Below are 55162 nucleotides of genomic sequence, written 5' to 3'. Positions count from 1 at the left end.
GCCGCGCTGTTTGCTTTCGAACGCGACTGGCGCTGGCTTTTGAAGCTGAAGCTGGTGCGCGGCGTCGCGCTCGTTTTGCTCATCGTGCTGCCCTGGGTCGCTTTTATCGGCTGGAAGAGCGGCGGCGCCTTTTTTCAGGAAGCCGTCGGCAAGGATATGCTGAACAAGGTCGCCTCGGGAGAGGAATCGCACGGCCTGCCGCCCGGCTTCTACATGCTGACCTATTCCCTGTTCATGTGGCCGTTCGGCCTGATCGCGGTCGGCGCCGGCCTGCAGGCCCTCAATCGTGTGCGCGACGATTTCAGGCTGCGCTTTTGCCTGGCATGGTACATTCCGTTCTGGCTGGTGTTCGAACTCATCCCGACCAAACTGCCGCATTACGTCCTGCCGGCCTATCCCGGCATGGCGCTGCTGATCGGCTGGCTGCTGACGTTGTCGCCGCAGGATGCCAATGCGCCGCTCAAGCGCTGGCAGCAGTGGTTGTGGTGGTCGACCGCGTTCGGTCTGGTGGTGGTCAGCCTCGGGCTGGCCGCGGTTTGTATCGGGGCACCGATCTACCTTACGCACAGTTTCTCCTGGTGGAGCATTCCTGCGGCAGCGTCAGCGCTGGGCGCCGGTTATCTCGCATTCTCCAGGCAGTTGCAGGTGCCGCTGCCTCGCATTGGAGCCACCGCCGCCTGCGCGGGCATCACCTATGCCTTGCTGTTCGGGGTCATCGCGCCGTCGCTGAAGCCGATGTGGCTGAGCCCGGCGATCAGGCAAGCCGTGCTTGCCAACCAGGCATGCGACACAGCGGTGCTGGCCTCGGCGCGGTATCAGGAGCCGAGCCTGGTGTTTCTGGTCGGCACGAAAACGGTGCTCACCGATGTCGGAGGCGTGGCGGAGCACCTGCTCGCCGATCCTGCCTGTGCCTTGGGGCTGGCCCCGATCGGGGATGAGCAGAAGTTGAATGGCATGCTGTCGGTGCGAGGCAGATCGGTGAACCGCGTCGCTGAAATCGATGGCTTCAACTATTCGTCGGGAGACAAACTGTCGCTCGGCCTTTATCGTGTGGCCCAATGACGGCTGGGTCGATGACAGAGTCCAGTTTCCAATGCTCGTGAAATCACGCCCACCAGTTACCAGCTTTCCCCTCGGGATAGGACGCCGGTCCCTCGGCAATTTTCGTGACACCCTGCGGATCGCAAGGCGGCGCCTCGCCGTTCGGCCCGCTCGCTATCCAAACATCTCATGGTGGGCGTGGGGACTGGTCTGGGTCTTTCTGACGGCAGCCGCCTTTGTTCGTCTCGATAGGCCGGCGGGGGTAGCCCATGGCCAATGGTCGGCGGGTGCCGCTAGGCTTGCCGAATTCTTCACGCAGTTCGGACTGGGCGGCTGGTATCTCATCCCGTCCGCGCTTCTGCTTGTCGCGGCCAATCTGACGGATTGGCGAAGCCTTTCGCGGCGCGCGCTGATGCTGGTCTACAGTTGGACTTGTCTCGCTTTTCTGGTGCTGAGCGCCGTTGGCTTGTCGGGCCTGACCGTCAATGTCCTGAAATATGCCATTGGCAGGGCGCGCCCGCTCTACTTCCAGGATTTTGGCGTCCTTGCACTGCACCCGTTTGCCTTCGATGCGCGCTTTGCCGGCTTTCCGTCCGGCCACGCCACGACGATGGGCGCCGTCTTCGGTATCCTGCTGCTTTTGTTTCCGCGGCGTTGGTATATCGCCCTTGTGGTGACGGGCTGCATCGCCTCGACCCGGATATTCGTCGGCGCGCACTATCCAAGCGACACCGTCGCCGGCTTCGGCCTCGGCTGTGCCTTCGCGCTGGCGTGCGGACTGGTCTTTGCCAGGCTCGGTTTCATCTTCCGGCCGGCAGCTTCAGGATTGCCGGTCCGCAAATCATCGTTCCGGCTTGTTGCCCCGGAAAAATAAGTCGCTGCCGGACCGCATCGTAGCAAGCGATGTGTCGAGGAGCGGACATTGCCCGCCCGCCCATAGCCCCGCGAACACGCCTGGCCTGATGTCTTAACGCAGCCGCTTTGGCCTCGGATCGGACAATTCTCCCGCCAGCCGTCGATCGAGATAATCGGAGCATTCCTCGATCAAGAGATCGGCGTCGTTGGCGAAAAAGTGGTTGGCGCCGGGCAGGGTCTTCTGCGTGATGGTGATGCCCTTCTGCGTATGCAGCTTGTCGACCAGGCCTTGCACATCCTTCGGCGGCGCCACCTTGTCGGCGTCGCCATGAATGATCAGGCCCGAAGACGGGCAGGGCGCCAGGAAGGAAAAATCATACGTGTTGGGCTGCGGCGCGATCGAGATGAAGCCCTCGATCTCGGGCCGGCGCATCAGCAGCTGCATGCCGATCCACGAACCGAAGGAATAGCCGGCGACCCAGCAGCTCTTGGAATCCGGATGCAGCGACTGCACCCAGTCGAGTGCCGCCGCCGCGTCCGACAACTCGCCGGTGCCATGGTCGAACTCGCCCTGGCTGCGGCCGATGCCGCGAAAATTGAAGCGCAGCGTGGTGAAATCACGCTTCTGGAACATGTAAAAGAGGTCGTAGACGATCTTGTTGTTCATCGTGCCGCCGAACTGCGGGTGCGGATGCAACACGATGGCAATTGGCGCGCTCTTTTCCCGCGAGGGCTGGTAGCGTCCCTCCAGGCGGCCGGCCGGACCGGTGAAAATGACCTCAGGCATGAAATACTCCACGTGACATACAAGTGCGCGGTGCCCGGAAAACTGTTCCTCTGGCCCCGCTTCCACAGACCTTGACGCAGGGCGAGCGTCTTCATAGAAGCTAGTTTAGAATTGTTCAAAACTGGGTGGCCGAAACGCAATCGCCCGGTCGCCCTCGCCGCAAGCCGCGTAAATAGGACGGCTTGCGTTGGAATTTCAAGGAAATAACGCCATACGTCGGCGGAATGGCTTCTGACGGGAAGAACTGGACAAAAATGGCCGCGAGACGCGCCTATCTCGACTATAATGCCAGTGCGCCGCTGCTTTCAGCGGCGCGCGAGGCCATGGTCGCGGCGTTTGATGCGGCCAACCCTTCTTCGGTCCATGCCGAGGGGCGCGCCGCGCGCAGGCTCGTCGACAATGCCAGGCGCGACGTGGCGGCACTGGTCAACGGCAAGGCCGAACATGTCGTCTTCACTTCGGGTGCGACCGAGGCCGCCTCGGCGCTTCTGACGCCGGACTGGCGGATGGGGCGCGGCGCCATTCGCATGAGCCGGCTCTACGTGTGCGAGGCCGACCATCCGTGCCTGCTGAATGGCGGACGTTTCCCGGCAAGCCAGGTAACGCGGATCGGTGTCGACGCCGATGGCATCGTCAACCTCGACGCCTTGACCGCGGCGCTCGCCGGCCACGACAAGGCCGACGGTCTGCCGCTGGTGGCGATCCATGCCGCCAACAACGAAACCGGCGTCATCCAGCCGATCGATCGCATTGCCAAAATTGTCAAGGCGGAGGGCGGCATTCTTGTCGTCGATGCCGTGCAGGCCGCTGGCCGCGTCTCGATCGACATGGCGGCTGGATACGCCGACTATGCAATTCTGTCCTCACACAAGATCGGCGGCCCCAAGGGCGCCGGTGCCATCGTCGCCGCGGCCGACCTGATGATGCCGACGCCGCTGATCAATGGCGGCGGCCAGGAAAAAGGCCACCGTGGCGGCACCGAGAACCTGCCTGGCATTGCCGGGTTTGGCGCCGCTGCACGAGAAGCCCTGGCCGGACTGAAGGCCGTCGGTGCCGTGCGGCAGCGTCGCGATGAGGCCGAAGCCATCCTGAAGACGCTGGTGCCGGACGTGGAAATCTTCGGAACGGGCGCGCCAAGGCTTGCCAACACGACATTCTTCGCTATTCCCGGCGTGAAAGCCGAAACCGCCCAGATCGCCTTCGATCTGGCAGGCGTGGCGCTTTCCGCCGGATCCGCCTGCTCGTCGGGCAAGGTCGGGCCGAGCCATGTGCTGAAAGCCATGGGGCACGGCGACAGCCTTGGCGCCCTGCGCGTCTCGGTCGGTGCCGCGACCGCCGCCGAGGACATCGAACTGTTCCGCACCGCGCTGGCAAGCATTGCCGCGCGTCGGGCGGGTAGAGAGAAGGCCGCCTAGCGGTTGGAGCATCGGACCGGAAAATCCGATGCTTGAGAAAAACGGATTTGGGCCTTTCGGCCTGGTAGAGCCGTGCGTTTCATGCTGGCCGGGTGAATTTCCGGTCGAGGCGCACTATATTGAACTTACGCTGCCGCGGATGCTGCTCGGGTGTCTATTTGGCGGTGCCATAGTTTGAAAACTGTCGGGCCTTGACCCCGGCGTGGATGGAGAACGCTTATGCCTGCTGTGCAGGACACGATCGATCGGGTCCGAAAGATCGACGTCGACCAATACAAATACGGATTCCAGACCGAGATCGCCGTCGACAAGGCTCCCAAGGGCCTGAGCGAAGACATTATCCGTTTCATCTCGGCCAAGAAGGACGAACCGTCCTGGATGCTGGAATGGCGCCTCGAAGCCTATCGGCGCTGGCTGACGCTGGAAGAGCCGACCTGGGCGCGCGTCAACTACCCCAAGATCGACTTCCAGGACATCTACTATTACGCGGCGCCCAAGAGCACGCCCGGACCGACTTCGCTCAGCGACGTCGATCCTGAGATCTTGAAAGTCTACGAGAAACTCGGCATTCCGTTGAAGGAGCAGGAGATCCTCGCAGGCGTCCAGAAGACCGACGCCTCGGAGTTCGAGGAAGCCAGCGACAACGTCTACAAGTCGGGCCGCGTCGCCGTCGACGCCGTGTTCGATTCCGTGTCCGTCGTCACCACCTTCAAAAAGGAACTGGCGCAGGCCGGAGTCATCTTCTGCTCGATCTCGGAAGCTATCCGCGAGCATCCCGAACTGGTGAAGAAATATCTCGGCTCGGTCGTGCCGACCTCCGACAATTACTACGCCACACTAAATTCGGCCGTATTCACGGACGGGTCCTTCGTCTTCGTGCCGAAGGGGGTGCGCTGCCCGATGGAGCTGTCGACCTATTTCCGCATGAACGAGAAGAACACCGGACAGTTCGAGCGCACGCTGATCATCGCCGAGGAGGGGGCCTACGTCTCCTATCTCGAGGGCTGCACGGCGCCGCAACGCGACGAGAACCAGCTTCACGCCGCGGTGGTCGAACTGGTCGCGCTCGACGATGCCGAGATCAAATATTCGACCGTGCAGAACTGGTACCCCGGCGACGCCGAGGGCAAGGGCGGCATCTACAACTTCGTCACCAAGCGCGGCGACTGCCGTGGCGACCGTTCGAAGATTTCGTGGACCCAGGTCGAGACCGGCTCGGCAATCACCTGGAAGTATCCGAGCTGTATCCTGCGCGGCGACGATTCCTCGGGCGAATTCTATTCGATCGCCGTGTCGAACGGCTATCAGCAGGTCGACAGCGGCACCAAGATGATCCATCTCGGCAAGAACACGTCGAGCCGCATCATCTCCAAGGGCATCGCCGCCGGCTTCTCGCAGAACACCTATCGCGGCCAGGTCTCGGCGCACCGCAAGGCGACCAATGCCCGCAACTTCACCAACTGCGACAGCCTGCTGATCGGCGACCAGTGCGGCGCGCACACCGTGCCTTATATGGAAGCCAAGAACTCCACGGCGCAGTTCGAGCATGAGGCGACCACGTCGAAGATTTCCGAGGACCAGAAATTCTATGTCATGCAGCGCGGCATTCCCGAGGAGGAAGCCATCGCGCTGATTGTCAACGGCTTCGTCAAGGACGTCATCCAGCAACTGCCGATGGAGTTCGCCGTCGAGGCGCAGAAGCTGATCGGCATCTCGCTGGAAGGCTCGGTGGGCTGACCAGCCCAGATAAATATTCAGGAAACAAAGAATGCTTGAGATCAAGAACCTGCACGCCCGCATCGTCGATGACGGCACCGAGATCATCCGCGGCCTGAACCTGACGGTGAAAGCCGGTGAGGTCGCCGCGATCATGGGCCCGAATGGCTCTGGCAAGTCGACCCTGTCCTACATCCTTGCCGGCCGCGAGGACTATGAGGTGACCGAAGGCGACATCCTCTACAACGGCCAGTCGATCCTCGAAATGGATCCGGCCGAGCGCGCTACGTCAGGAATTTTCCTCGCTTTCCAGTATCCGATGGAGATACCGGGCGTCGCGACCATGGAATTTCTCAAGGTGGCCATGAACGAGCAGCGCAAGGCGCGTGGCGAGGAGCCGCTGAAAATCCCGGAATTCCTCAAGCGCGTGAAGGAAGCCGCCGCCTCGCTCAGCATGGACATGGCGATGCTGAAGCGGCCGCTCAATGTCGGCTTCTCCGGCGGCGAGAAGAAGCGTGCCGAGATCCTGCAGATGAAGCTTCTGGAGCCGAAACTCTGCGTGCTCGACGAGACCGATTCCGGCCTCGACATCGATGCGCTGAAGATCGTCTCCGACGGCGTCAACGCGCTGCGGGCGCCGGACCGGGCCTTCCTGGTCATCACCCACTATCAGCGCCTGCTCGAGCACATCGTGCCCGACAGCGTGCACGTGCTCTACAAGGGCCAGGTCATCAAGTCGGGCGACAAGTCCCTGGCGCTCGACCTCGAAGCCAATGGCTATGCCGGCGTGATCGGCGAAGCCGCGTGAGATGCCAGGTCATTTTGTGCCAAAAGACGGGGCAAAGCTGATGAATATGCACACACAACCGCAGCGCACACCGGCCGAGACAGCGTTGATCGACGCGTTCGGCGACCGGCTGTCGCTGTTGCCGGGCGACGGGGCGGTGATGCTGAAGCGCGACGATGCCATCGAAGCGATCAAGCACGGCTTGCCGACGCGACGTATCGAATCCTGGCATTATACCGACCTGCGCCGCCTTTTGAACGCGGTGCCGGAGTTCGACCCGGCCGCCGCGGCGAAAGCCATCGCGCCAATCGTCGACGGTTCGACGGTTCTGAGCCTGTTGAACGGCGTATCGAGTGCCAAGGCGCCGGTTGTCGAGGGCGTCAGCGTCCAGCGCCTGTCGGAAAAACTGACCGACGGCAGCATCGCGCCGGGGCTCGATCCCTATGGCAATGACGATGCCATCGGTGCGCTGAACACGGCTTTCGTTGCCGACGGCTACTTTGTCGACATCGCCGATGGCGCCGAACTGGAAAAGCCGATCGAGCTGCAGAATTTGCAGGCCGGCGGCCAGACCCATGTGCGCTTGGCCGTTCGCGTCGGCACCGGCGCCAAGGCCGTCATCGTCGAGCGTCAGGCGGGCGAGGGCGCGGCGCTGACCAGTTCGGTCAGCCAACTCGTGCTCGGCGAAGGTGCTGAGGTAACGTGGCTGATCGTGCAGGAGCAGCCGGAGACGGCGACGCATCTGGCACAGTTAAAAGCCCATATCGGCAAGAACGCGAAACTGACGCTGTTCGTCATGAACGCCGGCGGCAAGCTTGTGCGCCAGGAGATCATGGTCAAGACGACAGGTGAGGGCGCCGACTTCCAATTGCGCGGCATCAACCTGCTCGCCGGCGACACCCACACCGACGTGACCATGGTGCTCGACCACGCCGTGCCGCACACGACCTCGACGGAGATCGTCCGCAACGTGGTGACGGGCAAGGCGCGTGGCGTCTTCCAGGGCCGCATCAACGTCCATCAATATGCGCAGAAGACCAACGCCAAGATGGCCTGCAACACGCTGTTGCTGTCCGACGATGGCGAGTTCTCGACCAAGCCGGAGCTCGAAATCTTCGCCGATGACGTCGTCTGCGGCCACGGCGCGACGGTGACCGAGATCGACCACGACCATCTGTTCTACCTGATGGCGCGCGGCGTCGACGAAAAGAGCGCACGCGGTCTGCTGGTCAAAGCCTTCGTCGCCGAGGTGATCGAGGAACTGGACGACGAGACGATTGTCGAGGCGCTGGAAGCGAAGCTCGACGAGTGGTTTGTGACGCACGGGTGAAGCTGATGAACGCACCGGGCAAGATTGGAGATTTCTACGACGTCGAGGCGATCCGCCGCGACTTCCCGATCCTGTCGCGCGAAGTCTACGGCAAGCCGCTGGTCTATCTCGACAATGGCGCCTCGGCGCAGAAGCCGCGGGTGGTGCTGGACACGATCCAGCACGCCTACAGCCAGGAATACGCCAACGTCCATCGCGGCCTGCATTTCCTTTCCAATGCGGCAACCGACGCTTACGAAAAGGCGCGGGAAACGGTGCGCCGCTTTCTCAATGCGCCAAGCACCGACAACATCGTCTTCACCTCCAACACCACCTCGGCGATCAACACCGTCGCCTATGGCTATGGCATGCCCAATATCGGCGAGGGCGACGAGATCGTGCTGTCGATCATGGAGCACCACTCCAACATCGTGCCCTGGCACTTCATCCGCGAGCGGCAGGGCGCCAAGCTGGTCTGGGTGCCGGTCGACGATCTCGGCGTCTTCCACATCGAGGAATTCGAAAAGCGGCTGACCGATCGCACTAAACTCGTGGCCATCACGCAAATGTCGAACGCGCTGGGCACGGTGACACCGATCAATGAGATCGTGCGCATCGCGCATTCGCGTGGAATTCCCGTGCTCGTCGACGGCAGCCAGAGCGCGGTGCACATGCCGATCGACGTGCAGGATCTCGACTGCGATTTCTTCGTCTTCACCGGCCACAAGGTCTACGGCCCCTCGGGCATCGGCGTGCTCTACGGCAAGAAGGATAGTCTCGCCGGCATGCGGCCCTTCATGGGCGGCGGCGAGATGATCGAGGAGGTGACGGAAGACATCGTCACCTACAACGAGCCGCCGCATCGCTTCGAGGCCGGCACGCCGCCGATCGTCCAGGCGATCGGACTGGGCGCCGCGCTCGACTACATGGACTCTGTCGGTCGTGAGCGCATCGCCGCGCATGAGGAAGACTTGAAGACCTACGCCCACGAGCGCCTGCGCGCCGTCAACTCGCTGCGCATCTTCGGCGATGCGCCCGGCAAGGGCGCCATCATCTCCTTCGAGCTGCAAGGCATTCATGCCCATGACGTGTCGATGGTGATAGACAGGCAAGGCGTGGCGGTCCGTGCCGGCACCCATTGCGCCCAGCCGCTGTTGAAACGTTTCGGCGTAACCTCCACATGCAGGGCATCGTTCGGCATGTATAATACCAGGGCAGAAGTCGACGCTCTGGCCGAGGCGCTTGAAAAAGCGCGCAAATTCTTCGGATGACGATTTTTTCGGGTGACGACCATGGATGATGTGAGCACCACCACCGAAACTACGCCGGAAGCCGCCGGCAACAGCGTCGTTTCCGCGTCGGCCATTCCCGCCGATGAACTGGCGCGGCTGACCGACGATATCGTCTTGGCGCTGAAGACGGTCTACGACCCGGAAATCCCGGCCGATATTTACGAGCTTGGCCTCGTCTACAAGATCGACGTCGAGGACGACCGCTCGGTCAAGATCGACATGACGCTGACCGCGCCTGGCTGCCCGGTGGCCGGCGAAATGCCCGGCTGGGTGGAAAATGCCGTCGGTGCCGTCGAGGGCGTCTCCGGCGTCGAAGTCAACATGACCTTCGACCCACCCTGGACGCCCGACCGCATGTCTGAAGAGGCGCAGGTGGCGGTGGGCTGGTACTAGCGCCGCACCTGGCACACTTGCGCCGGTGGTAAAACTTCACCATTTTAGGTGAGGAATCATTCGGCAGGCCTTGAACCTGCATGGAATGGAGAAGGAAAAACATGGGACGCTTTGCCGTCATCACGATGACCGAAAAGGCCGCTGACCGGGTGCGCGAGATCGTCGCCACGCGCGAAAACGCGCATGGCATCCGCCTTGGCATTAAGAAGGGCGGCTGCGCCGGCATGGAATACACGGTCGATCTGGTGACCGAGCCCAACACCAAGGACGACCATATCGAGCGCGATGGCGCCCATGTCTATGTCGCGCCGGAAGCCGCCCTGTTCCTGTTCGGCACCGAGATGGATTTCGAGCAGACGACGCTGCGCACCGGTTTCACCTTCCACAACCCGAACCAGAGTTCGGCCTGCGGCTGCGGCGAGTCGGTCGAGTTGAAGCCGGCCGATCTCAAGGCGCTGGCCGAGGCGCGCGCCACGGCCTGATCTTCCTTCGCCCCGTAAACGGGGCGAAGGAAGCTACTCCACCCACATACCCGTCCGCTTGTGCCAGTCCGCGATCGATTCCTCGGGATAGACGTCGAACGTCTTGTCGCCTTTGCCGATCTCAGGCTCGACCCAGTTCGCCTTGTATTTCAGCATCAGATGCACTTTTTCGGGTGGTTTCGGCAGGTCGCTGTCGATCGCCGAGGCGAAGGGATGCACCAGCTCCGGCCAGGTTGGGTCGTAGAGCCAGAGCGCCGACCCGCATTTGCGGCAAAAATTGCGCTCCCCGGTCGAGATCTCGCAGTGGGGATGCTCGTCATCCTCGATCTCGGCGCGATAGACGCCGAGATTGCTCTTGCCCCTGATGTTCAGCGTCTCGTAGGCGGCGCCGAGATTGATGGCGAAACCGCCGCCGCCCTGCTGCTTACGGCAGATCGAGCAGTAGCACAGCATGAACGGCACGGGCGTGTGGCTTTCCACCTCGAAACGCACGGCGTTGCAGCGACAGGACCCCTTGAGCAGCACAGGCATGGCTAAAACTCCGACAGGATAGCCACAACCTGTCAGCATGATTTTGGTTGCGGCGATGACAAGGCCAAATGCCAGTGACATGATCGCGGCATGGACAATGAGCGCATCGCGGAACTGTTCGAGGGCCTCGGTCCGGTCAGCATCCGAAAACTATTCGGCGGCAAAGGCATCTATTTCGATGGCGTCATCGTCGCCATCGTGCTGCGCGGCGAATTGCTGCTGAAAGCCGACGCGCAGAGCGCATCGGAGTTCGAAGCCGCGGGCTGCCGGCAATGGACCTACACCGGCTCTCGCCACGGCAAGCTTGTCGCCATGCCCTATTGGAGCATTCCCGACAGCGCTTTCGACGATCCCGACGAAATGACGGTGTGGGCGCGACGCGCCTACGAAGCTGGGCGGCGGGCGGGGAAGTAGGCTCCCGCCAGCGCGAGGCCACCCCTCATCCGGCCGCTTCGCGGCCGCCTTCTCCCCGGCGGGGAGAAGAGGTTTGCGCTGAGGCCGCAAGTTCCTCTCCCCTCGGGGAGAGGTCGGATTGCCCCGAATTGCTCTTTGCAATTCGGTCTTGGTAATCCGGGTGAGGGGGACTCTCTTGGCAGTCCCTACAGCGCCTTGGCGATCTCAGCCGCCAGCCTTGCATTGTTCTCGACCAGCGCGATGTTGGTCTTCAGGCTGCGGCCGCCGGTGAGTTCGAGGATTTTTCCCAGCAGGAACGGCGTCACGGCCTTGCCGGTGACGTTGAGGGCTTCGGCCGCCTTTTGCGCGGCTTCGATGTAGCCCGCCATTTCTTCAGCGGGGATTTCGTGGGATTCCGGCACGGGATTGGCAATCAGCATGCCGCCGCCCAAGCCCAGAGCCAGGCGTGTCCGGTAGAGATGCGCGATGTCTTCCGGTCCGTGCAAGGTCAATGGCGCCCGGAACGGTGACTGCCGCGACCAGAAGGCCGGCATCGTCTCGCAGCCATGGCCGACCACGGGCACGCCGCGCGTCTCCAGCACTTCCAGCGTCTTTTCGATATCGAGGATCGCCTTGGCGCCGGCCGAGACGACGATCACCGGTGTACGCGCCAATTCATCGAGGTCGGCCGAGATGTCGAAGCTCTTTTCCGCCCCCTTGTGCACGCCGCCAATGCCGCCGGTGGCGAACACCTTTATCCCGACCATGTCAGCCGCGATCATGGTGGCGGCGACCGTGGTGCCACCGGTGCGGCCCTGCGCGACGGCGAAGCCGAGATCGGCGCGCGACAGCTTCATGGCGTCACCGGTCATCGCCAGCGATTCGCGTTCGCCGTCCGAAAGCCCGATCTTGATGCGGCCGTTGACCACCGCGATGGTTGCCGGCACGGCGCCGCCGTCAGCGATGATCTTTTCGACGTTGGCCGCCATGGCGCCATTGTCGGGATAGGGCATGCCATGGGTGATGATGGTGCTTTCGAGCGCCACCACCGGGCGCCCGGCGGCCAGGGCCTGCGCCACCGGTGCGTGGACATCGATGAAGGGGCGGGCGGTCTCTGGCGTCATCTCTGATCTCCAATCCGGAGTGCGGCGCATCCATCAGGAAAGCGTAGCTTCACCGCGCGTTATGAACTTGCCGGGTCTCATGCCACTTCCCTGGCATCCGGCACAAGGGCCAGCGCTTCCGCGAAGCTCGCCGCGGTGAATTCGGGCACCGCGTCGGCGCTTTCGATGGCCAGCGTTGCCGCGGCGACGCCCTCGCGCACGGCGTGGCGCAGCGGCTGGCCCCGCAGCAGTGCTGCGACCGTTGCACCTGCCAGCGCGTCGCCGGCGCCGGTGACATCGGCGACTTTTCTGGGGGCAGGCGGCAGGATGGAAAAGGCGCCTGTCTCATCGAAACCCAGCACAGGGCCGCTGCCGGCCGTGACCACGCCGCTGGCAAGGCCGCTGCACCGCAACCCGTCGACCATTTCCCGCTCGGCGGCCGCTGCATTGACACCGGCCAGCACGACGGCCTCTCGCCGGTTCATGAAGAGCTGGGCCAGCCCGCCGAGAACCGGTATCAGCCGCATTACCTTCGCCGGCGAAATCGCGATGGCGAAAACCGGTTTACCGGCGGCGAGCGACAGCAGCCGCTCCAGGGCGGCCGACGGCAGATTGGCGTCGCACAGGATGGCATCGGCGGCGGCCACCTCCTGGCGTATCTTGGAACGCCTGATCTGCTTGGGAAAAGCCAGGTCGTACAGTGCCATGTCGGCAAAGCCGACGATCAATTCGCCCTCGCGATCGATCAATGCCGTGTAGCTCGGCGTGGTACGGTCGAGGAACACCGCCGAAAGATCGGCGATGCCTGCCTCGGCGATGGCCCGTGAAACCGTATCGGCCGACGCATCGCCGCCCCGCATCGACACCAGGGAGGCCGACACGCCGCGCCGCACCATGCTGCGCAACGCATTGAAGACGCCCCCGCCGACATCCTCGCGCATCGTGCCGGGATTGGAGGCTGCCGGCACATAGGGACCGTACACCTGGCCACGCCGGTCGATATGGGCGCCGCCCACGGCCAGGATCTTCGGGGATTCCACCATGGTGGCGATATGACCTTTGTTGTTGCGGCCGCACAAGCGCTAGAGTGCGCGACAGAGCTTCGCATGCTGGTCGGCGATTCGGTCGGGCGATACGATCGAGCCGTCTGGCCCAATGCGGAGCCCGTTCGTGCCAGGGTTTGCGAGACAAAAAAAGAACAAATCGCGATATCGCTTGTTTTTCAGTTGGTTGTCACCCCTTGCCAAATGAGAACAAAAAAGGTACAAAATGGCAGGGATCACGGATTGTCCGGCCTTCATTGACGACCAAGGGGTGATGTATCATGGCTCAGAATTCTTTGCGGCTGGTAGAGGATAAGGCAGTGGACAAATCAAAGGCTCTGGATGCGGCGCTGTCGCAAATCGAGCGGGCTTTCGGCAAGGGCTCGATCATGCGGCTCGGCGCCAACGAGCAGGTCGTCGAGATCGAAACGGTGCCGACCGGCTCGCTCGGCCTCGACATCGCGCTCGGCGTCGGTGGCTTGCCGCGCGGCCGTATCATCGAGATCTATGGGCCGGAAAGCTCCGGTAAGACGACCCTGGCCCTGCACACCGTGGCTGAAGCCCAGAAGAAGGGCGGCATCTGCGCCTTCGTCGATGCCGAACACGCGCTCGATCCGGTCTACGCCCGCAAGCTCGGCGTCGATCTTGAAAACCTGCTGATCTCGCAGCCCGACACCGGCGAGCAGGCGCTCGAGATTTGCGACACGCTGGTGCGTTCCGGCGCCATCGACGTGCTGGTGGTCGATTCGGTGGCGGCGCTGACGCCGCGTGCCGAGATCGAGGGCGAGATGGGCGATTCGCTGCCGGGCCTGCAGGCCCGCCTGATGAGCCAGGCGCTGCGCAAGCTGACCGCGTCGATCTCGCGCTCCAACACCATGGTCATCTTCATCAACCAGATCCGCATGAAGATCGGCGTCATGTTCGGTTCGCCCGAAACCACGACCGGCGGCAACGCGCTGAAATTCTACGCTTCGGTTCGCCTCGACATCCGCCGTATCGGCTCGGTCAAGGATCGTGACGAGGTCGTCGGCAACCAGACCCGCGTCAAGGTGGTCAAGAACAAGTTGGCGCCGCCCTTCAAGGTGGTCGAGTTCGACATCATGTATGGCGAGGGCGTCTCCAAGACCGGCGAACTGGTCGACCTCGGCGTCAAGGCCGGCGTGGTCGAGAAATCGGGCGCCTGGTTCTCCTATAATTCGCAGCGTCTCGGCCAGGGCCGCGAGAATGCGAAACTGTTCCTGCGCGACAATCCCGATACCGCGCGCGAGATCGAGCTAGCGCTCAGGCAGAATGCCGGATTGATCGCCGAAAAGTTTCTCGAAAATGGTGGCTCCGAGGGCAATGGCGACGACGGTTTTGAGGACGAAGCCGGCGCGATGTAGGCAACGGTCAGAATTTGGCCATAAATCCAGACTATTAGTCAATGCTTAAGTAACAGAGTTCTGTAGTACCGCGTTCCAAACCGCCGGCCTTCGCGCCGGCGGTTTTCGTTTGGGCGGCCCCGCAAGTGCCGGTGCAAAGCGCGAATTGGCCCAATTCCGTGTTTCTGGACAGGGTCAAGAGCTACGGCTAAAAGGCCAGCTCCATCTTCTAGAAAATATAGAGCCATCTCCCGCCGGTCCGGCCGGCGGCTCTCTTGAAAAGGCAGTATCCATGAGTGGCGTCAACGAGATCCGGTCGACCTTTCTCGACTATTTCCGCAAGGAAGGCCACGAGGTCGTGGCCTCGAGCCCGCTCGTGCCGCGCAACGATCCGACATTGATGTTCACCAATGCCGGCATGGTGCAGTTCAAGAATGTCTTCACCGGTTTGGAGAAGCGGCCCTATTCGCGCGCCACCACAGCCCAGAAAAGCGTCCGCGCCGGCGGCAAGCACAACGATCTCGACAATGTCGGCTATACCGCGCGCCACCTGACCTTTTTCGAGATGCTCGGCAATTTCTCCTTCGGTGACTATTTCAAGGAGCGCGCCATCGAGCTTGCCTGGAACCTCATCATCAGGGAGTTCGGGCTGAAGAAGGACAAGCTGCTGGTCACTGTCTATCACACAGACGACGAGGCGGCTGGCTTCTGGAAGAAGATCGCCGGTTTCTCCGACGATCGCATCATCCGCATCCCGACCTCGGACAATTTCTGGGCGATGGGCGACACCGGTCCTTGCGGACCATGCTCGGAAATCTTCATCGATCGTGGCGAGCACATCTGGGGTGGACCTCCCGGCAGTCCCGAGGAAGACGGCGATCGCTTCCTCGAATTCTGGAACCTGGTGTTCATGCAGTATGAGCAGGTGACGAAAGAGGAGCGCGTCGACCTGCCGCGCCCGTCGATCGACACCGGCATGGGCCTGGAGCGCATGGCGTCCATCCTGCAAGGGGTGGAGAGCGTCTTCGAGACCGACCTGTTCCGTCATCTGATCGATGCGGCGTCCTCGGCACTTGGGCGCGCGCCCGACGCCGAAACGGTTGCGTCCTATCGCGTCATTGCCGATCATCTGCGCTCGTCCTCCTTCCTGGTCGCCGACGGCGTGCTGCCGTCGAACGAAGGCCGCGGCTATGTGCTGCGCCGCATCATGCGCCGCGCCATGCGCCATGCGCAGTTGCTGGGGGCGAACGAGCCGCTGATGTGGAAGCTGGTGCCGGCGCTGGTGCGCGAGATGGGCCAGGCCTATCCCGAACTGGCACGCGGCGAAACGATGATCGCCGAGACCCTGAAACTCGAGGAGACCCGTTTCCGCAAGACGCTGGTGCGCGGCCTCGGGCTGCTGTCCGAGGCGACGGAGAAGCTCGGCGCCGGCGACATGCTCGATGGCGAAACGGCATTCAAGCTCTACGACACCTATGGCTTCCCGCTCGACCTGACGCAGGACGCGCTGCGGCAGCGCAGCATCTCGGTCGACCTTGCCGGCTTCACCAATGCGATGGAGCAGCAGAAGGCGGAGGCGCGCAAGCACTGGGCCGGGTCCGGCGAGGCCGCCACCGAGACGGTTTGGTTCTCCGTGCGTGAAAAGACCGGCGCCACCGAATTCCTCGGCTACGAAACCGAGCAGGCGGAAGGCCTCATCGAGGCGCTGGTCAAGGACGGCAAGACCGTCGACAGCGCCGGCAAGGGCGATGCGGTCGCCGTGGTCGTCAACCAGACGCCGTTCTACGGCGAGTCCGGCGGCCAGATGGGTGACACCGGCATAATCTCGGGCGAGGGCTTCTCGATCGAGATTTCCGACACGCAGAAGAAGGCCGATGGCCTCTTCGTGCATCTCGGCAAGGTGGTCGCCGGCACGGTCAGGCCGGGTGCCGCGGTCGAACTTAAGGTCGATCATGCCAGGCGCTCCCGGCTGCGCGCCAACCACTCGGCGACGCACCTGATCCACGAGGCGTTGCGCGAGGTGCTGGGCACCCATGTCGCGCAGAAGGGTTCGCTGGTCGCACCCGAGCGTCTGCGCTTCGACATCTCGCACAACAAGCCGATCTCCGCGCAGGAGCTCGAAGAGGTCGAGCGCATGGCCAACGAGATCGTCGTGCAGAACGGCCCGGTGACCACGCGCCTGATGTCGGTCGACGACGCCATTGCCGAGGGCGCGATGGCGCTGTTCGGCGAGAAATATGGCGATGAGGTGCGCGTCGTGTCGATGGGCACCGGCTTGCATGGCGCCAAGGCCAACCGGCCCTATTCGGTCGAGCTCTGCGGCGGCACGCATGTCAGGGCGACCGGCGATATCGGCCTGGTGCGCATCGTCTCGGATGGTGCTGTCGCCGCCGGCGTGCGCCGCATCGAGGCATTGACCGGCGAGGCCGCGCGCAGGCATCTCGATGAGCAGGACCGACGCCTGAAGACCACGGCGGCGACGCTTAAGATTTCGCCCGCAGATGTGCCAGCGCGCGTCGAAGCGCTGCTCGAAGAGCGCAAGAAGCTCGAAAAGGACCTGGCCGAAGCGCGCAAGAAACTGGCGCTGGGCGGTGGGTCGCCTGCTGATGCTCCTGCCGCCAACGAGATCGTCGCTGGCGTCGGCTTTCTCGGCAAGGCGGTGTCAGGTGTCTCGCCAAAGGACCTGAAGCCGCTGGCCGATGCCGGCAAGACTTCGTTGGGTTCTGGCGTCGTCGTGTTCGTTGGCGCCGGAGAAGACAACAAGGCGAGCGTCGTGGTCGCTGTCACCGATGATCTCGTCGGCCGTTTCAGCGCTGTCGACCTTGTTCGCGTGGCCTCCGCCGCATTGGGCGGGCAGGGCGGCGGCGGCCGCCCCGACATGGCGCAGGCCGGCGGCCCGGATGCGTCGAGGGCCGATGATGCGATCGCGGCAGTGAGGGCGGCGCTCGAGGCAGCGTAGCTACCATGCGTGGGGCCAGGCGGGATCCCTTCTCTTGGGGCAGCGCTGCCCCTCATCTGGCTGCCGCCATTTTCTCCCCGTAGAACGGGGAGAAGGGCGCTTTCGTCGCGCCCTTCGCCAATCGCCCTCGTTGCAGAAGAGCGCCGACAACGCGACCAGCCTCTTTCTCCCCGTTCACGGGGAGAAATGCCCGGCAGGGCAGGGGCGGCGCGACGTCGAGGAAGCTCACCTCGAGTTATACGCTTTTTCGGTACGCACGAAGCTCGGGCGGCCAGCCATTCGCAAATACAAATCCCAGATGCCTGCAAACTGCGCCAGCAATCCCCGCCCTTCTGGAACCTTGACGAAGTAGGCGATGATCGGCGCCGCGTGCAGATCGGCCAGGGTCAGCTGGTCGCCGAGCAGCCAGGGTCCATCTTGCTTCAGCGAGGTCAATACCTTCAGCACCGTCTCTGCCTGCCGCAGGCCATCCGCGATCAAGCTCTCGTCGGGCACTTCCTTCTCCAGACGCTCGACCGCGACATCCCAGACCATGGCCCGATAGCCATAGGCGTCGAACATGCCGATGATCTGGTTCATCCGCGCGCGGCCGCGCGGATCCTTTGGCTGCAAGGGTGGACCGTCGAAAGCGTCGTCGATATAGCGCGCGATCGCACTCGACTCGAACAGGCGGAACCCCTCATGCTCGAAGGCCGGGATGCGGCCGAAGGGATGGTGTTTGCCGTACCATGCCGGCGCGCTACCTTCTGCAAAGATGTCGACCGGCACGAGATCGTAGGCGATGCCTTTCTCCTCGAGCGCAAGCCGGACGATGCGTACATAGACGCTGTAATCCGCGCCGTAGACGACCGGCTTGCCCATTTGTCCGCGAGGCGGTTACGCCATCGCCTTCTGCAAATTCTCGTCGATCTTGTCGAGGAAGCCGGTGGTCGAGAGCCAGGGCTGGTCGGGGCCGATCAAGAGCGACAGGTCCTTGGTCATGAAGCCGCTCTCGACAGTCTGGATGCAGACCTTTTCCAGCGTCTCGGAAAAACGCTTCAGTTCGGCGTTGTCGTCGAGCTTGGCGCGGTGCGCGAGGCCTCGCGTCCAGGCGAAGATCGACGCGATCGAATTGGTCGAGGTTTCCTCGCCCTTCTGATGCTGGCGATAGTGGCGGGTGACGGTGCCGTGCGCGGCTTCCGCTTCGACGGTCTTGCCATCCGGCGTCATCAGCACCGAGGTCATCAGGCCGAGCGAACCGAACCCTTGCGCCACCGTGTCAGACTGGACGTCGCCGTCATAGTTCTTGCAGGCCCAGACATAGCCGCCCGACCATTTCAGGCTCGAGGCCACCATGTCGTCGATCAGGCGGTGCTCGTACCAAAGCTTCTTCGACTTGAACTCGGCCTCGAATTCAGCCTCGTAGACTTCCTGGAAAATATCCTTGAAGCGGCCGTCATAGGCCTTGAGGATGGTGTTCTTGGTCGACAGGTAGACCGGATAGTTGCGCAGCAGGCCGTAGTTCAGCGACGCCCGGGCGAATTCGCGGATGGACTCGTCGAGATTGTACATGGCCATGGCGACACCGGCGCCGGGCGCGTCGAACACGTCGTGCTCGATGACTTGGCCGTCCTCGCCGACGAACTTGATCGTCAGCTTGCCCTTGCCGGGAAAGCGGAAATCGGTGGCGCGATACTGGTCGCCGAAGGCGTGGCGACCGACGATGATTGGCTTGGTCCAGCCGGGCACCAGGCGCGGCACGTTCTTCATGATGATCGGCTCGCGAAAGATGGTGCCGCCCAAAATGTTGCGGATGGTGCCGTTCGGCGATTTCCACATCTTCTTCAGCTTGAATTCCTCGACGCGCTGCTCGTCGGGGGTGATGGTCGCGCATTTCACGCCAACACCGTATTTCTTGATGGCGTTGGCCGAATCGATGGTCACCTGGTCGTTGGTGGCGTCGCGATGCTCGATGCCCAGGTCGTAATATTCGAGCTTGAGGTCGAGATAAGGGTGGATCAGCTTGTCCTTGATGAACTGCCAGATGATGCGGGTCATCTCGTCGCCGTCGAGTTCGACGACCGGGTTCGCCACCTTGATCTTCGCCATGGAAAGAATGCCTCGTTGCTGGGAATGGGACGGCCTTGCCCGCGTGGCGTCGGCCGGGGATGCCGCCCGTATATCAAAGCGCTTTTGGCCACGCAAACGGCGATCGGTCACGAATGTGAGCCCACGGCGCCGTCATTTGCGAATGCTTCATTTTCGCGGCCGAATATGGCAGGGGACGCTGAAATGCCGCAAACAGCAGTTCATTGACAATCATGCCCATTACCAAAGATCCCGATAACACCGCAGCCGGCCCGGCGATCATCCTTGTCGAGCCGCAACTCGGCGAGAATATCGGCATGGTCGCCCGCGCCATGGCCAATTTCGGACTGTCGGAGCTGCGCCTGGTCAATCCGCGCGATGGCTGGCCGAGCGAGAAGGCGCGTGCCGCCGCCAGCCGTGCCGACCACGTCATCGATGCCGTCAAGGTTTTCGACGATCTGGCCTCGGCACTTGCCGACCTGAACTTCGTCTTCGCCACCACCGCAAGGCAGCGCGACGGCTTCAAATCCGTGCGTGGACCGGTGGAGGCGGGCAGGATGCTGCGCGCCCGTCACGCAATGGGGCAACGCACCGGTATCCTGTTCGGTCGCGAGCGCTTCGGCCTCTACAATGACGAGGTCGGCCTCGCCGACGAGATCGTCACTTTCCCGGTCGATCCTGATTTCTCCTCGCTCAACATCGCCCAGGCGGCCTTGCTGATGTCCTACGAGTGGATGAAGTCGGGCCTGGAGGACGAGACCAGGACCAATTTTTCGGGGCCGGAGATGAAGCCTGCAAGCAAGGAAGAATTGCACGGCCTGTTCACCTATCTCGAAGGCGCGCTCGAGGCGCGCGGCTATTTCAGGCCGGCGCCGAAGAAGCCGAAAATGGTCGACAACCTCCGCGCCGTGCTGACGCGGGCAGGCTTTGCCGAGCCGGAGCTCAAGGTGCTGCGCGGCATCATCTCTTCGCTTGACCGGTTCTCGCCGGCGATGCCGCGCGGCGATGGGTCACCTGGCGATGACCCGAGGCGTTTGCCCGCGGCGGCGGCGCGCGCCCGCAAGGCGGAGGCGACTGGTCGGGCGCCGGACGCTAGCGGCGACGACACGGACACGCCACTGCTCGGCGGCAAGGGAACCGACAATGACTGACCAGCCGATCCTGATGTTCGATTCCGGCGTCGGCGGTCTGACCGTGTTGCGCGAGGCACGCGTCCTGATGCCCGACCGGCGCTTTATCTATGTCGCCGACGATGCCGCTTTTCCTTTTGGCGCCTGGGAGGAGCCGGCCCTAAGAGAGCATATACTAGGATTATTCGCCAAACTGCTCGACCGCTTCGCGCCGGCCATCTCGGTTATCGCCTGCAACACCGCCTCGACACTGGTGATCGATGCGCTGCGCGAAAGATTTCCCGGCCATCCCTTCGTCGGCACGGTGCCGGCGGTCAAGCCGGCGGCCGAGCGCACGCGCTCCGGGCTGGTCTCGGTGCTGGCGACGCCGGGCACGGTGAAGCGCCAGTACACGCGCGACCTGATCAGCAAATGGGCGCAGAAATGCCATGTCCGCCTGGTCGGCAGCGACAGGCTGGCTGGCCTGTCCGAAGCCTATATGCGCCAGGGCTTCGTCGACGAAGAGGCCGTGCGCGCCGAGATCGAGCCATGCTTCATCGAGCGCGACGGCATGCGCACCGACATCGTCGTGCTGGCCTGCACGCACTATCCCTTTCTGGTCAATCGCATGCGCAAGACCGCTCCCTGGCCGGTCGACTGGATCGATCCGGCCGAGGCGATCGCACGGCGCGCCCTTTCGCTGCTGCCGCCGGTCAATGGGGCGCTGCCGCAAGCCGAGCCTGATATCGCGGTCTTCACCTCGGGCAAGGCGGACTTCGCCGTCAGCCGCCTGATGCAGGGGTTCGGGCTGACCGTTCACTTGGACAGCGGCAAAGCCGCCCGCCACTCAAACAGGTTCGAAGACGATGCTGCGTTGATCCGGATCGGCCAGGACTAGCCTAAGCGTCAGACCATCACCCTGTCTGAGCCCCGAGGCCTTCACGGTGGCAACGACAGCCATGTCGGCAAGCTGAATGCGCACGCCATAGTCGACGAAGTCGGTGACGACGGCTTTGAACGTCTCGCCCTCGCGCCCCTCCAGCATTACCGCCTCGGCAAGGTCGATGGCCGCGTGGTTGATCTGCGAAGCGCGGCTATCCGCGCGTCCCATCGCCTTCGGCAGCCTGGCAAACGCGTCGGTAACAGCCTGGGGCACGGTCTGGCCGTTGGCGATAGCCAGCGCGCAGCGCACGACATAACGATCGGCAAGGCGCCTCAGTGGGGCGGTTGCATGGGCATAGGTCGCGGCCATCGCCTCATGCCATGGGACAACGCCGTCCTGATACGGTTGATAGGATGCGCCGGGGCTTGCATGGCGGATTTCCAGCATCAGCGCCGCCTGATGCGGATCGGTCGGATCGAGGGTTCGCTGATAGTCCCGCAAGCTGGTCGAGGCCGGCCAGGACAGTCCGAGAGCCTGTGCCGCGTTGCGCAGCCTTTGAACCTTGAAGGCATCCGGCCCCGACATCACCCGAAAAAGGCCGGTATGATGCGCAAGCATGGCATCGGCGATCGCCATGTTGGCGGCCAGCGAAAGCGCGGCGTTGTCCTGCTCGGATTGCAGAAGCGGCCTGAACGAAAGCCGGAATGTGCCGTCGGCAAGCCTTTCCACCTCCTGCTCGGGTGGGTCGACGCGGGAAGCCCCACGGCGCCGCTCATTCGCCGCCATGCGCCGGGCCATTTCGGCGAAGCCGGCCGGGACATCGGAGGCCTTCACGCTGTCATAGGCGAGCTTCGCGCGGCTTTGAATGATTGCCCGCTCCGCGCCGTCCAACTTCGTCGCGCCGTCCTGCGCAACCCGAACCGTGAAGATAGCAGCTGGACGGGGTCCATCCGGCAACAGGCTCGCCGCACCCTCGGCAATTACCGGCGGATAGAGCCCGGCCTTGCCGTCCGGCAAGTAAAGCGTCTCGCCCCGCGTCCAGGCTTCGCGATCGATCGCGTCGCCGTCCTCGACGAACCAGGCCACGTCGGCGATGGCGTAATGAAGCAGAAGATCGCCACCGCTGGCCTCGATCGAGAACGCCTGATCGAGATCGGTGGAAGCAGCCGGATCGAGCGTGACGAACGGCATTTCAGTTCGATCGGCATGCTGGTTGGGCACACGTTTGGCCGCCGCCTCCGCCGCGGCAAGCACATCGGCCGGAAATCCGTCCGGAACGTGGAATTCGGCGCGGATTTTCGCCAGTCCCGCGGAGAGAACCTGTGAGGGATCGGTCAGGGATTTCATTCAGCCGTCCTACACTGGGGTTCCGGACACGAGAAGGCTGCCGACGAAAATCGCCGAGCGCGGCCAAGGGTTGGCACCAGGCGGACGGGGAGCAGCGCCACTGGCGCTGGAACCGCCGCCGAAGCGTGGCGTTTCTCCTGACAGCAAAGGAGACCCGCCATGCCAGCCACTTCGAAAGCCCAGCAGAAAGCCGCCGGCGCCGCACTCTCCGCCAAACGCGGCGAGACCAAGAAAAGCGAACTCAAGGGCGCCTCCAAGGGCATGTATGAATCGATGAATGAAAAGCAGCTCGAGGAATTCGCCGAGACGAAGCGCAAGGGATTGCCGGAGAAAAAATCCTAAGGATTGAGCGCTCGAGCCAGACTACCTTGGAATGAAAAAGGGCCAGCGACGTTCGCTGGCCCGGGAATTGTGGCGTTGAACAGTCTTACCAGCGGCAGCGCCGTACTCTCTCGACGATCACCCTGCGATGGCCATGCCGCCACACCACTCGCTTCTTCACGACGATGCGGCAGACCTGCTTGTGGCCGTGCCAATGACGCGCCATGGCCGGCTCAGGGGCCACCGCCATCGACCCGGCAAGCACCGCGGCCCCTGCCAGGGTAAGGAAAAACTTCTTCATGCAATTAAGCTCCTCTAGCTCCAGTCCCTTCCTGGTGCCGCTGGCGCAAACCTCCCGCCACATCGGCATCGCATCAACGCCTTGGACGCTATACGGTTGCGTTGCGCCGCGCCACTCACAAGCTTGACACCGGTTAAATCTCGGTTTAACCAGCCGCCAACGCCGGGCAGCGATGTCCGGTGTTTGTTTTGTATACGCAAGATCTGTCACGACAATCGTTTCCGATCTTGTTTGAACTGACGTGTCCCGTGGGTTTTCCGCCGCGTTGCGTGGGAAAACCCTGTCAGGTCTCGAAAACGGAGGCCAGAGGAGGGCGCGTTTCCTTCACCCGGACCAAGAGGTGCCGGGTGTGTTGTCTTTGAAAGGGAATGCGATGAGCAAGCGCGAATCCGCGAAATACAAGATCGACCGCCGTCTCGGCGAAAATATCTGGGGCCGCCCTAAGTCCCCGGTCAACAAGCGTGAATACGGCCCCGGCCAGCATGGCCAGCGCCGCAAGGGCAAGCTTTCCGACTTCGGCCTGCAGCTCCGTGCCAAGCAGAAGCTGAAGGGCCACTACGGCGACGTGTCGGAAAAGCAGTTCCGCAAGGTCTATGAAGAGGCCGATCGCCGCAAGGGCGACACCTCGGAGAACCTGATCGGCCTGCTCGAATCGCGTCTCGACGCGGTTGTCTACCGCTCCAAGTTCGTGCCGACCATTTTCGCCGCCCGTCAGTTCGTCAACCACGGCCACGTCAACGTCAACGGCAAGCGCGTCAACATCGGCTCGTATCGCTGCAAGCCGGGCGATGTCGTCGAAGTGCGCGAAAAGTCGAAGCAGCTGGTGATCGTCCTGGAATCGGTTGGCCTCGCCGAGCGCGACGTGCCCGACTACATCGAAGCCGATCACAACAAGATGACCGCGACCTTCTCGCGCATCCCGGGCCTGGCGGACGTTCCGTTCGCCGTGCAGATGGAACCGAACCTGGTCGTCGAATTCTACTCGCGCTAAGCGAACGCTTTTTTGCGATACCGGAAAGGCCGCCCTCGAGGCGGCCTTTTTTGTTTCGGGCACCCGTTTTGCGGCGTGTCGCTAAAATCAATTTCGATTTTCCAGACAATGCGCTAAGCCGGGCGGAAGTCACATCCGGGGCCGTCGCGCCATGAACATGCAGCCAGACATCGAAACACTAGAACCGGCCGCCGAAGGCGGCTCTCACCCGCTGTTCGCCGATGTACCGTCCTCGGTCGAGTTCAACAAGCTGCGCAAGCGACTGCTGCGGCTGACCCGCCAGGCGATCGAGGATTTTTCGATGGTGAAGCCGGGCGAGCGCTGGCTGGTCGCGCTATCGGGCGGCAAGGATTCCTACGGTCTGCTGGCCATGTTGCTTGATCTCAAATGGCGCGGGATGCTGCCAGTCGAGTTGCTGGCCTGCAATCTCGACCAGGGCCAGCCGAATTTCCCCAAGCATGTCCTGCCCGACTATCTCGACACCAACGGCATAGCGCACCGTATCGAATACCGGGACACCTATTCGGTCGTCACCGACAAGCTCCCCGAAGGCAGCACCTATTGCTCGCTCTGCTCGCGGCTGCGGCGCGGCCATCTCTACAGGATCGCGCGCGAGGAACGCTGCTCGGCCCTGGTCCTCGGCCATCATCGCGAGGACATCCTCGAAACCTTCTTCATGAACCTGTTCCACGGCGGCCGGCTTGCCGCCATGCCGCCGAAACTGCTCAACGACGAAGGCGACGTGGTGGTGTTGCGGCCGCTGAGCTACTGCGCCGAAATCGATCTGGAGAAATTCGCTGCCGCGATGCGGTTCCCGATCATCCCTTGCGATCTCTGCGGCAGCCAGGAAGGGCTGCAGCGCAACGCCATGAAAGCGATGCTCGAGGACATCGAAAAGCGCATGCCCGGCCGCAAGGACACCATGATTCGCGCTCTGTCCAACACCAGGCCGTCGCATTTGCTCGACCGAAAGCTGTTCGATTTCGCCGCCCTCAATGAAACCCTCGCGATCAGGCAAGACATTTCCGATGACATTTGACGAGACCGCGATCGACTGGCTGGCCGGCATTCTGGCCGAGGCAGCCCAAGCCGAAATCATGCCGCGCTTTCGCCGACTGGGCGACGGCGACATCAGGCAGAAGACTTCCGCCGCCGACCTGGTGACGGAGGCCGATGTCAACGCCGAGCGGCTGATCACCGCCAGGCTGCGCGATCGCTATCCCTCTGCCATGGTGGTGGGCGAGGAGGCCTGCTCCGAAGATCCGGCGCTGCTCGACGGCTTGGGCGATGCCGAACTGGCGTTCACCGTCGATCCGGTGGACGGCACCTTCAATTTCGCGTCCGGCGTGCCGCTGTTCGGCGTCATGCTGGCGGTCGTGGTCAGGGGGGAGACGGTCGCGGGCATCATTCATGATCCGGTGGGCAAGGACTGGCTCATCGCCGCCAGGGGTGCCGGCAGTCATATCAGGCATGCCCATGGCAGCCTGGAGAAAGTGCATGTGGCGGCGCCCGTGCCGATCTCGCAGATGACCGGCGCGGTGTCCTGGCAATATCTCGACGAACCGGAGCGCTCACGCCTCGCGCGCAACCAGACCAAGGCACTGTCGCAGTTCGCCTATCGCTGCGCTGCTCATGAATATCGCCTGCTGGCGAGCGGGCATGCGCATTTTGTCGTCTACAACAAGCTGATGCCCTGGGATCATCTGCCCGGCGTGCTGATCCATCAGGAGGCCGGCGGCCATGCCGCTCGCATCGACGGCAGCGCCTATCTGCCCTCGCATGTCGATGGCGGCCTGCTTGTCGCGCCGGACCAGGATAGCTGGCAGGAACTGCGCCGCGAGCTGTGGGCGGAATAGGATCAATTCCTGTGGCTTGAACCGTTGTATGATCGAGTCGGGCGTTTTGGCGGAGGCTCTCGGATGAAACCTCGGTTCGCAATTTTCGCGGCGGCTCTTGCCGTGGTGCTGTTTGCGAACTCCAGCGCGGCAATCGCGCAAGAACGCCCCTGTCACAGTCCCGATCCCATCGACACCATCAAGGAGATGTCGGACGCTATCTATGCCTGTTGGAAGCCGCCACCCGGAACCGCGGGCATGTCCTTGACCATCCAGTTCTCGCTTCGTCGCAACGGGACGCTGATCGGGACGCCTCGCGCCACCTATTCCGATCTGGGGGTCGATCCGCGGCTCAGCCGAGCCTTCGTGGCGTCCATCCTCAAGGCGCTCGACGACGCTCTTCCATTGCCCTTTTCAAATGGCATGGGCGGAGCGATCGCGGGGCGGATGCTCTCTCCTCGCTTCACGGCGGCGCTTGAACGCGCATCGTGACGCCACCAGCAGACGACAATCAGTGCAGGTCGGTGACGTGGCCTGAAACGGGGGCGTTCTGCGGCTGGAACATCTTGCCGCGTTCCGCAAACAGGATCATCAGCAGCGCGGCCACCGAGACGCTGCAGAAACCAGCGGCCAGCGGCGTCACCGTGCCGTTGAAAGCCTGGCCGATCAGCGTGCCGAGAATGCCGCCGAGAAAAGTCTGCATGAAACCCAGGATCGATGACGCCGTGCCGGCCAGCTGGCCAAGCGGCTCCATGGCCAACGCATTGAAATTGGCTCCAAGACAGCCAAACGGCAGCATGGCACTGGCAAAGAAGGTGATGAACAGCCAGAGCGGCATCTTCGTTTCCAGTGAAACCACCAGCCAGGCCAGGCTGATCACCAGAAACAGCAACAGCGCGCTTTGCGACAGGCGGCGCATGCCGACGCGGCCGACGAGGCGCGAGTTCAGATAGTTGGAGAAGGCGAGTACGCCCGCGACACCGGCGAAGATGACGGGAAACATCTCGCCGACGTCGAAGACGCCGACGTAGATCTGCTGCGCCGAGGCGATGAAGCCGAACATGGCGCCGAAGATGAAGGTGCTGGCGAAGGCATAGCAGAGCGCGATGCGGTTGGTGAGCACGATGCGGAAGCCGCCGAGGATGGATGAAACCGTCAGTGGCCGGCGATATTCGGGGTGCAGCGTCTCGGGCAGGCGCAGCAGCGACCACGCCGAGACGATCATAGCTCCGACGGCCATGGTGACGAATATCCAATGCCAGGTCGCGAACAGCATGATGAACTGACCGATGCCTGGAGCCACGACCGGTATTGCCATGAACACCATGAAGATCAGCGACATGACTTCGGCCATACGCCGGCCGTCGAATGTATCACGCACGATCGAAACCGCTATGACGCGCGTGGCAGCCGCGCCAAGACCTTGCACGGCGCGGCATATCAAGAGCGTTTCAAAGCTCGGCGCGATGGCGGCCGCCGCAGCCGCCGCCACATAGATGATCAGGCCGCCGACGAGCGGCGAGCGGCGCCCGAACCGGTCCGAGATCGGCCCGAAGAACAGTTGGCCGCCGCCGAAACCCAGTATGTAGGCGGTGACCACATATTGCCGATGATTTTCGTTCTCGACCCCGAGCGAGGCACCGATCTGCTGCAGCGCCGGCAGCATGATGTCGATGGCCAGCGAATTGAGCGCCATCAGTGCCGCGCAGAGCGCGATGAACTCCCAGCGCGGAATCGGCAATTGGCTTGCCCGGGACACGGTGCTTGCCCCTTGCGACGCTGATTTCTGCTGGTCCACGGCAAGTCCGATCTCTCAAACGAAAACGCGCCGGCGGGCCGGCGCATTTGGCTCGTCTTGGTCCCGGGATCCGGGCTTGTAAAATTGCCGAGGTGGGGCCGCCCCGGTGGCTTGGGCATGTCGATACCGACACGCCCAAAACGGAAGTCAGGCGGCGCCTTTGACGCTCACGCCCTTCTCGACCAGGAAGGTCTGCAATTCGCCGGCCTGGAACATTTCGCGGATGATATCGCAGCCGCCGACGAATTCGCCCTTGACGTAGAGCTGCGGGATCGTCGGCCAGTTGGAATAGTCCTTGATGCCCTGGCGCAGTTCGGCGGAGTCCAGAACGTTCACGCCTTTGTAGTCGGCGCCGATATAGTCGAGGATCTGGACGACCTGGCCGGAAAATCCGCATTGCGGGAAGCCGGGCGTGCCCTTCATGAAAAGGACGACGTCGTTGCCCTTCACTTCATTGTCGATGTAGTCGTTGATGCCGCTCATGGAATATCCTTTCACGCCTGTGGGAGTCAGGCTCGAAACATGTCCCTCAAATAAACCCATAGGTTGCCCGAAACAAGACTTTAGCCATGCCATCACCCGAATGGCGCAAAGAATGGGCGGCTTTGGGCCAAGCGTGTCGGGTGGAATGCCTCAGTCGGGAACGCTGGTCTGCAGCGCCAGCGCGTGCAGCACGCCGCCCATATTGCCCTTCAGCGCGTCATAGACCATCTGATGCTGCTGGACCCGGCTTTTTCCGCGAAAGCTCTCGGCCACGACCTCAGCGGCATAGTGGTCGCCGTCACCGGCGAGGTCGCGAATCGTCACACGGGCATCCGGTATGCCGTCCTTGATCAGTTTTTCGATGTCGTGGGCGTCCATTGCCATTGTGGAAATTCCTGTTTCGGAAGGGCGGCGGCGCGGCAGCCTATGTGATGAGAGTCGGGCAAGCCTAAAGCCTTTCCAATCCGGATTGAAGCGGTTCTGTCCGGTGTCCGTTCTGTTGGTGTTCAGGCGATGGTTTCACCCGGCCCCTGCGCCGGCTCATCCTCGCGCATCGAGAAGGCGCGGCCAAGGCTGAAGACCAGCACGTAGAGCGGGAGGTTGATCGCCATGTTGGCGATCGGCAGATAGCTGGTCATGCGCCAGGCGGGCGAGAAGAACGGCTGGCCGTAACCATCGCAGACAAGCGAAGAGCCGTACTCCCACAAGGCCCCCAAGACGGCCGAGACGGCGAAAAGCTTGATGCAGGTGACGACGTGTCTTGTCCGCGCCTGGTCCGGCAGAAGCCGGTTCCAAAGCAGCAGGCAGACGATCGGAACCGCATAGATGAGGTTCTGCAGCACAAGCATGGGAAGCGTGCCGTTGGCCGCGGCGAGGAATTCTCCGCGCGTTTCCAGCCTGGGACAAACCTCGCTCGATGTCGTCGAGAGCAGGAAGAAGACGAACGGCCCGAGACACCAGAAGAAGAACAGCGACGGCCAGAAGACGACTGCAAGCAGCGCCCGGACGGCCAGTTTCTTATGATTGAGCAGGATCTCTGGACAAAACGGTTTTCCCTTTGTCCAAGAAAACCGGTTTCCACCTTTCGGGATCATGCCCTGGTCAACTGGCCTGATCCATGAAGCGCGGGAACCAGCCTTCATGGGCGGCGGTCAAGTCGCTGACCGGGATTGCCCTGGTATCGCCGAGCTTCAACGCGGCGCCGCCGGTCGAGCCGATCCACGGCGCGAAAATGCCGAGTTCGCCCTGCTGCTTGCGGATGGCGTCCCATTCATCGCCATGCGGATCGATCGACAGCGTCAGGAGATAGCGGCCCTGGTCTTCGCCGAACCAGACCGGGATCGGATCGGTACCGACAAGCCCGGGAACGGTCGCGCCGATGCCCGACGCCATCGCCATTTCGGCCAGCGCCACCGCAATGCCGCCATCTGAGACGTCATGCGCGGCCGTGACGATGCCGGCAGCGATCAACGAGCGTACGTGGTCGCCGACACGCTTCTCGTGTTCGAGGTCGACCGGCGGCGGCGGGCCGTCGCTGCGGCCGTGGATATCCCTGAAATAAACGGACTGGCCAAGATGCGTTCCCCAGGAAGCCGGTGCGCCGACCAGCAGGATCATCTGGCCTTCCGCGGCGAAACCGATCCGCGCCATCTTCGACCAGTCTGATATCAGGCCGACGCCGCCGATGGTCGGTGTCGGCAGGATGCCCTGGCCGTTGGTCTCGTTGTAGAGCGAGACATTGCCCGACACGATCGGGAAACCAAGCGCCCGGCAGGCGTCGCCGATGCCTTTCACCGCGCCCACCAACTGGCCCATGATCTCAGGCCGTTCGGGATTGCCGAAATTGAGATTGTCGGTGGCGGCGAGCGGCAGCGCGCCGGTGGCGGTCAGGTTGCGCCAGCATTCGGCCACCGCCTGCTTGCCGCCCTCGTAGGGGTCGGCTTCGCAATAGCGCGGCGTCACATCGGAGGAGAAGGCCAGCGCCTTGGTCGGATGGCCCTCGACCCGCACCACGCCGGCGTCACCGCCCGGAAGCTGCAGCGAATTGCCCTGGATCAGCGTGTCGTATTGTTCCCACACCCAGCGGCGCGAAGACAGGTCCGGTCCGCCAAGCAGCTTCAGCAGCGCATCGGCGAGGTCGGCCTGCGGGATATCGTTGGCGGCAAGCGGCGCCGGCTTCTTCGGCTCGACCCAAGGGCGATCGTATTCGGGAGCCTTGTCACCGAGATCCTTGATCGGCAGGTTGGCGACCTCGTTCCCCTGGTGCCGCACGCGGAAGCGCAGATCGTCGGTGGTCTTGCCGACGATGGCGAAGTCGAGGCCCCATTTGTGAAAGATCGCCTCGGCCTCCTTCTCCTTTTCCGGGCGCAGCACCATCAGCATGCGCTCCTGGCTTTCCGACAGCATCATCTCGTAGGCGCTCATGCGCTCCTCGCGCACCGGCACCTTGTCGAGGTCGAGTTCGATGCCGAGGTCGCCCTTGGCGCCCATTTCGACCGCCGAACAGGTGAGGCCGGCAGCACCCATGTCCTGGATGGCGATCACGGCGCCCGAAGCCATCAGTTCGAGAGAGGCCTCCAGCAGGCATTTTTCGGTGAAGGGATCGCCGACCTGCACGGTCGGGCGCTTCTCGTCGATCTTGTCGTCGAATTCGGCCGAGGCCATGGTAGCCCCGCCGACGCCGTCGCGGCCGGTCTTGGCGCCCAGATAGACGACCGGCAGGCCGACGCCCTTTGCCTCGGACAGGAAGATGGCATCGGTCTTGGCAAGGCCCGCGGCAAAGGCATTGACCAGGATGTTGCCGTTGTAGCGGGCGTCGAAATTGACCTCGCCGCCGACCGTCGGCACGCCGAAGGCATTGCCGTAGCCGCCGACGCCGGAAACCACGCCCGCGACCAGATGCCTGGTCTTGGGATGGTCGGGCGCGCCGAAGCGCAGCGCGTTCATCGCCGCGATCGGCCGCGCGCCCATGGTGAAGACGTCGCGCAAGATGCCGCCGACGCCCGTCGCCGCACCCTGGTAGGGCTCGATGAAGGAGGGATGGTTGTGGCTTTCCATCTTGAAGACGACGCAGTCGCCGTCACCGATGTCGACCACGCCGGCATTCTCGCCCGGGCCTTGGATGACTTGCGGGCCGGTGGTCGGCAAGGTGCGCAGCCATTTCTTCGAGGATTTGTAGGAGCAGTGCTCGTTCCACATCGCCGAGAAGATGCCGAGTTCGGTGAAGCTCGGCTCGCGACCGACCAGGTCCAATATGCGCTGATACTCATCGGGCTTCAGCCCATGCGAGGCGATGAGGTCTGATGTGATCGGGACGGAATTGGAAGTGGTCATGGGCGGCGATTTATGTCCATGGAGCAGGGATTTTGAGTCTCCTCTTATCGCAAGCCTTGCGGTCGATACACCCGTCGGCTGAGGAAAAAGGCAGAAAGCAACAGGGCGATAGATCGCGGCAGGCCTTTTGGTGAGCAGCGAAAGGCGTCCACCCAGCTTTCAAGTCCCCGCAAAACCAAAATGGGGAACGCTCCGATGCCCCGGTCGTTAGGTCCCTATCACCGAGGAGACAGAATCATGGCTACCAAGCAAGGCAAGAACGACAATCGCCTCTCGGACAAGGAAGCTCTCCATATCGCGGAGACCACCGACGTTTCGCCGCGGCAGGCCAAGGAATTGGCTGAGAAGCACGGCAAGGAAAAAGCCGAGAAGGAAGCCAAGAACTTCAAGGCCGAAGGTTGATCCGGGTCTGGTTCTGACAAGTCCAGTGTCGCAAGTCGACGTCTCGAGGCAGCAGGGCGGGTGGCCGCGAACGGTTCAGGAAAAACTGTCGTAGCCCGCGCGGCCCTCGTCCAGCAGCCGCCTGATCACCGCGACGCCGCCGGCAACATCCTCGCGCCCGCTCGGCTGCGAAACACCGAAGCGCACCCCATGGAAAACCCGCTCCGAGCGCCCCGCCTTGAATTCATCCTCATCGTCGATCAGCACGCCATGCTCCAGGCAGGCATTCTTGAACGTGCCGGAAAGCCAGGGATCGGGCAGGGTGAGCCAGACGAACGGCACCTTGTCGTGCGATCTGAATGAGAAGCCCGCCAAACTTTCGCGCACTATGAACATGCGGGCGCTGATCTCCGCGATGCTGCGCTTGCGGATTTCGCTGGCCTGGCCGGAAAGCACCAGCCGGGCATTCACCTCCGCCAGCAGGAATGGCATGCCGCCGGTCATCATCTTGTGGGCGACCCGGATGCGATGGCGATAGGCGGGCGGGCAGGAGAGCCAGCCGCCGCGCAGTCCGGCGGCGACCGACTTCGACAGGCCGCCGGCGATGATGGTGCGCTCGGGCGCGAATTCGGCAAGCAGCGGTGTCGGGTCGTCGGTCAAATGGCCGTAGAGGTCATCCTCGATCAGGATGACGTTGTAATCACGGGCGATACGCGCGATCGCCTCGCGTCGCGCCGACGACAAGGTCACCAAGGTCGGATTCTGCGCCGTCGGTATCAGGAAGATCATCTTGGGGTGCTTTTGCGCGCAGACGCGTTCGAAATCCGCCGGATCGAGGCCTTCATCGTCCGATGCAACCAGCGCGGTGCGCCGGCCGATCAGGCCGGCGCTGCGGGAAATCTGGGAGTAGGTGAGGTGCTCGAAGGCGACATAGTCGCCGGGCGTGGTCAGGGCCGCGATCGCGGCCATCACCGCGGCGTGGGTACCGAGGGTAGGCACGATTGTATCGATCGTTGGCCGGAAGGCATTCCGGGACAGCCAGCGGGCGCCGGCTTCGTACCAGCGATCCGGGAAGTCGCGCGTGTAACTTGAGATCTCATGCGGATGGTCCTGTGCGGTGCGCGACAGGACGTCGGCTACAACGGCGCCCTGGCCGATATCAGGGGCTGCCGTGCTGTCGAACCGCAACTTGCCCTTGGGGGCATCGACATAGCGCGTGCCCTCCACGCTGGTGTCGGGCGCCTCCGGCTTCGTAACCCCGATGTTCTGGCTAAGCACATAGGTCCCGCGTCCGACTTCGCCGCTGACGAGACCGCGCTCGCGCAGCAATTGATAGGCCCGCCCGACGGTGCCGACCGTGGCACCGATGTCGTAGGCAAGGTCGCGCTGTGGCGGCAGTTTTGCCCCCGCGCCGATCACTCCTCGGTCGATATCCGCCTCGATGGAATCCGCGAGACGCTGATACAGCGGGCCTGAGCCGGTGAGATCTGGAACCCAATTTGTCATGGTGACAATTTTCTATATTGCACCGTTTTGGGAGTCAATACATATCGGCAGTGCACCAACCAAGGGTGCAATTGACATTTGGCAGAAAGAAAATGAATACAATCGGAACATTCCGCCACTCGGCAACCCAATTGCTCGGTCAGCCTGCTCGCCCGTCCGGGCAGCGCGGCTTCGCCGGCCGAATTGTGCATGTGGTCAGTTCGCTGGCGAAATGGATCGACCGCCTGCTGGAGCGCCGGCGCGGCCGACTGGCGCTGCTGGAGATGACCGACGATCAACTCAAGGACATCGGCATCTCACGCTGCGACGCTCACCGCGAAGGCATCAAGCCGCTCTGGGAATAGCGGCCCGTCTACCGGGTGCCTTTGCTCCTGAGGCGTCCGATAGCGTGGTCGACGAAAACGGCGACGACGCATATCACCAGGAAAAGTGTGGTTATGGCGAGCGCGGCCACGGCGACGCTCTCAACGCCGTTCCTGGCGACATCGAGGAAGGGATAGGGCACTTCGCCCGCCAGCGGCGCGCGCGCCAGCGCATAGGCCAGATAGGCGATGGGATAGAGCACCCACCAGGAGATGTCGCTCCATCGCGTCCTGCCATCGGCGCCCGATATCAGCCACCACAGCACGAACAGCACCGGCGTCACGTAGTGCAGCAGGATGTCGCAGAGCAGGAACAGGCCTTGCGGCTGCCAGAGCCGCGCCAGAACCGTGGCATAGACGATGAACACCAGGGTGATCGAAGCCGCGACGCCTGCGCGCATCCGTGGTCCGGCAAAGGCCGGCAGCCACGCATAGAAGCCGGATGACAACAGCGAGGCGTGGACCAGCACGGCGCCAATGTTGGTCAGGATGGTGAAGAAGCTGAAATAGAACACGATCGAGCCGAGCAGGCCGCGGCCCGCTACCATCGAAGCCGGAATGGTGATCGAGAACTGCAAAGCGAGCGCTATCAAGCCAACAAATAATCCCGCGATCTGCAGGAACCGGCCCATGGCTGGCTCAGGCCGTGGCCGCGCAGGCCGGATTGCCCGCTTGCCAGCGCGCGACATCGGAGCTGATGCGTGCGCCAAGCGGGTCGTTCATCAACGGTCCGAAGACGTCGACACGGCTTGAATTGCCCTGTGCCTGCACGACCAGCAACGGTTTGCCGCCATAGTGCTTGGCCGGCACCAGAAGGAAGCGCGGCGTGCCGCTGAACGAGTTCAGTTCATTGGCCATCTGATACTGGCTGAAGGCCGGATCCTTGCTGGCGATCCAGCATTTGTGGGCCGATATCGCCACCTGTTCCATGGAGAGCAGCGCGGCGCTCTTGCCCGACGGCACGGGCGTGCTCTTGGGGCTCGATTGGCAAGATGCCAAGGCAAAGCCTGACACGGCGATCAGGGCGATCGTCCTGTTCTTGATCAAGCGGCACCCATTTCGAGTTCGGACAGAAAGATCTTCAGGCCGTCGGTCATCTCGCCCCACACCCTGGACAATGCCGGATGCTGCGAGGCGATCTGCTCATAGGCATCGAATCTGGGATAGGCGTCGAGCAGGTCGTGGCGGCCGGTCATGGCGCGGAAATTGTTGAAGATGAACCGCGTCGGCGTCAGCCAGGCATCGGCGAAACTGATGTCGCTGCCGAGCGCGAAGGGGCCTTGCGCCATGCGTGCCTCGATGGCGGCCAGCCCATGGTGCAGACGGGCGAATTGGGCGTCGATCTCGGCAGTGTCGCGCTTCGGCACGAAATGCAGTTCGAAAAGCTTCATCGTCGGTGTGAGTACGTCGAGATCGACGATGCGGGCAAACATGCGCACCAGCGCGCGGTCCTTCGAATCGGGCGGCAACAGAGCCGGTTCGGGAAACCGTTCCTCGAGATATTCGGCGATCACCACCGATTCGACGATCGTTTCGCCCGAGCCGGTGATCAGAACCGGAATCCGGTTCATCGGCGAGATGGCGCGAAACGCCTCGGGGATCGGAAAACCGGGCGGCGGCGCGATGATCTTGATCGGCACGTCCTTGATATAGGCCAGCGCCCGCACGATCGAAGAGTAGGGCGACAACGGCCGCGAATAGAGTTTCATGACCGTCTCTCCCTCACGCTATGATCTTGAATTGCCGCAATTCTTAAGGTTGCGGTTGCAAACTTCAAGCGGCAATGCCCAAGGCGCCTTCGAACAGCGCTCTGCCGTCATTGCCGCCATGCGCTGCTTCTATCAGATTCTCGGGATGCGGCATCAGGCCGAGCACATTGCCTTGTTCGTTGACGATGCCGGCAATGTCGTTGATCGAGCCGTTCGGGTTGGTGCCTTCGGCATAGCGGAACACCACCTGGCCTTCGCCCTCGAGACGGGCAAGTGTGTCGGCGTCGGCAAAGTAATTCCCGTCGTGATGCGCCACCGGCGAGCGGATGATCTGGCCCGGCTGGTAGCGACGCGTGAACATGGTGTTGGCGTTGGCGATCTCGAGCTTGACCTGCCGGCAGACGAATTTCAGCGAGGTGTTGCGCATCAGCGCACCTGGCAGCAGACCGGCCTCGACGAGAATCTGGAAACCGTTGCAAACGCCGATGACCATGACGCCCTTGGCCGCCTTTTCGGCGACCGCCCGCATGACCGGCATGCGTGCCGCGATCGCGCCGCAGCGCAGATAGTCGCCAAAGGAAAAACCGCCTGGGATGGCGATCAGGTCGACATCGGGAATTTCGGTGTCGGTCTGCCAGACGGTTGCCGGCGCCTGTCCGGAAATCTTGGTCAGCGCCGCGATCATGTCGCGGTCGCGGTTGAGGCCAGGGAGAAGGACGACGGCTGATTTCATTTTGGTTCGTAAGGCCTTTGTGCTTCGGCAAGTTCGCGCGGGTCGAGACGGCGCTCGATATGTTCTAGCCAATCATCCCGGCGAGCGAGCACGCCATAGATGCTCTTCACGTCACTCTCGGTGGCTATCAGATGACCGCGGATGGAGCCAAGCTCGGATTTTACCTCTCCGAGCGTCAAATCCATCCTGTCCAACCGTGATTGAATGGACTTGAGGCCTTCAAATATCAAAGCTTCCATCGCTCTCGGCCATCAGTTCCTCCGGCACAACTTCAGGTAAGCGTCACACTATAATTCTCAATTACAGTGTTCGCCAGCAGCTTGTCGCACATGGCCTTGAGATCGGCCTCGGCCTTGCCCTTGTCGCTTTCCGAAAGCTCGACGTCGAACACCTTGCCCTGCCGCACTTGGCCGACGCCATCGAAGCCCAGCCCCGACAGCGCGTGTTCGATCGCCTTGCCTTGCGGGTCGAGCACACCATTCTTGAGGGTGACGGTAATGCGGGCCTTGATCACGCTGGACATGCTCCTGTTCTGAACGTTGGGCGCAAGCCGGTGTCAGTGCGGCTTGCCTTTGAGGCCATCGGTCGAGGCGACAAGCACCGGACCGGTAGGACGCGGCGGCTCGTTCTCGTTCATGATGCCGAGGCGGCGGGCGACTTCCTGATAGGCCTCGACGAGGCCGCCCATGTCGCGACGGAAACGGTCCTTATCGAGCTTGTCCTGCGTCGCCACGTCCCACAGGCGGCAGGAGTCCGGCGAAATCTCGTCGGCCACGACGATGCGCATCATGTCGCCCTCGAACAGGCGACCGCACTCGATCTTGAAGTCGACGAGCTGGATGCCGACCCCCATGAACAGGCCAGAGAGGAAATCGTTGACGCGGATGGCCAGCGCCATGACGTCGTCGATTTCCTGCGGGCTTGCCCAGCCGAACGCCGTGATGTGCTCTTCCGAAACCATCGGATCGTCGAGTGCGTCGGCCTTGTAATAGAATTCGATGATCGAGCGCGGCAGGACGGTGCCTTCCTCGATGCCGAGCCGCTTGGACAGCGAACCGGCGGCGACATTGCGCACCACCACCTCGAGCGGGATGATCTCGACTTCCTTGATCAGCTGCTCGCGCATGTTGAGCCGGCGGATGAAGTGGGTCGGGATGCCCATGCGGTTCAAATGATTGAAGATGTATTCGGAAATGCGGTTGTTGAGCACACCCTTGCCGTCGATGACCTCGTGCTTCTTCTTGTTGAAGGCGGTTGCGTCGTCCTTGAAGAACTGGATCAGCGTGCCCGGCTCGGGTCCCTCATAGAGGATCTTGGCCTTGCCTTCATAAATGCGGCGGCGATTTTTCATTTGAATTTTTCTCTGGATTTGCGGACAGGCGGCAAGCGACCACTTCCTGTCCGTCCGCCTGAATTAATGCGGCGACGGTGACGTTCAATGCCGGGTCTATCCCAATCACACCGTTTGCTCAATCGGCAAATCCTTTCAATCAACCGCTTTCGGGACTGAAATGCCGCAGCGCAGCATATGACGAAGCATATTGACCGGCCCGCGACCTTTTGGTTTGTGCTTCGGCAACACACATATCCATTGCCAACGAATCGGATTTGACCGGAGGGACGCCATGAGCAGCATGAAAGACCGCGAAGAGGGCTTCGAGCGCAAATTCGCATTCGACGAGGAGCTTCGGTTCAAGGCTTCGGCGCGGCGCAACAAGGCGCTTGGTCTGTGGGCAGCCGAAAAGCTCGGAAAATCCGGTGCCGATGCCGACGCCTACGCCAAGGAAGTCGTTGTTTCCGACATAGAGGAAGCCGGCGACCACGACGTGTTCCGCAAGATCCGCAAGGATTTCGATGCCGCCGGCGTCGAGCAGTCCGATCACCAGATCCGCCGCACCATGGACGAAATGATGGCGCAGGCGATCGAGCAAATCAAAAACACCTGATCCGGCCGCTTTCTGGCCCAATCGACCGCCCGGCCGATCCGGGCGGTTTTTCTTTGCCTTTGCGGCGGTTTCCGGCTGAAACTGCCGACGTAACGAGGAAAGAGATTAGATGTCCCTGAAGTCCCGTCTTGCCGCAGATGAAACGCTGGTAACTGCCTGGTCGGGCGTGCCGGACGCCTTGACCGTGGAGATCCTCGCCAGGCAGGACTTCGATGCCGTCACACTCGACATGCAGCATGGCGGCCATCACGAGGACAGCGTCCTGCGCGGCCTGGCACCCGTGCTGGCCCTGGGCAAGCCGGCGCTGGTGCGCATTCCCGTTGGCCGTTTCGACATGGCCAGCCGCGCTCTCGATTTCGGCGCCGAGGCGGTCATTGCGCCGATGGTCAACTCGGTGGCCGATGCAAAGCTGTTCGCCGCGGCCATGAAATATCCCCCGCTCGGCGAGCGCTCGTGGGGTCCGACCTATGCCTTTCCCCGCCATGGCAAGGGCGACTATGCCGAATGGCTGCGCGACACCAATCAGCGCACCATGGCTTTTGCCATGGTCGAGACGCGCGCCGCGCTCGATGCGCTCGACGGCATCCTCGACACGCCGGGCATCGACGGCATTTTCCTCGGGCCGTCCGACTTCTCGATCGCCTGGACCAACGGCACCACGGTCAATTCGACGCTGGAAAGCATGATGGAGACGGTGGCTTCGGTTGCCGAGCGCACCCGCAAGGCCGGCAAGCATGCGGCGATCTATGTCGTCGAACCGGCTATCGCCGGCCGCGTCGTGTCGATGGGCTATCGCCTGCTCGCCACGGGTTCCGAGCACGCGCTGATTTCATTGGGAGCAAGGACCTTGCTCAAGGACATGCGGGACTCGATCGGATCCTGAACCAGCGGACTGCTGTCGCCAGCGTGTTGCTCAGGCCTTTGCACCGCGAGCGCCGTGGCGGCCGATCCGCCGCGTCTGATCCTGTCGAACAAAGCGCCGAGCGCCTGGACCCACCAGTTGTTGAAAGCCATCAGCGGCAATGCCGCGAGGATCGACCCAGATATCGCGGCGGCAGCGCCGAGTGCGGCGGAGTCGCTTGCCAACAGCGCCCATGATCCCAACGAGCAGATAACGGGTACATGCACGAGGTAGAGCGGGAAAGACAGGTCGCCCAGGAAACGTGCGGCCTTGCCTGAGAGCCATGACGGTGGGTCATCCATGCTCAGCACGGCGTAAACCAGCATGATGCTTGCCGGGATGGCCACGCAAGCTTGCCGCAAACCGATATCGGAAGCTGCAATATCGAGCACGGCGAAGGGCCGGTATATTCCGACAGCATCTCCTGCATAACCCAGCAGCACCAGCGAAATAATCCCCATGGCCCCTCTCACCCATCGATTCGGGCGAAATCCCATGGCGAGAAGCGGATAGAGTAGGAGGCTGGCCGGAAAGGCACAAAAAAAGAAGCTGACTTGCACCGCCAAGAATACGCCTGTTGCTATGCAAAGCCAGGACAATAGCGCCCAGCGGCCTTGGAAGAAAAAGACGATCGGGGCGAGGGCGAAGGTCAGCATGCTGCCCCAGAACTCGATTGTCATGGTCCACAGGCTGCTGTCGTAATATTTGTCGCCGAAAATGAATGTCCGCCACGCTCCTTGCAGGAATGCGTCGGAGAAACTCGCTGTCTCCCGCGACAGTACCTTTGAAGCATTGCCGAATCTGCCGAGCCACTCAGATTGAGCGACCGCCGCTGCATCCTCGAAGAAATACAGATCGAGCTTGAAGATGACACAGGACGATAGAACCACAACAAGCACGGGTCCAGCCAGACGAGGCAAACGTTTGATCGCACCCAGCCGAAGGTCTTGTGCGTCGCGGGACTGGAAATAACGCTTCACAAGCACATAGGAAGAGAGGACGAAAAACAAGTAGACGGCAGAGCCGCCATTGAAAGCGATGAAAGCCAGACTTGTCTTGAGCGATTGCGCAGCCTCCTCTTCGCCCGCCGCGGACGGCGCAAAAGCACACAAGATATGCCAATTGAGAACGATAAGCGCTGCGGCACCTCTCAAGAATTCGAGTGAAGCGTCCTTGCGCAAGCATTGACCTCTGTTTCAAGGGCGAAGAATTGGCAGCCCGGTTCAAGCACGGATGATCATCCAGAAAGCAATTTCCACTGCTTCTGAATAGTTAACGCTGGCCCTCTTAAATTATTATTTATTCGAGTCCTGCAGTTTGATCGAATGCCATCGTGCGTTGATTTTGGCGCGCCTCAGAGGTCCGTCAGGAACTTGGCGAAGGTCATCGATCCCTCGGGCCAGGGGCCAAAGCCTGAATCCTCGCTGAGATGGCCGGTTTCTCCGGCATCGATGAACAGCGAGCCCCAGGCGCCGGCGATGTCCTCGGCGACATCGAAAGGGCAGAAGGGGTCGTTGCGGCTGGCGATCACGATGGAGGGAAACGGCAGCGGTTCGCGAGGATAAGGGCCGAAGGTCATCAGATGTCTTGGCTTGATCTTGGGATTCGCGACGTCCGGCGGTGCCACGAAGAAGGCGCCGGCGATCGGCTTCCGGAACTGCGGAATGGCTTGTACGGCCGCGGCCACTCCAAGTGAGTGAGCGACGAGAACGACAGGTCTCTCGGCCTCGTTGACCGCCTTGGCCACACTTGCCGTCCAGTCCTCGCGCACCGGCTTCGACCATTCCGCTTGCTCGACGCGGCGCGCCGTGGACAGTTTCGATTGCCAGCGGGTCTGCCAATGCTCAGGCCCCGAATTGGTGTATCCGGGAATGATCAGAATATCTGCGTCCTTGACTTTCATGGCGCTCAGATAGCGAGCGCGATTGCCTCATGCAACCGTTGATGGGCAGGCTTCCGGTCGCAACGGTGAACACCATGTTCGCTTTTCGCTGTCTTGTGTGAACGATGAAGATCGACGATCTCTGTCGGGAGAGAAACAGCCGTGGAGGACCGGGATTTTGGCGCTGACACGACGTAGAGTGATCGGCGCCGCCGGACTCCTCGCTTTGGGAGCTTCGCGAGACGTCGCCGCAACGGAGACAATGATGAGCGAATTGCCATTTGCCGCCACCACGCCGGTGAGCGTCGCCCGCGTCGGCCTGAAGGCGCGTGATGCCGAAAGTCTTGCCGCCTATTATCGCAAAGTCGTCGGACTGCAGGAATTGAGCCGCGCCGACGGCGCGATCACGCTCGGTGCCGGCAGCCGTCCGCTGCTGGTGCTTGAGCCGGACAGCTCTGCCAAACCGGACGATCCGCGCAGCGCCGGCCTGTTCCATACGGCTTTCCTGCTGCCCAGCCGTGCCGATCTCGGACGCTGGATCAACCACGCCATCTCAGACAAGATCGCTATCGAGGGCGCTTCGGACCATCTGGTCAGCGAAGCGCTCTACCTGACCGATCCCGAGGGCAACGGCATCGAAATCTATGCCGACCGCCGCCCGCAGGATTGGAAATGGAACGGCGACAAGATCGCCATGGCGACCGAGCGGATGAACATTCCGTCTGTCGTTGCCGAAGTGCCGGCCGGCGATGCGGGATGGCAAGGCGCGCCGGAAAACAGCATTGTCGGCCATGTCCACCTGCGCGTCGGCAGACCGGAAGAGGCCGAAGCCTGGTGGAACCAGGAATTCGGCTTCGACACGGTCGCCAAATATGGCGGCCAGGCGGTGTTCCTGTCGTCGGGGCATTATCACCACCACATCGGCGCCAATGCCTGGCAAAGCGCCGGCGCCGGCCGCCGCGACCCCTCCCGCTCGGGCCTTGCCTGGGTCGAGATGCGTTCGGACAATGTGAGCAGCGAAACGACCCGTGAGGATCCTTGGGGCACGGTGATCAGGACCGTGCCAGGTAAGGCTTGACTGGACGTCACCACGGCTTTTTTCTCCCCGTAAACGGGGGAAGGAAAGCTCATGCCCCTCCGAAAACCCGCTTGAAGATCGTGTCGACGTGCTTGGTGTGGTAGCCTAGGTCGAATTTCTCGCGGATTTGCGCCTCCGGCAGTGCGGCTGTCACTTCCTTGTCGGCCAGAAGTTCCTCAAGAAAATCAGCGCCTTGTTCCCACACCTTCATGGCGTTGCGCTGCACCAACCGGTAGGAATCTTCGCGTGACAGGCCGGCCTGCGTTAGCGCCAGCATGACGCGTTGCGAATGCACAAGGCCGCGAAACTTGTTCATGTTGTTCAGCATGTTGTCGGGATAGACGACCAGCTTGTCGACGACGCTGGTCAGGCGTGACAGCGCGAAATCGAGCGTCACGGTGGCGTCCGGGCCGATCATGCGCTCGACCGAGGAGTGCGAGATGTCGCGCTCATGCCAGAGCGCCACGTTCTCCATCGCCGGCAGCGCCATGGAACGCACCATGCGGGCAAGGCCGGTGAGGTTTTCGGTCAGCACCGGGTTGCGCTTGTGCGGCATCGCCGACGAGCCTTTCTGGCCCGGCGAAAAATACTCTTCCGCTTCCAGCACTTCGGTGCGCTGCAGATGCCGGACCTCGATCGCCAGCCGCTCGATCGAGGAGGCGATAACGCCGAGGGTCGCGAAGAACATGGCGTGGCGGTCGCGCGGAATCACCTGCGTCGACACCGGTTCCGGCTTCAGTCCGAGCTTTGCCGCCACATGTTCCTCGACATAGGGCTCGATGTTGGCGAAGGTGCCGACCGCGCCCGAAATCGCACAGGTGGCAATGTCTTCGCGCGCGTGCACCAGCCGCTCGCGGCAGCGCGAGAATTCGGCATAGGCCTGCGCCAGCTTGATGCCGAAGGTCGTCGGCTCGGCATGGATGCCGTGGCTGCGGCCGATGGTGACGGTGTCCTTGTGCTCGAACGCGCGGCGCTTGAGCGCTGCAAGCAACGTATCGATGTCGGCCAGCAGAATGTCGCTGGCGCGGGTGAGTTGCACCGCAAAGCAGGTGTCGAGCACGTCCGAAGACGTCATGCCCTGATGGATGAAGCGCGCATCGGGCCCGACGAATTCGGCAAGATGGGTAAGGAAGGCGATAACGTCATGCTTGGTGACGCGCTCGATCGCGTCGATCTTCTCGACGTCGAATTCGGCCGCGCTTCCCTTTTCCCAGATCGTTTTTGCCGCTTCCTTGGGGATGACCCCCAGTTCGGCCAGCGCGTCGCAGGCATGGGCCTCGATTTCGAACCAGATGCGAAACCGGGTTTCGGGCGACCAGATGGCGACCATTTCCGGCCGGGAATAGCGAGAGATCATCGGTCATTCCTGATGTGTCGGAGGGATTTGTCCGCGTCCTAACAGAGGCGGACCAAATGCTCAACGCTGCTGCCGTGCAAACCAGAGGCTGACGGCGAACAAGGCGACGAAACCAAGCGGGAAATAGAGCCGGATGCCCAGCACCACGAACTGGTAGGACGCCACCGCCATCGTGAAGGCGAGCTGAAAGCCCCAGGTGAAGGTGAATACGGGCGCATGCCATTCGGCATAGTAGGAGCGGTATTGCAGGGCATACAGCAGGGCGGTGAGGCCGATCGTTGCGGCCGCAAGCCCTACGAATGTTGCCGCGAAGGCGACCTCCCGGCCCCTTTCGAGCGAAACCAGCCGTGCGGCAAACAGGCCAACGGGAAAGGCTAGGCCGCCGCCGACGGCAAACAGCAGGGACACGGTGCGGATCTTGCCTGGCGTCACCCAATTGTCCAGCAACAGGTTGACGAGTGCGCTGGCGCCCATCATGGCGGCCCACAGCAGCGCACCGAGAAGCGCTGCACGCAGTGTCGGCATGGCGCCGCGAAGGTGGTGCAGGGCGCGATTGCGCCTGACGGGTTGGGCAAGCTCTGTCACAGGCGGCCGGTCACGGCGATCCAGCGAAAGTCCGGCCCTTCGAAGCCATACTGGCGCACCGCGATCAGCACCGCATAAGCGCTGAGGCTGTCCATCGAGAACGTCTGCACCGCGCCGATGCGGTAGCCGTTCGGGCAGCCCCGGCTCTTGGGGATCGCTTTGTCCTCGTGCAGCAATTTCGTGGTGCCGCCATCCCGCGCCTCGATACGCAGCAGCCGGAAGCCATTGATCTCGCCCTGGCTGGCGCAACCTTCGGTGTCATTCATGCCGATCTCGTCGAGCCGGAACTCGAGCGGCTGGTCGACAGGGGAAAAGATCGGTCGCGGATTGACCACTATGCGATGTGGATCGGCCGAAAGCTCGGTCACCGGGTTGGAGCCGGCGGTGATGCCGCGGTTGGCACTCAGCTCGGCCTGGCTGACAATGGCCTCGCCCTTTTGCCGGGCCTGAAGGCGGGCAGCGTCGAGCGTTGCCTTCTCGTCGTCGAGCCGGACCCTGACCGGCGTGCCCTTGAGAAAGCTGTCGTTGCTCGTGTCGATGTAATACCGGTTGGCATAGGGAAAGCCCGACCCGTCCTGGATGCCGTACTCCTCGAAGGCGAACACGCCGCCATCCCGGGTGAAGCCCAGGATTTCGAGCTCCGCGACATCGCCGGCCTGGGCAATCGACGCCGCGAACTGCGTGGCCAGGCAAACGGCAAACAGGAAAAGCGTCCGCATTGTCATCGCTCCTTCGGCCTGATCGCTTCATCCCTAGCACGACGAGATCAAAACGTCGTGCGGACCAAGGCCGATGCATCCAAACCGCTCGTCATTTGTTATTGTCGGCAGTCCCAAGGGAAACCCACCCCAATGGAGAAGCTAACATGACCGACACCAGCAAAATTCGTGAGCACATGGAAGTCGTCGGCGCCGACGGCGTGCATATCGGCACCGTCGACAAGGTCGATGGTCAGCGCATCAAGCTGACCAAGGCCGACAGTGGCGAGGGGGCTCACAAGGGCCATCACCACTATATTTCCCTGGCCCTGGTTGCCGAGGTCGATGGCAAGAAGGTGTGGCTGTCCGCGAATTCCGACGTCGCGGTGACGTTCGAGGAAGAAAAATCCGATCCGGTTTGATCGACGGCTTTAGCCAGCCTAGTGACGTGACGACCAGACGGGAAACAGGTCGTTGTCGGCTGGCGTCGCGGCAAACACGCCACGGCTGATGGCGCGCGCCATAGTGGCGCCGGCGGCGGCGTAGAGGTCGATTGCCGCGTCGGCGGTCAGTTCGACCCCGCTCTTGCCGGTGGCCAGCGCGAACACCAGGTCGCCGTCGGCCGGCGTATGGGTCGGCCAGATGGCGCGTACGAAGCCGTCATGCGCCGAAATTGCCAGGCGTTTGGCGGCGGCCTTGGTGAGAACCGCGTCCGTGGCAATGGCCGCGATGGTCGTGTTGCCGCCGCTGTCCATCTGCCGTTCGTGATCCTTGTCCCGGTATTTCAGCAAAATCCGCTTCGCGTCCTCGGGCATGGGCGAGGGATAACCAAGCCCGCCGAATTCATCGCCGATTTCGAAGGGTGCCGCCCAGAAATGGCGGGTGCGGCCGACGGTCACCGAGCCGGTCGGGTTGACGGCGGCCAGCGCGCCGATGGTGATCCCATTGTCCAGCAGTGTCGAGGCGGAACCCAGGCCACCCTTCAGCCCCGACGTCAGTGCACCGGTTCCGGCGCCCGCCGTGCCAAATTGGAAATCGACAGCGGCAGTCTGCACCGACTCGTAGCCGAGGTCGCGATAGGGGGGATAGCGGCCCCAGTCCTTGTCGCCGCCATTGCGCAGGTCGAAGAGGATCGCCGCCGGCACGATCGGTACGCGGAAGCCGCCAACCTCGAAGCCGATGCCGCGTTCGCGCAGTGCGGCCTGCACGCCGGAGGCAGCATCGAGCCCGAAAGCAGAACCGCCCGACAGCACCACGGCATGGATCGTCTCCACCAAATTGTGCGGTTCCAGCAGATCCGTCTCGCGGGTGCCAGGCGCACCGCCAAGAATCTGGACTCCCGCGACCGCCGGCTCGTCGCAAAGGACGGTCGTCACGCCGGACTTCAGCCTGGCGTCGGAAGCATTGCCAACGCGCAGGCCCATGACATCGGTGATGAGATTGCGTGGACCGGTGCGGAACATCAGTTGTTTTCCAAGGGCACGAAGCGGGTGCCGTCGAAGCGGAAGACACGGTAGAGGCTCTGGCTGAGGTCGCCCTTGTCGTCGAAGCGGACCGGTCCGATCGCCGTGGTGAAATCATGCCCGGTGAGTGCCTCGGCCAGCGGCCCGCCGGAGCCTGCTGCGTCCGACGATGCGGCCTTGGCGATCTCGACCGCAGCATAAGCCGGGAGGGCGTAGCCGTCCGGCACGATCTTGTGCGCGGAGAAGCTTTCCAGCACTTTGGGATCCGCGACATCGGCCCATTCGGGTGGCGCGATCATCAGCGTGCCGGTCGCGTAAGGCACGTCGCCGGGCGGCGTGCGCAGGTTTTCGCCGCCGGCAAGGACGATGCCCGTCTGGAGCTGGGCGGCATCGCGCCCCATAATGGCGATGTCGTCGCCGTCGCCGCCGGCAAAGACATGCGTGGCGCCGGCCTTTTTCAGCCGTCCCACCAGGCCGATCTGGTTGTCGAGCTGCGGCCGGAACGTGTCGACGAAGACCGGTTTCAGTGCCGCCTGCTCGGCAGCAGCACGAAATGTCTCCGCCATCTCACGGCCATAGATGGTGCCGTCGTCGATGATCGCGAACAGCTCGTTCCGCCATAGCCGGGTGAGGTTAGCGGCAACGGCGTTGCGCTCGTCGTCGCCGCGCGGGCTGAGGCGATAAACCGGCCAGCCGGTCTTGGCGCGGCGGTCGGTCAGGCTTTCGGTTCGCACACCAACGGTGATGACAGGAATATTGGCGTCCTTAAGGACAGGCATCGCCGCCTCGATCGCCTCCGTGCAGAGGAAGCCGATCACGACATTGACCTTGGCTGCCACGAATTCCCTGGCCGCCGCGGCGCCGCCATCGCCGGTGCAGGCGTCATCAACAGTCTTGAGTTGGATGCCGTCCACCTCTGCCGCGAGCCCGGCGCCAGCCTCGATCTGCCTGCCGAGGATGGCCGATGGTCCCGACAGGGGTGCTGCGACACCAATCGTGAGCGTCTGTGCGCTGGCGGCGCCGGCCATGAACAGCCAGGCCAGCGCTGCGGTTGTGGTTGCCCCGGATCGCATGCTGCCGAAGAATTCCTCCAAGCCCGCACGTCGCGCAGGCGTCAAATTCCCGCCAAGACCTAAAGGCTGCCCGGCCTTGGTGCAACACGCGAATTCGGGATATGGGCCAAGCACTTCGCTTGTGGCATGTGATGTCTGGCCATATATGTCAGGTGAACAATGGCCATGGAATCTTCCAGTGCTGAAGAAGAACGATATTGGACCGCAGGCCTATCGCGACGCGATGAGTCATTTTGCCGGTCATGTCCATGTGGTGACCACCGACGGACCCGCCGGAAAGCGGGGGACGACGGTGATCGCGGCATGTTCTGTGTCGGATACGCCGCCGACCATCCTGGTCTGCCTCAATCGTGAAAATGCCAAGAATGAGCTGTTCGTGAAGAACGGCAAATTTGCCCTGAACACGCTGGCTTCGCACCAGGAGCCGCTGTCGATTGGATTTTCCGGCATGACTGGCCTGCCGGTCGAAGAGCGCTTCGCGCTCGGCGAATGGGATGTGATTTCCACCGGCGCGCCGACGCTGAAGGGCGCGCTAGCCGTGTTCGACTGTGAACTGATCGACACCAAGGACCTGGCCACCCATCGTGTGCTTTTTGGCAAGGTGACAGGTCTGCGTATGGGCGATAATTTGCGGCCGCTGATCTATCACGCCCGCGGCTACCACGTCCTGGAAAGTGGGGCCGCCGCACCCGCGGAGAAGGAATGAGCGACTTGAAACCGCGCCCCGTGCCGCGGACGATCGACGAAACGCTCGATCTCCTGACCGGCGCGGACTATGTCGCGGACCGGTCGCTGGCAACGGTGCTTTTCCTGTCTCTGCGCATGAGGCGGCCGCTTTTCCTCGAAGGCGAGGCCGGCGTCGGCAAGACCGAGATCGCCAAGGTGTTGGCCGAGGCGCTTGGCCGCCGGCTGATCCGCCTGCAGTGTTATGAGGGGCTCGACGTCTCCTCGGCCGTTTATGAGTGGAATTACGCCGCGCAGATGATCGAAATCCGCATGGAGGAGACCGCCGGCAAGGTCGACCGCTCCGCCATGGAGCGTAACGTTTTCTCCGAAAAGTACCTGATCCGCCGGCCGGTGCTCGATGCGCTGACCGGCAAGACGGGCGCAGCCCCGGTTTTCCTGATCGACGAACTCGACCGCACCGATGAAGCCTTCGAAGCCTTCCTGCTCGAAATCCTCTCCGACTTCCAGGTGACTGTGCCTGAACTCGGCACGATCAAGGCGGAAGAGCCGCCGATCGTCATCATCACCACCAACCGCACCCGCGAAATCCACGATGCGCTGAAGCGGCGCTGCCTTTATCACTGGGTCGACTATCCCAGTGCCGAGCGCGAACTGGAGATCGTGCGCCGCAAGGTGCCTCGGGCCAACCAGCGGCTTTCGGCCGAAGTGGTGTCCTTCATCCAGAAGCTGCGCCAGATCGAGCTGTTCAAGGTGCCGGGCGTCGCCGAAACCATCGACTGGGCCGGCGCGCTGACCGAACTCGACAAGGTGGCGCTCGATCCGGAGACGGTGTCCGACACGGTCGGGGTGCTGCTGAAATACCAGGACGACATTGCCCGCATCGGCGCGGGCGAGGGCCGGCGCATCCTCGATGAGGTCAAGGCCGAGCTCGCGGCGGCGGAGTAGGGTGGTGAAGGCGTCCCGACCCGACCCTGGAGAGGCGACGGCGGACGGCCGGATCGCAGACAACATCGTCTATTTCGCCCGCACCTTGCGCAAGGCCGGCATGCGGGTCGGGCCCGCTTCGGTCAAGGACGCGATCGAGGCGGTGCTCGTCGCCGGCATCGGCTCGCGTGATGACTTTTACTGGACCCTGCACGCCGTTCTGGTCTCGCGGCATGAGGATCATGCCACCTTCGACGAAGCTTTCCGACTGTTCTGGAAATCGCGCGAATTGATCGAGAAGCTGCTGGCGATGTTTTCGCCGGTGGCGCCTGACGTCAGGCAGAAGCAGAAACCGCGCGCGGCTGAAAATCGCGTCAGCCAGGCGATGTTCGAGGGTCATCGGAAAAACCAGACGCCTCAGGAAGTCCCTGAGATCGAGGTCGACGCCCGCTTCACCTTTTCCGGCAACGAGCTGTTGCGGGGCAAGGATTTCGCGCAGATGAACGCAGTCGAGATGGCTGACGCCCGGAAGGCGATCGCGGCGTTGCGGCTGCCTGTCGACATGGTGCGGACCAGACGCTTCAAGGCCGATGCGCATGGCCGCCGCATCGATCCACGTGCCATGATGCGCTCGGCGGCGCGCACCGGCGGTGAATTGATCCTGCCGAAATTCCGCTCGGTCCGCGAAGTTCATCCGCCCCTGGTGGTGCTGGCCGATATTTCCGGTTCGATGAGCCAATACACGCGCATCTTCCTGCATTTCCTGCATGCGCTGACGGAAAAGCGTCGGCGCGTGCACACTTTCGTCTTCGGCACGCGGCTGACCAACCTGACCCGGCAGATGCGCCACCGCGATCCCGATGCCGCCCTTGCCGATTGCTCGGCGGCGGTCAAGGACTGGTCGGGTGGCACGCGCATCGGCGATACGCTAGCCGAGTTCAACCTTGTATGGTCGCGACGTGTGCTGGGACAGGGCGCGGTGGTGCTTCTGATCACCGACGGGCTGGAGCGCGACGATATAGGGGGCTTGGCGGAAGAAATGGAACGGCTGCACAAATCCTGCCGGCGGCTGATCTGGCTCAATCCGTTGTTGCGCTTCGATGGTTTTCAGGCGCGCGCCCGCGGCGTCAAGGCGATGCTGCCGCATGTCGACGAATTCCGCTCGGTGCACAATCTCGACGCGCTCGCCGATCTCTGCACCTCGCTGGACAAGAAATCGGTCCTTTCCGTCGATCCACGGCGGTGGATGGAAGCTGGCGCAAGGCACGCCGCATAGCCATATATTTCCGGCTTTTGGAAAAAACAGACCCTGAGAGAAGCAACGATGAGTGACAGTCTTTATCTCGATGAGGCCCGCGACCCGCTGATCATCGCGGAAGCCTGGATGAAGGACGGCAAGGATGTCGCGGTCGCGACCGTTGTCGAGACCTGGGGTTCGGCGCCGCGCCCGGTCGGCAGCCACCTTGTCATCGATGCCGATGGCAATTTCCACGGCTCTGTTTCGGGCGGTTGCGTCGAGGGCGCTGTCGTGACCGAGGCGGTCGACGTCATCGGCTCCGGCAAAGCCAGGATGCTGGAGTTCGGTGTTGCCGATGAGACCGCCTGGCAAGTCGGCCTGTCCTGCGGCGGCCGCATCAAGGTTTATGTTGAGCGATTGGGCTGACCTCCGATGGATCCTTATGCGCTGAAGACGCTCAATGCCGAGCGGCGCGCCCGCCGCGCGGCGATCCTCGTCACTGATCTCGGTGATGGTCGCGATCGTATCGTGCGGGAGGGTGATCAGGTCGCCGGCGATCTCGGTGCGGCGATCGCCAAGGCGTTTCGATCCGGCAATTCGGGGTCCGTCGAGGCGGAAGGGCGGACCTTCTTCCTCAATGCGCATCTGCCGCGGCCGCGTCTGGTGGTGATCGGCGCCGTGCATATCAGTCAGGCGCTCGCGCCGATGGCCCGGATCGCAGGCTATCCCTTGGAGATCATCGATCCGCGCACCGCCTTTGCCACATCGGACCGCTTTCCCGATGTCGCCTTGCATGCCGACTGGCCGCAGGATGTGTTGGAACGCCAGCCGCTCGACGCTTACACCGCGCTCGCCGCCGTCACCCATGACCCGAAGATCGACGATTTCGCGCTGAAGGCGGCACTCGACGCCAACTGTTTCTATGTCGGAGCGCTCGGCAGCCGAAAGACGCATGCCAGGCGCGTCGAGCGCCTGCTGGCGCTGGGCGCGAGTGCGGACCAGATCGCGCGTATCCACGCGCCGATCGGGCTGGACATCGGGGCGGCAAGCCCCGCCGAGATCGCCGTCGCCATTCTCGCGCAGACCATTCTTGCCTTCCGCTCGCGCGGCCTCGATGCGAAGGGCGCGGCGGCGTGAAATTCGGTCCGATCCCGATCGACGCGGCCGAAGGGGCGGTGCTGGCGCATGCGACCGCGGCCGGCGAAAAGCGATTTCGCAAGGCGCACAGGCTGAGCGCCGAAGATGTCTCAACGCTCAAGAGGGCAGGTGTTTCGCAGGTCGTTGCGGCCGTGCTGGCGCCGGACGATCTCGGCGAGGACGCCGCGGCGCAAAAAATTGCCGAAAGCATGACCCTAGGCGGCATCGAGGCGAAGCCCGCCGCCACCGGCCGGGTCAATCTCCACGCCAAGGCGGCTGGCATCTTCACCGTCAATGCCGCTGTCATCGAGGCCATCAATGCCGTCGATCCCGCCATCACCATCGCGACGCTGGCCCAGCACGCGCCGGTCGAAAAGGGCCAGATGGTCGCGACGGTGAAGATCATTCCCTTCGCGGTCTCTTCCTCGTTGGTGGCCGCCGTGACGGAAATCTGCGCCAGCGGCGAAATTTTTGCCGTCAACGCCTATCGGCCGATGCGTGTCGGCGTCATCCAGACGGTGCTGCCGGGCACCAAACCAACCGTGCTCGACAAGACGCTGCGCGTCACCGAAGCCCGGCTGGCGCGCTCCGGCGGCAGGCTGACGGCGGAGCGCCGTACGCCGCATGAGATCGCCCCTGTCGCAGAGGCCGCCATCGCGCTTGCGCGCGACAACGACATGGTGGTGATCTTCGGGGCTTCCGCCATGAGCGATTTCGCCGACGTCGTTCCGGCGGCGATCGAGAGGGCGGGCGGTACCATCATCCGCGCGGGCATGCCGGTCGATCCCGGCAATCTGCTGGTGCTAGGCACACTCGGCGGCAAGCGCATCATCGGCGCGCCTGGCTGCGCCCGCAGCCCCAAGGAGAACGGCTTCGACTGGGTGCTCGACCGGTTGATTGCCGGCCTGGACGTCACCGCGCGCGACATTGCCGGCATGGGCGTCGGCGGCCTGCTGATGGAGATACCGACGCGGCCGCAGCCGCGCGAGCCGCTGCCGGCCAAAAGTCGGCTCAAGGTCGGGATCGTGCTTCTGGCGGCAGGCCGGTCGAGCCGCATGGGCGGGCCGAACAAGCTGATGGCGCTGTTCGACGGCCAGCCGCTGGTGCGCCGCACCGCCGAACGCGCGCTCGCCTCGAAGGCTTCGGGCACGATCGTCGTCACCGGTCATCAGCGCGAGCGGGTGCGCGCGGCATTGTCGGGCCTCGACGTCACCTTCGCCGACAATCCCGATTTTGCCGATGGCCTGTCGACCTCGCTTAAGGCCGGCACTGCCTATCTGCCCGAAGACGCCGCTGGTGCGATGATCGTTCTGGGGGACATGCCGGGTGTCGCATCCGACGATCTCGACAGGCTTATCGATGCCTTCCGCAGGGCCGGCGGCAACTCGGTGGTCCGTGCCACGCACCAAGGCAAACGCGGCAACCCGGTGCTTTTGCCGCGCTCGTTATTCGCCGCAATCGCCCATCTCGAAGGCGACACCGGCGCTCGCCATCTGGTCGAGGCCGAAGGGCTCGATGTCATCGATGTCGAGATCGGCGAAGGCGCGTCCGTCGATGTCGACACCCGAGAGGCACTGGAAGGCGCTGGCGGCGTGCTGCAGGATTGACAAACAGAGGCGGCATTAGCATGCCTGCGGTATGGCTATTCGTACCGTCGCGTGCCGCGCTTTCGTCACGGCAATGCTTTTCTTGTTTTCCTCGGCCGCCAGTGCCGACACATTGTCCCTGAAACCTTTCAAGGACGATCTCTTCGCCTATCCGGCGACGCTCTCATCCGACAGCAACGGCGCCTACACGGTCCTCGACTACCGCGAGATGCGCGACATCAACCAGCGCGACGAGGTGCCGGAAAAGCGCGTGCATGCCCAGTACACCGACACCGGCGTGCGCAAGGTGCAGCAGGATCTGATGCTGAAGACCGACGCCGGCGATGTCAGGCATGTCGCCGTCGGCAAGACGCAAGGAGCCGCCATCATCGTGCTTTACCTGCATGGGCAGGGCGGCAGCCGCAAGCAAGGCGTCGACGACTTCACCTTCGGCGGCAATTTCAACCGGCTGAAGAACCTGATGGCCGGCAATGGCGGGCTCTATATTTCTCCGGATTTTCCTGATTTCGGCGACAAGGGCGCGGCACTGGTCGCTGCCCTGATCGACCATTATGCCGAACAGTCTCCGGGCGCGAAAATCTTCGTCGCCTGCGGCTCGATGGGCGGCGCGCTGTGCTGGAAACTTGCCGCACGCAAGGATACCGGTGGCCGCGTGAATGGACTGCTGCTGCTCGGATCGCTGTGGGACGAGGGCTTTCTCGGCAGTCCCGCCTTCAAGCGTCGTGTGCCAGTGTTCTTCGGCCAGGGCAGCCACGACGTGGTTTTTCCGGTGGCTAACCAGGAAGCGTTCTTCCGCTCCATCCTTGCCAAATCAAAAAACTATCCGACCCGCTTCGTCCGCTTCGAGACCGGCACGCACGGCACGCCGATCCGCATGGTAGACTGGCGCGGCACGCTCGACTGGATGCTGTCGAAGGCACCATAAGCCTGACGCGCTAGAGGATCTAAGGCGCGGTGTTGTAGTCGACGATCGTCTGCGGGTTCTCCTCGCCGTCATAGGACGCGTCGACGTCATACTGGACCAGCGAGAAATCGCCGTTGCGGAACAGATATGTCCCGGCATCCGAAGCATCGCCGACGCCGCGCCATTTGTTGAACGTGGTGATGGTGTGAGCGTTCTGGTCATAGTCGGAATTGACCGCCCACCCTGTGGTCCGGAAGCCGATCACCGTTACACTCAACAGCTTGCCGTCGCTGTCGTTGTTCTCGTAGCGTATATCGGTCTCCGGCTCGGCGAACTGCAATTGCCTGACACCGTCCACCTCGTCGGTCATGTAATAGACCGAGCTTTCATTGTAGGCGGCGGCCGAGCAGGAGAAGTGGATCAGCCGGGTCTCCTTGTCAGGATCGTTCGGCTGAGCATTCCTGTCCTTGTATTTGATCGAAAAGACCTCTGGCTCATTGGCCAGGCGGTCCTTGTCGCATCGGTCGCCATAGGTCGCCAGGAAGGCCTTCTTGGCCTGTTCCAGTGCGGTGTCCTTTTTCGGCGGCGGCGGGCCGTCGCCGCAGCTTGGCGGCAACGCCTCGTCGAAGTCGGCGGTGGAGGGCTTCAGCGCTCCCTTGTCGATGAAGATAGGCTGGAACGGCGGCGCCTGGATCTGGGCGTTGACCTGGCGCAGCGTATAGCAGCCGGCGAAAACCTTCGCCTCGCCCTTCTTGTCGGTTGCCTGGATGGCGACCGGGACGTTGTAATAGATGCTGCCCGCCGCGCCCTCGTCCGAAATCGGACCGGTCTTGACCTCCACCTTGTCGGTGCCGTCATAGCCTTTGGCGAATGTGTCGAAATCCTTTGCCGGCTTTGTATCACCGAAGTAGCCCCAGGCGCGGGCGAATTCATGCCGGTTGATGGCGCTGTAGAGTGAATGCACGACCGCATCCGCGCTCGACCGATCATCGACGTAAGGCGCTTCGGGCGTATCGGCTGCGGCCAATGCCGCGTGGCCTGTCGTGGCAAGGGAGAG

At 62.8% G+C, this 55162-nt stretch carries 61 protein-coding genes (2 of these 61 only partly in view); 32 read left to right on the top strand and 29 right to left on the bottom strand.

Annotated features, from left to right (window positions below; translation table 11 throughout):
* Both FJW04_RS25715 and FJW04_RS25710 read left to right on the top strand, forming a co-directional pair.
* Positions 1-1062, top strand: the 3' portion of a protein-coding gene (locus tag FJW04_RS25715; protein ID WP_140717478.1) for a glycosyltransferase family 39 protein. 582 nt of this gene lie to the left of the window's left edge; 1062 of the gene's 1644 nt are visible here — the last part of the coding sequence; its start codon lies off the left edge, out of view; the stop codon is at positions 1060-1062.
* Positions 1063-1093: 31 nt separating this feature from the next.
* Entirely contained in the window at positions 1094-1915 is an 822-nt protein-coding gene (locus tag FJW04_RS25710) for a phosphatase PAP2 family protein (protein ID WP_140717476.1), read from the top strand.
* 93 nt (positions 1916-2008) lie between these two features.
* On the opposite strand, the gene FJW04_RS25705 is transcribed toward FJW04_RS25710, so the two are convergent.
* A complete protein-coding gene (locus FJW04_RS25705) occupies positions 2009-2683 on the bottom strand; it encodes an alpha/beta hydrolase (protein ID WP_015318172.1) in 675 nt (224 codons plus the stop codon).
* A gap of 254 nt (positions 2684-2937) precedes the next feature.
* Between FJW04_RS25705 and FJW04_RS25700 the strand changes: the two genes are divergently transcribed.
* The 7 genes from FJW04_RS25700 (at position 2938) to sufA (ending at position 10077) form a co-directional block, all read left to right on the top strand.
* Positions 2938-4098 carry a cysteine desulfurase family protein gene (locus FJW04_RS25700; RefSeq protein WP_140717474.1) on the top strand — a complete coding sequence of 387 codons (1161 nt, stop codon included), beginning with the start codon at positions 2938-2940 and terminating at the stop codon, positions 4096-4098.
* Between the two features lie 219 nt (positions 4099-4317).
* Entirely contained in the window at positions 4318-5835 is a 1518-nt protein-coding gene (gene sufB, locus FJW04_RS25695; RefSeq protein WP_015318169.1) for a Fe-S cluster assembly protein SufB, read from the top strand.
* Between the two features lie 31 nt (positions 5836-5866).
* Entirely contained in the window at positions 5867-6622 is a 756-nt protein-coding gene (sufC, locus tag FJW04_RS25690; protein ID WP_015318168.1) for a Fe-S cluster assembly ATPase SufC, read from the top strand.
* A gap of 40 nt (positions 6623-6662) precedes the next feature.
* Positions 6663-7931: a Fe-S cluster assembly protein SufD gene (gene sufD, locus FJW04_RS25685; protein WP_140717472.1), complete on the top strand. Its 1269-nt coding sequence runs from the start codon at positions 6663-6665 to the stop codon at positions 7929-7931.
* Positions 7932-7936: 5 nt separating this feature from the next.
* A complete protein-coding gene (locus FJW04_RS25680) occupies positions 7937-9181 on the top strand; it encodes a cysteine desulfurase (RefSeq protein ID WP_140717470.1) in 1245 nt (414 codons plus the stop codon).
* A 21-nt stretch (positions 9182-9202) separates the two neighbouring features.
* Positions 9203-9595 carry an SUF system Fe-S cluster assembly protein gene (locus FJW04_RS25675; protein ID WP_140717468.1) on the top strand — a complete coding sequence of 131 codons (393 nt, stop codon included), beginning with the start codon at positions 9203-9205 and terminating at the stop codon, positions 9593-9595.
* A 101-nt stretch (positions 9596-9696) separates the two neighbouring features.
* Entirely contained in the window at positions 9697-10077 is a 381-nt protein-coding gene (gene sufA / locus FJW04_RS25670; RefSeq protein WP_015318164.1) for a Fe-S cluster assembly scaffold SufA, read from the top strand.
* Between the two features lie 33 nt (positions 10078-10110).
* Here the strand turns inward: sufA and FJW04_RS25665 are convergent, their stop codons facing one another.
* Positions 10111-10608 carry a GFA family protein gene (locus FJW04_RS25665; protein WP_015318163.1) on the bottom strand — a complete coding sequence of 166 codons (498 nt, stop codon included), beginning with the start codon at positions 10606-10608 and terminating at the stop codon, positions 10111-10113.
* Positions 10609-10698: 90 nt separating this feature from the next.
* Between FJW04_RS25665 and FJW04_RS25660 the strand changes: the two genes are divergently transcribed.
* A complete protein-coding gene (locus FJW04_RS25660) occupies positions 10699-11022 on the top strand; it encodes a TfoX/Sxy family protein (protein WP_015318162.1) in 324 nt (107 codons plus the stop codon).
* A gap of 185 nt (positions 11023-11207) precedes the next feature.
* On the opposite strand, the gene FJW04_RS25655 is transcribed toward FJW04_RS25660, so the two are convergent.
* Together FJW04_RS25655 and FJW04_RS25650 are read right to left on the bottom strand one after the other, a co-directional pair.
* A complete protein-coding gene (locus FJW04_RS25655; RefSeq protein ID WP_140717466.1) occupies positions 11208-12125 on the bottom strand; it encodes a pseudouridine-5'-phosphate glycosidase in 918 nt (305 codons plus the stop codon).
* A gap of 77 nt (positions 12126-12202) precedes the next feature.
* Entirely contained in the window at positions 12203-13147 is a 945-nt protein-coding gene (locus FJW04_RS25650; RefSeq protein ID WP_140717464.1) for a carbohydrate kinase family protein, read from the bottom strand.
* A gap of 281 nt (positions 13148-13428) precedes the next feature.
* Here FJW04_RS25650 and recA point away from each other — a divergent pair, with 281 nt between their 5' ends.
* Positions 13429-14529, top strand: a complete 1101-nt coding sequence (recA, locus tag FJW04_RS25645) for a recombinase RecA (protein WP_013895892.1) — start codon at positions 13429-13431, stop codon at positions 14527-14529.
* A gap of 271 nt (positions 14530-14800) precedes the next feature.
* On the top strand, positions 14801-17467 hold the full coding sequence (gene alaS, locus FJW04_RS25640) for an alanine--tRNA ligase (RefSeq protein WP_140717462.1): 2667 nt from the start codon (positions 14801-14803) through the stop codon (positions 17465-17467).
* A 225-nt stretch (positions 17468-17692) separates the two neighbouring features.
* On the opposite strand, the gene FJW04_RS25635 is transcribed toward alaS, so the two are convergent.
* Both FJW04_RS25635 and FJW04_RS25630 read right to left on the bottom strand, forming a co-directional pair.
* On the bottom strand, positions 17693-18328 hold the full coding sequence (locus FJW04_RS25635; RefSeq protein WP_140717460.1) for a glutathione S-transferase family protein: 636 nt from the start codon (positions 18326-18328) through the stop codon (positions 17693-17695).
* Between the two features lie 15 nt (positions 18329-18343).
* Entirely contained in the window at positions 18344-19555 is a 1212-nt protein-coding gene (locus FJW04_RS25630; RefSeq protein ID WP_140617002.1) for an NADP-dependent isocitrate dehydrogenase, read from the bottom strand.
* Between the two features lie 212 nt (positions 19556-19767).
* Here FJW04_RS25630 and FJW04_RS25625 point away from each other — a divergent pair, with 212 nt between their 5' ends.
* Together FJW04_RS25625 and murI are read left to right on the top strand one after the other, a co-directional pair.
* Positions 19768-20685 carry an RNA methyltransferase gene (locus tag FJW04_RS25625; protein WP_140617001.1) on the top strand — a complete coding sequence of 306 codons (918 nt, stop codon included), beginning with the start codon at positions 19768-19770 and terminating at the stop codon, positions 20683-20685.
* The gene (gene murI / locus FJW04_RS25620; RefSeq protein ID WP_140717458.1) at positions 20678-21541 is read left to right on the top strand and encodes a glutamate racemase; all 864 of its coding nucleotides are present in this window, start codon (positions 20678-20680) and stop codon (positions 21539-21541) included. Before FJW04_RS25625 ends, murI begins: the two co-directional genes overlap by 8 nt.
* Here murI and FJW04_RS25615 read toward each other — a convergent pair.
* Positions 21491-22873 carry an RNB domain-containing ribonuclease gene (locus tag FJW04_RS25615; RefSeq protein WP_140616999.1) on the bottom strand — a complete coding sequence of 461 codons (1383 nt, stop codon included), beginning with the start codon at positions 22871-22873 and terminating at the stop codon, positions 21491-21493. The genes murI and FJW04_RS25615 overlap by 51 nt on opposite strands.
* Before the next feature lie 159 nt (positions 22874-23032).
* Here FJW04_RS25615 and FJW04_RS25610 point away from each other — a divergent pair, with 159 nt between their 5' ends.
* Entirely contained in the window at positions 23033-23215 is a 183-nt protein-coding gene (locus FJW04_RS25610) for a DUF3008 family protein (RefSeq protein ID WP_015318153.1), read from the top strand.
* Between the two features lie 85 nt (positions 23216-23300).
* Here the strand turns inward: FJW04_RS25610 and FJW04_RS25605 are convergent, their stop codons facing one another.
* Complete coding sequence (locus tag FJW04_RS25605) at positions 23301-23495, bottom strand: hypothetical protein (RefSeq protein WP_041163853.1); 195 nt, start codon at positions 23493-23495, stop codon at positions 23301-23303.
* 373 nt (positions 23496-23868) lie between these two features.
* Between FJW04_RS25605 and rpsD the strand changes: the two genes are divergently transcribed.
* From rpsD to FJW04_RS25585, 4 genes are all read left to right on the top strand, one after another.
* Positions 23869-24486, top strand: coding sequence for a 30S ribosomal protein S4 (rpsD, locus tag FJW04_RS25600; protein WP_015318151.1), 618 nt, complete (start codon positions 23869-23871; stop codon positions 24484-24486).
* Positions 24487-24637: 151 nt separating this feature from the next.
* A complete protein-coding gene (ttcA, locus tag FJW04_RS25595) occupies positions 24638-25525 on the top strand; it encodes a tRNA 2-thiocytidine(32) synthetase TtcA (RefSeq protein WP_140717456.1) in 888 nt (295 codons plus the stop codon).
* Positions 25515-26342: an inositol monophosphatase family protein gene (locus FJW04_RS25590; RefSeq protein WP_140717454.1), complete on the top strand. Its 828-nt coding sequence runs from the start codon at positions 25515-25517 to the stop codon at positions 26340-26342. The genes ttcA and FJW04_RS25590 overlap by 11 nt, the downstream gene beginning before the upstream one ends.
* Before the next feature lie 63 nt (positions 26343-26405).
* Positions 26406-26813: a cell envelope integrity protein TolA gene (locus tag FJW04_RS25585; RefSeq protein ID WP_140717452.1), complete on the top strand. Its 408-nt coding sequence runs from the start codon at positions 26406-26408 to the stop codon at positions 26811-26813.
* A 19-nt stretch (positions 26814-26832) separates the two neighbouring features.
* Here the strand turns inward: FJW04_RS25585 and FJW04_RS25580 are convergent, their stop codons facing one another.
* The 5 genes from FJW04_RS25580 to purL all read right to left on the bottom strand — a co-directional run bounded on the left by FJW04_RS25580 (position 26833) and on the right by purL (position 31935).
* Positions 26833-28056: a multidrug effflux MFS transporter gene (locus FJW04_RS25580; protein WP_181173056.1), complete on the bottom strand. Its 1224-nt coding sequence runs from the start codon at positions 28054-28056 to the stop codon at positions 26833-26835.
* A 210-nt stretch (positions 28057-28266) separates the two neighbouring features.
* Positions 28267-28602, bottom strand: coding sequence for a Grx4 family monothiol glutaredoxin (gene grxD, locus FJW04_RS25575; protein ID WP_013895877.1), 336 nt, complete (start codon positions 28600-28602; stop codon positions 28267-28269).
* Positions 28603-28752: 150 nt separating this feature from the next.
* Entirely contained in the window at positions 28753-28986 is a 234-nt protein-coding gene (locus FJW04_RS25570; protein WP_015318146.1) for a BolA family transcriptional regulator, read from the bottom strand.
* A 122-nt stretch (positions 28987-29108) separates the two neighbouring features.
* Positions 29109-29696: a hypothetical protein gene (locus tag FJW04_RS25565; protein WP_246674017.1), complete on the bottom strand. Its 588-nt coding sequence runs from the start codon at positions 29694-29696 to the stop codon at positions 29109-29111.
* Positions 29697-29703: 7 nt separating this feature from the next.
* The gene (gene purL / locus FJW04_RS25560) at positions 29704-31935 is read right to left on the bottom strand and encodes a phosphoribosylformylglycinamidine synthase subunit PurL (protein ID WP_140717448.1); all 2232 of its coding nucleotides are present in this window, start codon (positions 31933-31935) and stop codon (positions 29704-29706) included.
* Positions 31936-32172: 237 nt separating this feature from the next.
* Between purL and FJW04_RS30085 the strand changes: the two genes are divergently transcribed.
* On the top strand, positions 32173-32337 hold the full coding sequence (locus FJW04_RS30085; RefSeq protein WP_015318143.1) for a hypothetical protein: 165 nt from the start codon (positions 32173-32175) through the stop codon (positions 32335-32337).
* A 75-nt stretch (positions 32338-32412) separates the two neighbouring features.
* On the opposite strand, the gene FJW04_RS25555 is transcribed toward FJW04_RS30085, so the two are convergent.
* On the bottom strand, positions 32413-33822 hold the full coding sequence (locus FJW04_RS25555; protein ID WP_140717446.1) for a PLP-dependent aminotransferase family protein: 1410 nt from the start codon (positions 33820-33822) through the stop codon (positions 32413-32415).
* Positions 33823-33914: 92 nt separating this feature from the next.
* Between FJW04_RS25555 and FJW04_RS25550 the strand changes: the two genes are divergently transcribed.
* A complete protein-coding gene (locus FJW04_RS25550; protein WP_140717444.1) occupies positions 33915-34166 on the top strand; it encodes a DUF1127 domain-containing protein in 252 nt (83 codons plus the stop codon).
* Between the two features lie 8 nt (positions 34167-34174).
* On the opposite strand, the gene FJW04_RS25545 is transcribed toward FJW04_RS25550, so the two are convergent.
* The 7 genes from FJW04_RS25545 to purC all read right to left on the bottom strand — a co-directional run bounded on the left by FJW04_RS25545 (position 34175) and on the right by purC (position 37977).
* On the bottom strand, positions 34175-34816 hold the full coding sequence (locus FJW04_RS25545) for a Pr6Pr family membrane protein (RefSeq protein WP_140717442.1): 642 nt from the start codon (positions 34814-34816) through the stop codon (positions 34175-34177).
* Between the two features lie 7 nt (positions 34817-34823).
* Positions 34824-35231, bottom strand: coding sequence for a hypothetical protein (locus tag FJW04_RS25540; RefSeq protein WP_140717440.1), 408 nt, complete (start codon positions 35229-35231; stop codon positions 34824-34826).
* On the bottom strand, positions 35228-35893 hold the full coding sequence (locus FJW04_RS25535) for a glutathione S-transferase family protein (RefSeq protein ID WP_140717438.1): 666 nt from the start codon (positions 35891-35893) through the stop codon (positions 35228-35230). Before FJW04_RS25535 ends, FJW04_RS25540 begins: the two co-directional genes overlap by 4 nt.
* A gap of 64 nt (positions 35894-35957) precedes the next feature.
* Entirely contained in the window at positions 35958-36626 is a 669-nt protein-coding gene (gene purQ, locus FJW04_RS25530; protein WP_015318137.1) for a phosphoribosylformylglycinamidine synthase subunit PurQ, read from the bottom strand.
* The gene (locus tag FJW04_RS25525; protein ID WP_140717436.1) at positions 36623-36865 is read right to left on the bottom strand and encodes a hypothetical protein; all 243 of its coding nucleotides are present in this window, start codon (positions 36863-36865) and stop codon (positions 36623-36625) included. Before FJW04_RS25525 ends, purQ begins: the two co-directional genes overlap by 4 nt.
* 32 nt (positions 36866-36897) lie before the next feature.
* On the bottom strand, positions 36898-37140 hold the full coding sequence (purS, locus tag FJW04_RS25520) for a phosphoribosylformylglycinamidine synthase subunit PurS (protein WP_015318135.1): 243 nt from the start codon (positions 37138-37140) through the stop codon (positions 36898-36900).
* 42 nt (positions 37141-37182) lie between these two features.
* Entirely contained in the window at positions 37183-37977 is a 795-nt protein-coding gene (gene purC, locus FJW04_RS25515) for a phosphoribosylaminoimidazolesuccinocarboxamide synthase (protein WP_013532127.1), read from the bottom strand.
* A 274-nt stretch (positions 37978-38251) separates the two neighbouring features.
* On the opposite strand from purC, the gene FJW04_RS25510 reads away from it, so the two are divergent.
* Both FJW04_RS25510 and FJW04_RS25505 read left to right on the top strand, forming a co-directional pair.
* On the top strand, positions 38252-38572 hold the full coding sequence (locus tag FJW04_RS25510) for a DUF1476 domain-containing protein (RefSeq protein ID WP_015318134.1): 321 nt from the start codon (positions 38252-38254) through the stop codon (positions 38570-38572).
* A 109-nt stretch (positions 38573-38681) separates the two neighbouring features.
* Entirely contained in the window at positions 38682-39455 is a 774-nt protein-coding gene (locus FJW04_RS25505; RefSeq protein ID WP_140717434.1) for an HpcH/HpaI aldolase/citrate lyase family protein, read from the top strand.
* Here FJW04_RS25505 and FJW04_RS25500 read toward each other — a convergent pair.
* Positions 39362-40654: an acyltransferase gene (locus tag FJW04_RS25500; RefSeq protein ID WP_140717432.1), complete on the bottom strand. Its 1293-nt coding sequence runs from the start codon at positions 40652-40654 to the stop codon at positions 39362-39364. The genes FJW04_RS25505 and FJW04_RS25500 overlap by 94 nt on opposite strands.
* Before the next feature lie 173 nt (positions 40655-40827).
* Positions 40828-41376: an alpha/beta hydrolase gene (locus tag FJW04_RS25495; protein ID WP_140717430.1), complete on the bottom strand. Its 549-nt coding sequence runs from the start codon at positions 41374-41376 to the stop codon at positions 40828-40830.
* Positions 41377-41620: 244 nt separating this feature from the next.
* Between FJW04_RS25495 and FJW04_RS25490 the strand changes: the two genes are divergently transcribed.
* On the top strand, positions 41621-42433 hold the full coding sequence (locus FJW04_RS25490) for a VOC family protein (RefSeq protein ID WP_140717428.1): 813 nt from the start codon (positions 41621-41623) through the stop codon (positions 42431-42433).
* A gap of 49 nt (positions 42434-42482) precedes the next feature.
* On the opposite strand, the gene purB is transcribed toward FJW04_RS25490, so the two are convergent.
* Genes purB through FJW04_RS25475 form a run of 3 tightly spaced genes read right to left on the bottom strand, consistent with a single transcriptional unit; the run spans position 42483 to position 45094 of the window.
* Positions 42483-43790 carry an adenylosuccinate lyase gene (gene purB / locus FJW04_RS25485; protein WP_140717426.1) on the bottom strand — a complete coding sequence of 436 codons (1308 nt, stop codon included), beginning with the start codon at positions 43788-43790 and terminating at the stop codon, positions 42483-42485.
* Positions 43791-43850: 60 nt separating this feature from the next.
* Positions 43851-44315 carry a hypothetical protein gene (locus FJW04_RS25480; RefSeq protein ID WP_140717424.1) on the bottom strand — a complete coding sequence of 155 codons (465 nt, stop codon included), beginning with the start codon at positions 44313-44315 and terminating at the stop codon, positions 43851-43853.
* Positions 44316-44371: 56 nt separating this feature from the next.
* Positions 44372-45094 (bottom strand): DUF2259 domain-containing protein, encoded by a 723-nt coding sequence (locus FJW04_RS25475; RefSeq protein ID WP_140717422.1) that lies wholly within the window; start codon positions 45092-45094, stop codon positions 44372-44374.
* A 146-nt stretch (positions 45095-45240) separates the two neighbouring features.
* On the opposite strand from FJW04_RS25475, the gene FJW04_RS25470 reads away from it, so the two are divergent.
* Positions 45241-45495, top strand: coding sequence for a DUF2171 domain-containing protein (locus FJW04_RS25470; RefSeq protein ID WP_023773164.1), 255 nt, complete (start codon positions 45241-45243; stop codon positions 45493-45495).
* Between the two features lie 18 nt (positions 45496-45513).
* Here the strand turns inward: FJW04_RS25470 and FJW04_RS25465 are convergent, their stop codons facing one another.
* Positions 45514-46536: a P1 family peptidase gene (locus FJW04_RS25465; protein ID WP_140717420.1), complete on the bottom strand. Its 1023-nt coding sequence runs from the start codon at positions 46534-46536 to the stop codon at positions 45514-45516.
* Positions 46536-47609: an ABC transporter substrate-binding protein gene (locus FJW04_RS25460; protein ID WP_140717419.1), complete on the bottom strand. Its 1074-nt coding sequence runs from the start codon at positions 47607-47609 to the stop codon at positions 46536-46538. Before FJW04_RS25460 ends, FJW04_RS25465 begins: the two co-directional genes overlap by 1 nt.
* 178 nt (positions 47610-47787) lie before the next feature.
* Between FJW04_RS25460 and FJW04_RS25455 the strand changes: the two genes are divergently transcribed.
* From FJW04_RS25455 to FJW04_RS25425, 7 genes are read left to right on the top strand one after another with little or no spacing between them, the layout of a single operon-like run.
* Positions 47788-48315 carry a flavin reductase gene (locus FJW04_RS25455; RefSeq protein WP_015318123.1) on the top strand — a complete coding sequence of 176 codons (528 nt, stop codon included), beginning with the start codon at positions 47788-47790 and terminating at the stop codon, positions 48313-48315.
* Positions 48312-49241 (top strand): MoxR family ATPase, encoded by a 930-nt coding sequence (locus tag FJW04_RS25450; protein ID WP_140717418.1) that lies wholly within the window; start codon positions 48312-48314, stop codon positions 49239-49241. Before FJW04_RS25455 ends, FJW04_RS25450 begins: the two co-directional genes overlap by 4 nt.
* Before the next feature lie 4 nt (positions 49242-49245).
* Positions 49246-50496, top strand: a complete 1251-nt coding sequence (locus tag FJW04_RS25445) for a VWA domain-containing protein (protein ID WP_181173054.1) — start codon at positions 49246-49248, stop codon at positions 50494-50496.
* A 48-nt stretch (positions 50497-50544) separates the two neighbouring features.
* On the top strand, positions 50545-50883 hold the full coding sequence (locus tag FJW04_RS25440) for an XdhC family protein (protein ID WP_015318120.1): 339 nt from the start codon (positions 50545-50547) through the stop codon (positions 50881-50883).
* A gap of 6 nt (positions 50884-50889) precedes the next feature.
* Positions 50890-51594 carry an XdhC family protein gene (locus tag FJW04_RS25435; RefSeq protein ID WP_140717416.1) on the top strand — a complete coding sequence of 235 codons (705 nt, stop codon included), beginning with the start codon at positions 50890-50892 and terminating at the stop codon, positions 51592-51594.
* Positions 51591-53201 carry a molybdopterin-binding/glycosyltransferase family 2 protein gene (locus tag FJW04_RS25430; RefSeq protein WP_140717415.1) on the top strand — a complete coding sequence of 537 codons (1611 nt, stop codon included), beginning with the start codon at positions 51591-51593 and terminating at the stop codon, positions 53199-53201. Before FJW04_RS25435 ends, FJW04_RS25430 begins: the two co-directional genes overlap by 4 nt.
* Positions 53202-53232: 31 nt before the next feature.
* The gene (locus tag FJW04_RS25425; protein WP_181173053.1) at positions 53233-54126 is read left to right on the top strand and encodes an alpha/beta fold hydrolase; all 894 of its coding nucleotides are present in this window, start codon (positions 53233-53235) and stop codon (positions 54124-54126) included.
* Positions 54127-54145: 19 nt separating this feature from the next.
* On the opposite strand, the gene FJW04_RS25420 is transcribed toward FJW04_RS25425, so the two are convergent.
* On the bottom strand, positions 54146-55162 hold the 3' portion of the coding sequence (locus tag FJW04_RS25420) for a DUF1176 domain-containing protein (RefSeq protein ID WP_140717414.1). Its footprint extends 33 nt past the window's final position; 1017 of the gene's 1050 nt are visible here — the last part of the coding sequence; the start codon falls outside the window, past its right edge — the gene reads right to left on this strand; it ends in the stop codon at positions 54146-54148.

It is taken from the genome of Mesorhizobium sp. B2-7-3 (assembly GCF_006440715.1).
GTDB classification, from domain to species: Bacteria; Pseudomonadota; Alphaproteobacteria; order Rhizobiales; family Rhizobiaceae; genus Mesorhizobium; species Mesorhizobium australicum.
Note: the sequence above shows the minus strand (reverse complement) of the source record. Positions and strands in the feature narration are given on the sequence as shown.

Coding starts and splice junctions, on each gene's coding strand:
- FJW04_RS25505 (WP_140717434.1), top strand. CDS start 38,682: ATGTCCCTGAAGTCCCGTCTTGCCGCAGATGAAACGCTGGTAACTGCC.
- FJW04_RS25655 (WP_140717466.1), bottom strand. CDS start 12,125: ATGACGCCAGAGACCGCCCGCCCCTTCATCGATGTCCACGCACCGGTG.
- recA (WP_013895892.1), top strand. CDS start 13,429: ATGGCTCAGAATTCTTTGCGGCTGGTAGAGGATAAGGCAGTGGACAAA.
- purQ (WP_015318137.1), bottom strand. CDS start 36,626: ATGAAATCAGCCGTCGTCCTTCTCCCTGGCCTCAACCGCGACCGCGAC.
- sufB (WP_015318169.1), top strand. CDS start 4,318: ATGCCTGCTGTGCAGGACACGATCGATCGGGTCCGAAAGATCGACGTC.
- FJW04_RS25625 (WP_140617001.1), top strand. CDS start 19,768: ATGCCCATTACCAAAGATCCCGATAACACCGCAGCCGGCCCGGCGATC.
- FJW04_RS25705 (WP_015318172.1), bottom strand. CDS start 2,683: ATGCCTGAGGTCATTTTCACCGGTCCGGCCGGCCGCCTGGAGGGACGC.
- FJW04_RS25585 (WP_140717452.1), top strand. CDS start 26,406: ATGAAACCTCGGTTCGCAATTTTCGCGGCGGCTCTTGCCGTGGTGCTG.
- FJW04_RS25615 (WP_140616999.1), bottom strand. CDS start 22,873: ATGAAATCCCTGACCGATCCCTCACAGGTTCTCTCCGCGGGACTGGCG.
- FJW04_RS25440 (WP_015318120.1), top strand. CDS start 50,545: ATGAGTGACAGTCTTTATCTCGATGAGGCCCGCGACCCGCTGATCATC.
- FJW04_RS25550 (WP_140717444.1), top strand. CDS start 33,915: ATGAATACAATCGGAACATTCCGCCACTCGGCAACCCAATTGCTCGGT.
- grxD (WP_013895877.1), bottom strand. CDS start 28,602: ATGAGCGGCATCAACGACTACATCGACAATGAAGTGAAGGGCAACGAC.
- ttcA (WP_140717456.1), top strand. CDS start 24,638: ATGAACATGCAGCCAGACATCGAAACACTAGAACCGGCCGCCGAAGGC.
- sufC (WP_015318168.1), top strand. CDS start 5,867: ATGCTTGAGATCAAGAACCTGCACGCCCGCATCGTCGATGACGGCACC.
- purB (WP_140717426.1), bottom strand. CDS start 43,790: ATGATCTCTCGCTATTCCCGGCCGGAAATGGTCGCCATCTGGTCGCCC.
- purL (WP_140717448.1), bottom strand. CDS start 31,935: ATGACCACTTCCAATTCCGTCCCGATCACATCAGACCTCATCGCCTCG.
- FJW04_RS25545 (WP_140717442.1), bottom strand. CDS start 34,816: ATGGGCCGGTTCCTGCAGATCGCGGGATTATTTGTTGGCTTGATAGCG.
- FJW04_RS25490 (WP_140717428.1), top strand. CDS start 41,621: ATGAGCGAATTGCCATTTGCCGCCACCACGCCGGTGAGCGTCGCCCGC.
- FJW04_RS25630 (WP_140617002.1), bottom strand. CDS start 19,555: ATGGCGAAGATCAAGGTGGCGAACCCGGTCGTCGAACTCGACGGCGAC.
- FJW04_RS25660 (WP_015318162.1), top strand. CDS start 10,699: ATGGACAATGAGCGCATCGCGGAACTGTTCGAGGGCCTCGGTCCGGTC.
- FJW04_RS25555 (WP_140717446.1), bottom strand. CDS start 33,822: ATGACAAATTGGGTTCCAGATCTCACCGGCTCAGGCCCGCTGTATCAG.
- FJW04_RS25675 (WP_140717468.1), top strand. CDS start 9,203: ATGGATGATGTGAGCACCACCACCGAAACTACGCCGGAAGCCGCCGGC.
- FJW04_RS25480 (WP_140717424.1), bottom strand. CDS start 44,315: ATGCCGACACTGCGTGCAGCGCTTCTCGGTGCGCTGCTGTGGGCCGCC.
- FJW04_RS25465 (WP_140717420.1), bottom strand. CDS start 46,536: ATGTTCCGCACCGGTCCACGCAATCTCATCACCGATGTCATGGGCCTG.
- FJW04_RS25700 (WP_140717474.1), top strand. CDS start 2,938: ATGGCCGCGAGACGCGCCTATCTCGACTATAATGCCAGTGCGCCGCTG.
- FJW04_RS25665 (WP_015318163.1), bottom strand. CDS start 10,608: ATGCCTGTGCTGCTCAAGGGGTCCTGTCGCTGCAACGCCGTGCGTTTC.
- FJW04_RS25495 (WP_140717430.1), bottom strand. CDS start 41,376: ATGAAAGTCAAGGACGCAGATATTCTGATCATTCCCGGATACACCAAT.
- FJW04_RS25710 (WP_140717476.1), top strand. CDS start 1,094: ATGCTCGTGAAATCACGCCCACCAGTTACCAGCTTTCCCCTCGGGATA.
- FJW04_RS25525 (WP_140717436.1), bottom strand. CDS start 36,865: ATGGAAGCTTTGATATTTGAAGGCCTCAAGTCCATTCAATCACGGTTG.
- rpsD (WP_015318151.1), top strand. CDS start 23,869: ATGAGCAAGCGCGAATCCGCGAAATACAAGATCGACCGCCGTCTCGGC.
- FJW04_RS25680 (WP_140717470.1), top strand. CDS start 7,937: ATGAACGCACCGGGCAAGATTGGAGATTTCTACGACGTCGAGGCGATC.
- FJW04_RS25435 (WP_140717416.1), top strand. CDS start 50,890: ATGGATCCTTATGCGCTGAAGACGCTCAATGCCGAGCGGCGCGCCCGC.
- FJW04_RS25605 (WP_041163853.1), bottom strand. CDS start 23,495: ATGAAGAAGTTTTTCCTTACCCTGGCAGGGGCCGCGGTGCTTGCCGGG.
- FJW04_RS25510 (WP_015318134.1), top strand. CDS start 38,252: ATGAGCAGCATGAAAGACCGCGAAGAGGGCTTCGAGCGCAAATTCGCA.
- FJW04_RS25610 (WP_015318153.1), top strand. CDS start 23,033: ATGCCAGCCACTTCGAAAGCCCAGCAGAAAGCCGCCGGCGCCGCACTC.
- FJW04_RS25635 (WP_140717460.1), bottom strand. CDS start 18,328: ATGGGCAAGCCGGTCGTCTACGGCGCGGATTACAGCGTCTATGTACGC.
- FJW04_RS25650 (WP_140717464.1), bottom strand. CDS start 13,147: ATGGTGGAATCCCCGAAGATCCTGGCCGTGGGCGGCGCCCATATCGAC.
- FJW04_RS25470 (WP_023773164.1), top strand. CDS start 45,241: ATGACCGACACCAGCAAAATTCGTGAGCACATGGAAGTCGTCGGCGCC.
- FJW04_RS25565 (WP_246674017.1), bottom strand. CDS start 29,696: ATGATCCCGAAAGGTGGAAACCGGTTTTCTTGGACAAAGGGAAAACCG.
- FJW04_RS25425 (WP_181173053.1), top strand. CDS start 53,233: ATGGCTATTCGTACCGTCGCGTGCCGCGCTTTCGTCACGGCAATGCTT.
- FJW04_RS25450 (WP_140717418.1), top strand. CDS start 48,312: ATGAGCGACTTGAAACCGCGCCCCGTGCCGCGGACGATCGACGAAACG.
- FJW04_RS25475 (WP_140717422.1), bottom strand. CDS start 45,094: ATGCGGACGCTTTTCCTGTTTGCCGTTTGCCTGGCCACGCAGTTCGCG.
- FJW04_RS30085 (WP_015318143.1), top strand. CDS start 32,173: ATGGCTACCAAGCAAGGCAAGAACGACAATCGCCTCTCGGACAAGGAA.
- purC (WP_013532127.1), bottom strand. CDS start 37,977: ATGAAAAATCGCCGCCGCATTTATGAAGGCAAGGCCAAGATCCTCTAT.
- FJW04_RS25590 (WP_140717454.1), top strand. CDS start 25,515: ATGACATTTGACGAGACCGCGATCGACTGGCTGGCCGGCATTCTGGCC.
- sufA (WP_015318164.1), top strand. CDS start 9,697: ATGGGACGCTTTGCCGTCATCACGATGACCGAAAAGGCCGCTGACCGG.
- FJW04_RS25460 (WP_140717419.1), bottom strand. CDS start 47,609: ATGCGATCCGGGGCAACCACAACCGCAGCGCTGGCCTGGCTGTTCATG.
- FJW04_RS25570 (WP_015318146.1), bottom strand. CDS start 28,986: ATGGCAATGGACGCCCACGACATCGAAAAACTGATCAAGGACGGCATA.
- alaS (WP_140717462.1), top strand. CDS start 14,801: ATGAGTGGCGTCAACGAGATCCGGTCGACCTTTCTCGACTATTTCCGC.
- FJW04_RS25535 (WP_140717438.1), bottom strand. CDS start 35,893: ATGAAACTCTATTCGCGGCCGTTGTCGCCCTACTCTTCGATCGTGCGG.
- murI (WP_140717458.1), top strand. CDS start 20,678: ATGACTGACCAGCCGATCCTGATGTTCGATTCCGGCGTCGGCGGTCTG.
- sufD (WP_140717472.1), top strand. CDS start 6,663: ATGAATATGCACACACAACCGCAGCGCACACCGGCCGAGACAGCGTTG.